The 57,671-nt window shown below is 74.8% G+C and carries 52 protein-coding genes and 1 riboswitch (2 of these 53 only partly in view); of the genes, 25 read left to right on the top strand and 27 right to left on the bottom strand.

Annotation, left to right across the window (positions count from 1 at the left end):
- Window positions 1-535 carry the 5' portion of a sulfite exporter TauE/SafE family protein gene (locus tag ACI799_RS00525; protein ID WP_456588001.1) on the bottom strand. The gene continues 290 nt to the left of window position 1, outside the view, so the window shows 535 of its 825 coding nt (coding positions 1-535); its start codon is at window positions 533-535; the stop codon falls past the left edge of the window.
- Window positions 536-671: 136 nt separating this feature from the next.
- Between ACI799_RS00525 and ACI799_RS00520 the strand changes: the two genes are divergently transcribed.
- Window positions 672-1,544 (top strand): polysaccharide deacetylase family protein, encoded by an 873-nt coding sequence (locus tag ACI799_RS00520; RefSeq protein WP_456612090.1) that lies wholly within the window; start codon window positions 672-674, stop codon window positions 1,542-1,544.
- 7 nt (window positions 1,545-1,551) lie between these two features.
- On the opposite strand, the gene ACI799_RS00515 is transcribed toward ACI799_RS00520, so the two are convergent.
- Window positions 1,552-2,526: a patatin-like phospholipase family protein gene (locus ACI799_RS00515; protein ID WP_456612089.1), complete on the bottom strand. Its 975-nt coding sequence runs from the start codon at window positions 2,524-2,526 to the stop codon at window positions 1,552-1,554.
- Window positions 2,527-2,686: 160 nt separating this feature from the next.
- Here ACI799_RS00515 and ACI799_RS00510 point away from each other — a divergent pair, with 160 nt between their 5' ends.
- The 5 genes from ACI799_RS00510 to galK all read left to right on the top strand — a co-directional run bounded on the left by ACI799_RS00510 (window position 2,687) and on the right by galK (window position 8,968).
- Entirely contained in the window at window positions 2,687-4,177 is a 1,491-nt protein-coding gene (locus tag ACI799_RS00510; RefSeq protein WP_456588004.1) for a diguanylate cyclase, read from the top strand.
- 103 nt (window positions 4,178-4,280) lie between these two features.
- A complete protein-coding gene (locus ACI799_RS00505) occupies window positions 4,281-4,889 on the top strand; it encodes a TetR/AcrR family transcriptional regulator (RefSeq protein ID WP_456588005.1) in 609 nt (202 codons plus the stop codon).
- Window positions 4,890-4,970: 81 nt separating this feature from the next.
- A complete protein-coding gene (locus ACI799_RS00500) occupies window positions 4,971-6,656 on the top strand; it encodes an MDR family MFS transporter (protein ID WP_456612088.1) in 1,686 nt (561 codons plus the stop codon).
- A 153-nt stretch (window positions 6,657-6,809) separates the two neighbouring features.
- Window positions 6,810-7,820: a UDP-glucose--hexose-1-phosphate uridylyltransferase gene (locus ACI799_RS00495; protein WP_456612087.1), complete on the top strand. Its 1,011-nt coding sequence runs from the start codon at window positions 6,810-6,812 to the stop codon at window positions 7,818-7,820.
- Window positions 7,817-8,968 carry a galactokinase gene (gene galK, locus ACI799_RS00490; RefSeq protein ID WP_456612086.1) on the top strand — a complete coding sequence of 384 codons (1,152 nt, stop codon included), beginning with the start codon at window positions 7,817-7,819 and terminating at the stop codon, window positions 8,966-8,968. The genes ACI799_RS00495 and galK overlap by 4 nt, the downstream gene beginning before the upstream one ends.
- A gap of 67 nt (window positions 8,969-9,035) precedes the next feature.
- Here the strand turns inward: galK and ACI799_RS00485 are convergent, their stop codons facing one another.
- The 8 genes from ACI799_RS00485 to ACI799_RS00450 form a co-directional block, all read right to left on the bottom strand.
- On the bottom strand, window positions 9,036-10,514 hold the full coding sequence (locus tag ACI799_RS00485; protein WP_456612085.1) for a rhamnulokinase: 1,479 nt from the start codon (window positions 10,512-10,514) through the stop codon (window positions 9,036-9,038).
- Complete coding sequence (locus ACI799_RS00480; protein WP_456612084.1) at window positions 10,514-12,550, bottom strand: bifunctional aldolase/short-chain dehydrogenase; 2,037 nt, start codon at window positions 12,548-12,550, stop codon at window positions 10,514-10,516. The genes ACI799_RS00485 and ACI799_RS00480 overlap by 1 nt, the downstream gene beginning before the upstream one ends.
- A 100-nt stretch (window positions 12,551-12,650) precedes the next feature.
- Window positions 12,651-13,820, bottom strand: coding sequence for an L-rhamnose isomerase (gene rhaI, locus ACI799_RS00475; RefSeq protein WP_456588264.1), 1,170 nt, complete (start codon window positions 13,818-13,820; stop codon window positions 12,651-12,653).
- Window positions 13,817-14,188, bottom strand: coding sequence for an L-rhamnose mutarotase (locus ACI799_RS00470; protein ID WP_456588265.1), 372 nt, complete (start codon window positions 14,186-14,188; stop codon window positions 13,817-13,819). Before ACI799_RS00470 ends, rhaI begins: the two co-directional genes overlap by 4 nt.
- A gap of 91 nt (window positions 14,189-14,279) precedes the next feature.
- A complete protein-coding gene (gene rhaS / locus ACI799_RS00465; RefSeq protein ID WP_456595513.1) occupies window positions 14,280-15,368 on the bottom strand; it encodes a rhamnose ABC transporter substrate-binding protein in 1,089 nt (362 codons plus the stop codon).
- A gap of 88 nt (window positions 15,369-15,456) precedes the next feature.
- The gene (locus ACI799_RS00460) at window positions 15,457-16,488 is read right to left on the bottom strand and encodes an ABC transporter permease (RefSeq protein WP_456588267.1); all 1,032 of its coding nucleotides are present in this window, start codon (window positions 16,486-16,488) and stop codon (window positions 15,457-15,459) included.
- Window positions 16,478-17,542: an ABC transporter permease gene (locus tag ACI799_RS00455; RefSeq protein WP_456612083.1), complete on the bottom strand. Its 1,065-nt coding sequence runs from the start codon at window positions 17,540-17,542 to the stop codon at window positions 16,478-16,480. The genes ACI799_RS00460 and ACI799_RS00455 overlap by 11 nt, the downstream gene beginning before the upstream one ends.
- Window positions 17,539-19,077 (bottom strand): sugar ABC transporter ATP-binding protein, encoded by a 1,539-nt coding sequence (locus ACI799_RS00450; RefSeq protein ID WP_456588269.1) that lies wholly within the window; start codon window positions 19,075-19,077, stop codon window positions 17,539-17,541. The genes ACI799_RS00455 and ACI799_RS00450 overlap by 4 nt, the downstream gene beginning before the upstream one ends.
- A 175-nt stretch (window positions 19,078-19,252) precedes the next feature.
- Here ACI799_RS00450 and ACI799_RS00445 point away from each other — a divergent pair, with 175 nt between their 5' ends.
- The 5 genes from ACI799_RS00445 to ACI799_RS00425 are packed head-to-tail and all read left to right on the top strand — an operon-like array spanning window position 19,253 to window position 23,746.
- Window positions 19,253-20,338, top strand: a complete 1,086-nt coding sequence (locus ACI799_RS00445) for a LacI family DNA-binding transcriptional regulator (RefSeq protein ID WP_456612278.1) — start codon at window positions 19,253-19,255, stop codon at window positions 20,336-20,338.
- A complete protein-coding gene (locus ACI799_RS00440; protein ID WP_456612082.1) occupies window positions 20,335-21,108 on the top strand; it encodes a (Fe-S)-binding protein in 774 nt (257 codons plus the stop codon). Before ACI799_RS00445 ends, ACI799_RS00440 begins: the two co-directional genes overlap by 4 nt.
- The gene (locus tag ACI799_RS00435) at window positions 21,105-22,565 is read left to right on the top strand and encodes a LutB/LldF family L-lactate oxidation iron-sulfur protein (protein WP_456612081.1); all 1,461 of its coding nucleotides are present in this window, start codon (window positions 21,105-21,107) and stop codon (window positions 22,563-22,565) included. The genes ACI799_RS00440 and ACI799_RS00435 overlap by 4 nt, the downstream gene beginning before the upstream one ends.
- Entirely contained in the window at window positions 22,562-23,179 is a 618-nt protein-coding gene (locus ACI799_RS00430; RefSeq protein ID WP_456588272.1) for a LutC/YkgG family protein, read from the top strand. Before ACI799_RS00435 ends, ACI799_RS00430 begins: the two co-directional genes overlap by 4 nt.
- Window positions 23,180-23,236: 57 nt before the next feature.
- Window positions 23,237-23,746: a phosphohydrolase gene (locus tag ACI799_RS00425; RefSeq protein ID WP_456595505.1), complete on the top strand. Its 510-nt coding sequence runs from the start codon at window positions 23,237-23,239 to the stop codon at window positions 23,744-23,746.
- A gap of 93 nt (window positions 23,747-23,839) precedes the next feature.
- On the opposite strand, the gene ACI799_RS00420 is transcribed toward ACI799_RS00425, so the two are convergent.
- From ACI799_RS00420 to ACI799_RS00410, 3 genes are all read right to left on the bottom strand, one after another.
- On the bottom strand, window positions 23,840-24,796 hold the full coding sequence (locus ACI799_RS00420) for an alpha/beta hydrolase fold domain-containing protein (protein WP_456588274.1): 957 nt from the start codon (window positions 24,794-24,796) through the stop codon (window positions 23,840-23,842).
- A gap of 1 nt (window position 24,797) precedes the next feature.
- Complete coding sequence (locus ACI799_RS00415; RefSeq protein WP_456612080.1) at window positions 24,798-25,619, bottom strand: mycofactocin-coupled SDR family oxidoreductase; 822 nt, start codon at window positions 25,617-25,619, stop codon at window positions 24,798-24,800.
- Window positions 25,620-25,680: 61 nt separating this feature from the next.
- Window positions 25,681-27,330 (bottom strand): FAD-binding protein, encoded by a 1,650-nt coding sequence (locus ACI799_RS00410; protein WP_456612079.1) that lies wholly within the window; start codon window positions 27,328-27,330, stop codon window positions 25,681-25,683.
- A 56-nt stretch (window positions 27,331-27,386) separates the two neighbouring features.
- Here ACI799_RS00410 and ACI799_RS00405 point away from each other — a divergent pair, with 56 nt between their 5' ends.
- Window positions 27,387-27,971 (top strand): TetR/AcrR family transcriptional regulator, encoded by a 585-nt coding sequence (locus tag ACI799_RS00405; RefSeq protein ID WP_456612078.1) that lies wholly within the window; start codon window positions 27,387-27,389, stop codon window positions 27,969-27,971.
- Here the strand turns inward: ACI799_RS00405 and ACI799_RS00400 are convergent.
- Both ACI799_RS00400 and ACI799_RS00395 read right to left on the bottom strand, forming a co-directional pair.
- Window positions 27,961-28,989: an ATP-dependent 6-phosphofructokinase gene (locus ACI799_RS00400; protein WP_456595500.1), complete on the bottom strand. Its 1,029-nt coding sequence runs from the start codon at window positions 28,987-28,989 to the stop codon at window positions 27,961-27,963. The two genes, ACI799_RS00405 and ACI799_RS00400, sit on opposite strands and share 11 nt — an antisense overlap.
- A gap of 116 nt (window positions 28,990-29,105) precedes the next feature.
- Window positions 29,106-29,936 carry an acyl-CoA thioesterase gene (locus ACI799_RS00395; protein ID WP_456595499.1) on the bottom strand — a complete coding sequence of 277 codons (831 nt, stop codon included), beginning with the start codon at window positions 29,934-29,936 and terminating at the stop codon, window positions 29,106-29,108.
- A 127-nt stretch (window positions 29,937-30,063) separates the two neighbouring features.
- Between ACI799_RS00395 and ACI799_RS00390 the strand changes: the two genes are divergently transcribed.
- A complete protein-coding gene (locus ACI799_RS00390) occupies window positions 30,064-30,861 on the top strand; it encodes a siderophore-interacting protein (protein WP_456612077.1) in 798 nt (265 codons plus the stop codon).
- Between the two features lie 3 nt (window positions 30,862-30,864).
- Here the strand turns inward: ACI799_RS00390 and ggt are convergent, their stop codons facing one another.
- Entirely contained in the window at window positions 30,865-32,727 is a 1,863-nt protein-coding gene (ggt, locus tag ACI799_RS00385; protein ID WP_456612076.1) for a gamma-glutamyltransferase, read from the bottom strand.
- A 160-nt stretch (window positions 32,728-32,887) separates the two neighbouring features.
- On the opposite strand from ggt, the gene ACI799_RS00380 reads away from it, so the two are divergent.
- The gene (locus ACI799_RS00380; RefSeq protein WP_456612075.1) at window positions 32,888-34,420 is read left to right on the top strand and encodes a DUF2252 family protein; all 1,533 of its coding nucleotides are present in this window, start codon (window positions 32,888-32,890) and stop codon (window positions 34,418-34,420) included.
- Here ACI799_RS00380 and ACI799_RS00375 read toward each other — a convergent pair.
- Complete coding sequence (locus ACI799_RS00375) at window positions 34,411-35,484, bottom strand: YihY/virulence factor BrkB family protein (protein WP_456612074.1); 1,074 nt, start codon at window positions 35,482-35,484, stop codon at window positions 34,411-34,413. The two genes, ACI799_RS00380 and ACI799_RS00375, sit on opposite strands and share 10 nt — an antisense overlap.
- Before the next feature lie 83 nt (window positions 35,485-35,567).
- Between ACI799_RS00375 and ACI799_RS00370 the strand changes: the two genes are divergently transcribed.
- The 4 genes from ACI799_RS00370 (at window position 35,568) to ACI799_RS00355 (ending at window position 40,954) form a co-directional block, all read left to right on the top strand.
- Complete coding sequence (locus tag ACI799_RS00370) at window positions 35,568-36,038, top strand: heme-degrading domain-containing protein (RefSeq protein ID WP_456588284.1); 471 nt, start codon at window positions 35,568-35,570, stop codon at window positions 36,036-36,038.
- 99 nt (window positions 36,039-36,137) lie between these two features.
- Window positions 36,138-36,737 (top strand): TetR/AcrR family transcriptional regulator, encoded by a 600-nt coding sequence (locus tag ACI799_RS00365; RefSeq protein ID WP_456588285.1) that lies wholly within the window; start codon window positions 36,138-36,140, stop codon window positions 36,735-36,737.
- A 5-nt stretch (window positions 36,738-36,742) separates the two neighbouring features.
- Window positions 36,743-38,932, top strand: a complete 2,190-nt coding sequence (locus ACI799_RS00360) for an MMPL family transporter (RefSeq protein WP_456588286.1) — start codon at window positions 36,743-36,745, stop codon at window positions 38,930-38,932.
- Window positions 38,933-39,148: 216 nt separating this feature from the next.
- Window positions 39,149-40,954 carry a helicase-related protein gene (locus tag ACI799_RS00355; RefSeq protein WP_456612073.1) on the top strand — a complete coding sequence of 602 codons (1,806 nt, stop codon included), beginning with the start codon at window positions 39,149-39,151 and terminating at the stop codon, window positions 40,952-40,954.
- Here the strand turns inward: ACI799_RS00355 and ACI799_RS00350 are convergent, their stop codons facing one another.
- Window positions 40,955-41,833, bottom strand: a complete 879-nt coding sequence (locus ACI799_RS00350) for a mechanosensitive ion channel family protein (RefSeq protein ID WP_456600184.1) — start codon at window positions 41,831-41,833, stop codon at window positions 40,955-40,957.
- A gap of 210 nt (window positions 41,834-42,043) precedes the next feature.
- On the opposite strand from ACI799_RS00350, the gene ACI799_RS00345 reads away from it, so the two are divergent.
- The 3 genes from ACI799_RS00345 to ACI799_RS00335 all read left to right on the top strand — a co-directional run bounded on the left by ACI799_RS00345 (window position 42,044) and on the right by ACI799_RS00335 (window position 44,113).
- Window positions 42,044-42,382 carry a WhiB family transcriptional regulator gene (locus ACI799_RS00345; RefSeq protein ID WP_456588289.1) on the top strand — a complete coding sequence of 113 codons (339 nt, stop codon included), beginning with the start codon at window positions 42,044-42,046 and terminating at the stop codon, window positions 42,380-42,382.
- Window positions 42,383-42,425: 43 nt separating this feature from the next.
- Window positions 42,426-43,889: a protein adenylyltransferase SelO gene (locus ACI799_RS00340; RefSeq protein WP_456588290.1), complete on the top strand. Its 1,464-nt coding sequence runs from the start codon at window positions 42,426-42,428 to the stop codon at window positions 43,887-43,889.
- Between the two features lie 68 nt (window positions 43,890-43,957).
- Complete coding sequence (locus ACI799_RS00335; RefSeq protein WP_456588291.1) at window positions 43,958-44,113, top strand: hypothetical protein; 156 nt, start codon at window positions 43,958-43,960, stop codon at window positions 44,111-44,113.
- Between the two features lie 35 nt (window positions 44,114-44,148).
- Here ACI799_RS00335 and ACI799_RS00330 read toward each other — a convergent pair whose 3' ends face one another.
- Window positions 44,149-46,029, bottom strand: coding sequence for a protein kinase domain-containing protein (locus ACI799_RS00330; protein WP_456612072.1), 1,881 nt, complete (start codon window positions 46,027-46,029; stop codon window positions 44,149-44,151).
- Window positions 46,030-46,262: 233 nt separating this feature from the next.
- On the opposite strand from ACI799_RS00330, the gene ACI799_RS00325 reads away from it, so the two are divergent.
- The gene (locus ACI799_RS00325; protein WP_456600182.1) at window positions 46,263-47,009 is read left to right on the top strand and encodes an SDR family oxidoreductase; all 747 of its coding nucleotides are present in this window, start codon (window positions 46,263-46,265) and stop codon (window positions 47,007-47,009) included.
- A 22-nt stretch (window positions 47,010-47,031) separates the two neighbouring features.
- Here the strand turns inward: ACI799_RS00325 and ACI799_RS00320 are convergent, their stop codons facing one another.
- The 6 genes from ACI799_RS00320 to ACI799_RS00295 form a co-directional block, all read right to left on the bottom strand.
- Window positions 47,032-47,916, bottom strand: coding sequence for a hypothetical protein (locus ACI799_RS00320; protein WP_456588294.1), 885 nt, complete (start codon window positions 47,914-47,916; stop codon window positions 47,032-47,034).
- A 254-nt stretch (window positions 47,917-48,170) separates the two neighbouring features.
- Window positions 48,171-48,318: riboswitch (cyclic di-AMP (ydaO/yuaA leader) on the bottom strand.
- A gap of 168 nt (window positions 48,319-48,486) precedes the next feature.
- On the bottom strand, window positions 48,487-50,151 hold the full coding sequence (locus ACI799_RS00315) for a bifunctional 3'-5' exonuclease/DNA polymerase (RefSeq protein WP_456600181.1): 1,665 nt from the start codon (window positions 50,149-50,151) through the stop codon (window positions 48,487-48,489).
- Window positions 50,152-50,321: 170 nt separating this feature from the next.
- A complete protein-coding gene (locus tag ACI799_RS00310) occupies window positions 50,322-50,636 on the bottom strand; it encodes a hypothetical protein (protein WP_456612071.1) in 315 nt (104 codons plus the stop codon).
- Window positions 50,637-50,816, bottom strand: a complete 180-nt coding sequence (locus tag ACI799_RS00305) for a hypothetical protein (RefSeq protein ID WP_456612070.1) — start codon at window positions 50,814-50,816, stop codon at window positions 50,637-50,639.
- A gap of 147 nt (window positions 50,817-50,963) precedes the next feature.
- On the bottom strand, window positions 50,964-51,518 hold the full coding sequence (locus ACI799_RS00300; protein WP_456612069.1) for a DNA-directed RNA polymerase subunit alpha C-terminal domain-containing protein: 555 nt from the start codon (window positions 51,516-51,518) through the stop codon (window positions 50,964-50,966).
- Window positions 51,519-51,572: 54 nt separating this feature from the next.
- Window positions 51,573-52,802 carry a saccharopine dehydrogenase family protein gene (locus ACI799_RS00295; protein ID WP_456612068.1) on the bottom strand — a complete coding sequence of 410 codons (1,230 nt, stop codon included), beginning with the start codon at window positions 52,800-52,802 and terminating at the stop codon, window positions 51,573-51,575.
- Window positions 52,803-52,947: 145 nt separating this feature from the next.
- Here ACI799_RS00295 and ACI799_RS00290 point away from each other — a divergent pair, with 145 nt between their 5' ends.
- Window positions 52,948-54,582: a glycoside hydrolase family 13 protein gene (locus tag ACI799_RS00290; RefSeq protein ID WP_456595481.1), complete on the top strand. Its 1,635-nt coding sequence runs from the start codon at window positions 52,948-52,950 to the stop codon at window positions 54,580-54,582.
- 70 nt (window positions 54,583-54,652) lie between these two features.
- Entirely contained in the window at window positions 54,653-56,254 is a 1,602-nt protein-coding gene (locus ACI799_RS00285; RefSeq protein ID WP_456612067.1) for a diguanylate cyclase, read from the top strand.
- 22 nt (window positions 56,255-56,276) lie between these two features.
- On the opposite strand, the gene ACI799_RS00280 is transcribed toward ACI799_RS00285, so the two are convergent.
- Window positions 56,277-57,110, bottom strand: a complete 834-nt coding sequence (locus ACI799_RS00280; RefSeq protein ID WP_456588302.1) for an HpcH/HpaI aldolase/citrate lyase family protein — start codon at window positions 57,108-57,110, stop codon at window positions 56,277-56,279.
- Between the two features lie 157 nt (window positions 57,111-57,267).
- On the opposite strand from ACI799_RS00280, the gene ACI799_RS00275 reads away from it, so the two are divergent.
- Window positions 57,268-57,486 (top strand): hypothetical protein, encoded by a 219-nt coding sequence (locus ACI799_RS00275; protein WP_456588303.1) that lies wholly within the window; start codon window positions 57,268-57,270, stop codon window positions 57,484-57,486.
- Between the two features lie 49 nt (window positions 57,487-57,535).
- On the opposite strand, the gene ACI799_RS00270 is transcribed toward ACI799_RS00275, so the two are convergent.
- Window positions 57,536-57,671: the 3' end of an LLM class flavin-dependent oxidoreductase gene (locus ACI799_RS00270; RefSeq protein ID WP_456588304.1), read on the bottom strand. It continues 893 nt past the right edge of the window; the window shows 136 of its 1,029 coding nt (coding positions 894-1,029); the start codon falls outside the window, past its right edge; its stop codon occupies window positions 57,536-57,538.

Raw genomic sequence — 57,671 nt, 5'->3', positions numbered from 1 at the left:
CCAGCGCGAACACCAGGAAGGAGCCGGTCCCGGGGCCGAGGATGCCGTCGTAGAACCCGATGGCCGCACCGACCGCCGCGGCGACGCCGTGGTGCCGCCGCCCGCTGTGCCGCAGCTCGGTCACCTCGCCGAGCGACGGCCGCAGCAGCGTGAAGGCGGCGATGCCGACGAGCGCGACGACGATGACCGGTTTGAAGACCGCGGCCGGGAGCGCCGCGGCCACCGAGGCCCCCGCGATGCTGCCCACCAGGGCCACCCCGGCCATCGGCAGGGCGGTCCGCAGGTCGGGGTGGACCCGGCGGTAGTAGGTGACGGCGCTGGTCGTGGTGCCGAACACCGACGCCAGCTTGTTGGTGGCCAGCGCCTGCACGGGGCTCATCCCCGGGACGAGCAGCAGCGCGGGCAGCTGCACGAGACCGCCGCCCCCGACCACGGCGTCGATCCACCCGGCCGTCAGCGCGGCGAGCAGCAGGAGCAGGAAGACGCCGCCGGTGAGCCCCTCGGGCAGCAGCCCGCCCGGGAGGAGAGCGTCCATCCGGCCCCGCACCTCCTCGTCCCCGGCCCGCCCCGGGCTCGCCCCGAGCACGGTAGGGGCCCGCCGGCGGCACCCGTCAGCGGGGTCCGCGGTCGGCCTCCTTGCCCCGGCGGCGGCTGCTCGCGAGGGTGGGGCCGTGCGCAGACGGACGTTCCTCGCCGCGGCCGGGGCCACCCTGCTCGGGGCCTGCTCCAGCCCGGCCGCCGACCGCTCGGCCGCTCCCACCGGGCGCAGCCCCCGCACGTCGCGACCGGGCACGCCGACGCCGGCGGACACGCCGGCTCCGTCCAGCGCTCCGCCGACCCCGGCGACCGCGGAGGAGGTGCTGGCCCGGTCGACCGTGCCGGTGCTCTGCTTCCACCAGCTGCGCGAGTTCCGCGCCGAGGACAGCGCGTACGCCCGCACGATGATCACCCCGCCGGCGGCCTTCCGAGCCCAGCTGCAGGCGCTGCGCGACGGTGGCCGCACCCCGATCGGCGTCCCGGAGCTCCTGGACCACCTGCAGTTCGGCGCACCGCTGCCCGACCGGCCCGTCGTGCTCACCTTCGACGACGGCTCGGCGACCCACCACTCGGTGGGCCTCCCCGTGCTCCAGGAGTTCGGCTACCCGGCGGCCTTCTTCCCGATGACCGTGGTCCTCGGCAAGGCGGACTGGCTCAGCGCCGAGCAGCTGCGCGAGCTGGACCGGGCCGGCATGACCATCGGTGCGCACACCTGGGACCACCAGCGGGTCGACCGGCTGACCGGCGACGAGTGGGCGACGCAGCTGGACCAGCCGCGGGCCGAGCTGGGCGAGATCCTCGGGCACCCGGTGGAGGTGCTGGCCTACCCGCACGGGATGTGGTCGCCGGAGGCGCTGCCCCACGTGGCAGCGGCCGGCTACCGGGCGGCGTTCCAGCTCGCCGATCCCCAGGACCCGGCGTACCCGCTGCTGACCATCCGGCGGATCATGCCGCCGCCGACCTGGGACGGCCCCACGCTGCTCGCCCAGCTGGACGCCTCGTTCTGACCGGGGATCAGCCGCGGCCGGCGGCCGCGCGGAGCAGCACGGCAACCTCCGGTTTGGCCGCGTGGGCCCCCGCCGTCAGGAACGACTGCTGCACGACCTCGTCCAGCCGGGCGCGCGACATCATGTCGTTGCCCATCACCAGCTGCTCACCGGGCCCGGGCCGGAAGACGACCGTCGCGACGCCGTCGGCCTCGAGCGCCCGCACCTCGCGCTGCAGCAGTCGGTCCGAGTAGCGGCGGGCCGCCGGGAACACGCCGGGCCGCCACCCGGTGGGACCGCTCATCGGCGCGACGACGACGACGAGGTCCAGCCCCTGCCCGCGCAGGACGGCGGCGTTGGTCGGTGAGTGCGCACCGCCGTCGACGTAGTCGTGCCGCCCGACCGTGACCGGGGCGAAGTAGCCCGGCACCGCGCACGAGGCCCCGACGGCCAGGTGCAGCGGCGCCTCCGGCGCACCTGGGCGGCCGAACACGATGCGGCGACCGTCCCGCCGGCGCACTGCGCACACCCACAGGTCGCGGTCGGGCCAGCCCGGGCCGGCCAGCTCCCGGAGCGCCGCCAGCTGCTCGACGACGTCGCGCCGCCCCGGCGCCAGGAGCGCCATGCCCGCGGCCATCGGGCGGAACTGCAGCGGCCGGGTGAGCGCCCGCTGCACCATGTGCCGCCCGGGCAGCCGCAGCGGGCGGCGTACCAGTTCCCAGGGCCGGAACGGCGCGAGCTCGGGCACCGACACCTCGGCCACCTGCCGGAGCACGGCGTCGTCGCCGGACAGCGGTGCCTTCACCGTCCACGCGGCGAGATCCTCGGCGGCGACGCCCAGCCGCAGGAGGGCGCCGGTGATCGAGCCGGCCGACGTCCCGACGATCATGTCGGCCGTCCGCGCGTCGAAGCCCACGTCGTGCTGCAGCACGGCCAGCACGCCCGAGTGGTAGGCCTGCCCGACGACGCCGCCCCCGCCCAGCACCAGACCCACGCGCGCCACGGCCCCGAGCCTGCCACCCGCCGGGACTGCGGGCAGGTCGTCCTCCGCCCGGCCTGTGCCGGCTCACCCGTACGAGGTGGCCGGCACCCGCGGGCCGCGTCGTAGCTCAAGGTCGGCCGGGAACACCCGATGGGACTGCGTCGGCCGGAAGGGGCGCGAGGTGGCACACGACAGCACGAGCACCAGCTCGGGGGGACGGCGCAGCCGGGGTGCCCTCGTGGTGTCCGGCCTGCTGGTCGGGGTGATGGGTGTGCTCGGGCTGGTGTCCACGCACGCGGCCGGCGCGCTCGCGATCGACCAGCACCGGGAGGACCGCGTCCAGCAGGTGGCGGTCCTCGGTCAGCTGACGGCCCAGACCGTGCGGGACGGCTTCGTCCAGCTGGCCTCGGTCATGACGGTCCAGGAGCAGTCCGGCGTCCCGCCGTTCAGCGCCACGCCCACGGACGGGCCGGCTGCGGAACAGGACGCCGCGCGGATCCAGAAGATCGTCGTCACCTCGGGCGGCGCCATGGACCTCGGTGCCGCCGTCTTCAACACCCGCGGTCAGATCGTGGCGTCCTACGCGCCCACCGGCGACGCCGCCTCCCCCACCGACCCGGGGTTCGAGCCGTTGGTCGCGGCGGTCCGCGATCCGGCAGCCGGCGAGGTCCCGCTGTCCGGGATCGTGACCATCGGCGCCGAGCCCGCCCTCGCGCTGGGTGCCCCGGTCCGGCTGTCCGACGGGAGCGCCGGCCTGTTCGTCTGCTTCTGGTCGGCTCGCGAGACCAGCACCGAGTACTTCACCGCCGGGGAGGGCGAGGGCTGGATCGTCGACGCCGCCGGGCTCGTCGTCGGCGCCCCGGAGCCGGAGCTGATCGGGGCCCCGCTGCCCTACCCCGAGGTGCTGGCGGCCGCGCGCACCGGCGGCGGGAACGGCATCGTGGACACCGACGAGAGCGGCACCGACCACGTCAGCGCCTGGCAGCGCGTCGACGGCACCAGCTGGCTGGTGTTCAGCGTGCAGACCCGGGAGGCCTTCCAGGGGCACCTGGAGCGGGCCAGCCTGCGCAGCCAGCTGCTCGTGCTGGCCCTGCTGCTGACCACCGGGACCGCGCTGGTCGTGCTGAGCCGTCGCCGGGAACAGGCGATGGCGGTGATCGCCTCGACCGACGAGCTCACCAGGATCCACAACCGACGGGGCTGGTTCGAGCTGGCGGAGCTGGAGCTGGCCCGGGCCGCCCGGGCCGGCGAGACGCGGCTGGCCGTCTTCCTCGACCTCGACGGCCTCAAGCAGGTGAACGACGTCCTGGGTCACGAGGAGGGCGACCGGGCCATCGCCTCGGCCGCGGCGGTGCTGCGGGCGGCGTGCCGGTCCGGCGACGTCCTCGGCCGGCTCGGGGGGGACGAGTTCGTCGTCCTCCTCGGCGACGGCGCGGACGCGGCCACCGCCCGTTCGCGGGTGCAGGACGCGCTCGACTCCTTCAACGCCGGCTCCAGCGCCGCCTTCGAGCTCCGGTTCTCCATCGGCGCCGAGCTCTGGGACCCGCGGGAGCCGTGCTCGGTGGAGGACCTGGTCCGCCGCGCCGACGAGCGGATGTACGCCGACAAGCAGTCGCGCACCGACCGCTACGACAACCTCATCCGCGTACCGGCGAATACCGCGGCGGGCTGACCGACCACCTGCCTGCGACGAGCGGGCGCGAGGTCCTGCCGCCAACACGCTGCAAGATATGCAAACTTGCAGTCAGTGCATTATTCGTGCATGCTCCCATGATGTGACCGACGGCCTGCGCGAGCGGAAGAAGCTCGCCACCCGGCTGGCGCTGCACCGGGCCGCGCTCGAGCTCGTCGCCGAACGCGGGCTGGACGCCGTGTCGGTCGAGGAGATCGCCGACCGCGCCGAGGTCTCCCCCCGCACCTTCTTCAACTACTTCGCCACGAAGGTCGACGCGGTGGTGGGCCTCGACCCCGCGGACCTCACGAAGGTCGCCTCAGAGTTCGCCGATCGCCCGGCCGCCGAGACCCCGGTCGAGGCGCTGCGCGCGGTCCACCGGCAGCGGGCGCGGGAGATGGCCGACGAGTCCGCGCTGTGGCCGCTGCGCATGACGGTGATCGATGCCCATCCCCCGCTCGTCCAGCGGCTGGTCGCCGCGTTCGGCGAGTCCGAGCGGGCGCTGGCCGCGGCGATCGCCGAGCGCACCGGCACCCGGGTGGACGCCGACGTCTACCCGACCTTGCTGGCCTCGGTGCAGGCCTGCGCCATGCGGGTGTCGCTGCAACGGTGGCTGGCCACGGATTTCACCGCCTCGCTGCCCGACCTCGTCGACGAGGCCTGGGACGTCCTCACCGCCGGGCTGCCCGCCCCGCCTCCTGCGACCCGCTGACCCGCCGCGGACACCGCCGTCCGCACCCCCGACCCGAGCCGCCGCTGCGCCTGCAGCGCCGTCCCTTCCCGAGGAGCTCCGTTGCCCGCCCCCACCACGGCACCGACCGACGCCGGTGCCCCGCCGATCGTCCTGACCCGGCGGCGGATCAACACCATCTTCGGCGCCCTGCTCGCCGGCATGCTCATGGCCGCCCTGGACCAGACGATCGTCTCGACGGCGATGCCGACGGTCGTCGGCGAGCTGGGCGGGGTCTCCCACATGGCGTGGATGACCACCGCCTACCTGCTGGCCACCACCCTGGTCATGCCGGTCTACGGGAAGTTCGGCGACCTCTGGGGCCGCCGGACCCTGTTCCTCGTCGCCATCGCCCTGTTCACCGTCGCGAGCGTCGGCGCCGCGCTGTCGCCGGACTTCACCTGGCTGGTCGTCTGGCGCGGGGTGCAGGGCCTCGGCGGCGGCGGGCTGATGATCCTGGCCCAGGCGATCATCGCCGACATCGTCCCGGCGCGGGAGCGGGCCAAGTACATGGGCCCGATCGGCGCGCTCTTCGGCCTCTCCGCCGTCGCCGGCCCGCTGGTCGGCGGCTTCTTCACCGACCACCCGGCGTTCGGCTGGGAGTGGGCGTTCTGGATCAACGTGCCGGTCGGCCTGGCGGTGCTCGCCATCGGCTGGTTCGCCCTGACCCTGCCGCGCAAGCGGAGCACCACCCCGGTGGACTACGCGGGCATCCTGGCGCTGTCGGCCGCGACGACGTCCCTGGTGCTGTTCACCGACTTCGGGGGCCGCGACGGCTGGGGTTCGTGGCAGGCGCTCTCGCTGCTCGCCGCGCTGGTGGCCGCCACCGCCGTCTTCGTGGCGATCGAGCGCCGCGCCGCCGAGCCCATCATCCCGATGACGCTCTTCCGCAACCCCACGTTCGTGGTCGCCACCGCGCTGGGGCTGGCCGTCGGCCTGGGCATGTTCTCCGCCATCGCGTTCATGCCCACGTTCCTGCAGATGGCCTCCGGGCTGTCCGCGGCGAACTCCGGCCTGCTGATGCTGCCGATGACGGCCGGCATCATCGTCACCATCCAGAGCTCGGCGGTGTACATCGCCAGGAGCGGCCGGTACAAGGTCTTCACCGTCGCCGGCGTCGGCGTGATCACGGCGGCGATGGTGTGGATGACCAGCCTCACCGGCGACACCTCGCTCTGGACGATCGGGGCGATGTTCTTCCTGCTCGGCGCGGGTCTCGGCCTGGTCATGCAGAACGTCGTGCTGGCGGCCCAGAACGCGGTGCCCGCCACCCAGATCGGCACCGCCACCTCGACGAACAACTACTTCCGCGAGGTCGGCGCCACCCTGGGCGTCGCGGTCTTCGGCACGCTGTTCACCAGCCGGCTGGCCGAGAACCTGACCGGGGCGCTCACCACGAACGCCGAGCAGGCGGCCCGCGCCGGCATCACCTCGCCGGACACCCTGGTGCCGGCCGCGGTGGACGCCGCCGGTGAGCCGCTGAGGTCCGCGATCGTCGACGCCTACGCCAGCAGCCTGGCCCCGGTGTTCTGGTACCTGGTCCCGATCCTCGGCGTCGCGTTCCTGCTGGCGCTGGCGCTGAAGGAGATCCCGCTTTCGGACTACGCCGGCATGGTCGCCCGCGGTGAGGCGGTCAACTCCGAGGAGGAGCTGGCCGCGCTCTCCGCGCCCGAGGCGGTCGAGGAGGTCGTCGTCCTGGACCAGGACCGCGACGACGACCCGGCCCGCGAGGCCCCGGTCCGCACCTAGCCCGTACGTGTGCGCCGACGCCCCGTTCTGGCGCCCGGAACGGGGCGTCGGCGCACACGCTCGTGCCTCGGCCCGGCAGCCGCGAGGGTTCCTCCGCACCCAGCGCGGAGTCCCGTGGCGAGGGACCATCGGGCCGTCCCGCATGCTGAGCAGGTGTTCGACTCCACGCACCGACGACGCAACCCGCTCACCGGCGAGTGGGTCCTCGTCTCCCCGCACCGCACGGCCCGGCCCTGGCAGGGGCAGGTCGAGGACGCGGCGGTGCCCCGGCTGCCCGCCTACGACCCCGGCTGCTACCTCTGCCCGGGCAACGAGCGGGCCGGCGGGCAGCGCACCCCGCGGTACGACGGCACCTTCGTATTCGACAACGACTTCGCGGCGCTGACCCCGGACGTGCCGGCCGCGGCCACGGACCGATCCGGCCTGCTGGTCGCCGAGAGCGAGCGCGGCGTCTGCCGGGTGATCTGCTACTCGCCCCGCCACGACCTCGCGCTCGGGCAGCTGCCGGAGCACCGCATCCGCGCGGTGGTGGACACCTGGGCCGACCAGTACACCGAGCTCGGCGGGCTGGACTGGGTCAGCTGGGTGCAGGTGTTCGAGAACCGCGGCGCGGCCATGGGCGCCAGCAACCCCCACCCGCACGGCCAGATCTGGGCGCAGGAACGGCTGCCCACCGAGGCGGTGCGCGAGCTCGCCACCCAGCAGGCCGCCGCCGAGGCGGGGAGCTGCCTGCTCTGCGAGTACCTGGCCGTCGAGGAGGCCGACGGCGAACGCGTCGTCTTCCGCGACGAGCACGTCACCGTGCTGGTCCCCTTCTGGGCGGTCTGGCCGTTCGAGACCCTCGTGCTGCCGCGCGCACACTGCGGCGCGGTGCCCGACCTCGACGGCGCCCGGCGGGACGCGTTGGCCGGCGCGCTGGGCCGGCTCGCCCGCTGCTACGACGGGCTCTTCGGGGTGCCCTTCCCGTACACGATGGGCCTGCACCAGCGCCCCACCGACGGGCGCGAGCACCCGGGCTGGCACCTGCACGGGCACTTCTACCCGCCGCTGCTGCGCTCGGCGACGGTGCGCAAGTTCATGGTCGGTTACGAGATGCTCGCGCAGCCGCAGCGCGACCTCACCCCCGAGAGCGCGGCCGCCCGGCTGCGGGAGGTGACCGCGTGAGCGGCGTCGCGGCTCGCGAGACCTTCGCCCGGACCGTAGGTGGCGAGCCCGATCTCGTCGTCCGCTCCCCCGGGCGGGTCAACCTGATCGGCGAGCACACCGACTACAACGACGGCTTCGTGCTCCCGGCCGCCCTGGACCGGGGCACGGTCGTCGCGGCCCGCCGGCGGTCCGACGGCCGGCTGCGGACGACCGCCGTGCGCATGGGCGGGAACGACGACCGGGCGGTGGCCGACCTGCGGCCGCAGGAGGGCGCCGGCTGGTCCCGCTACGTGGCCGGGGCCGCGGCCGTGCTCCAGGACGAGGGACACCAGCTGACGGGCGCGGACCTGGTGATCGACAGCGATCTGCCGATCGGGGCCGGCCTCTCCTCGTCCGCGTCGCTGGAGCTCGGCGTGATGGTCGCGCTGCTGGCGCTGACCGGGGACGCGCTCCCGCCGGAGACGCTGGCCCGCCTCGGCCAGCGGGTGGAGAACGAGGTCATCGGCGTGCGCACCGGCATCATGGACCAGCTCGCGATCGCCGGCGGCGTCGCCGGGCACGCGGTGCTCGTCGACTGCCGCAGCCTCGCCACCGAGGCGGTCCCCGTGCCGGCCGGGACGGCGATCCTCGTCCTCGACAGCGCCGTTCCGCGGACCCTGGCCGGGTCCGCGTACAACGACCGGCGGGCCGAGTGCGAGGCCGCGGTCGCCACGCTGCGCGTGGTCGAACCCGGTCTGCGGGCCCTGCGCGACGTCTCCCCCGACCTGCTGGCCGAGCACGCGCACCTCCTCGACGACGTGCAGCTGCGCCGGGCGCGGCACGTCGTCGGGGAGAACGCCCGGGTGCTCGCCGCCGCCGACGCGCTCCGGCGCGGGGACGCGCGCGCCTTCGGGGGGCTGATGGACCGGTCGCACGCCTCGCTGCGCGACGACTACGAGGTGAGCGTCCCGGAGCTGGACGCACTGGTCGGCATCGCCCGCGGCACGGCAGGCGTGCTCGGGGCGCGGCTGACCGGGGCCGGCTTCGGGGGGTGCGCGGTGGCGCTGGTGGAGCGCGACTCCGCGGCAGCGGCGGCCGCGGCGATCACCGCGGCCTACCGATCGGCGACGGGCCGGCCGGGAGAGGCGACGATCTGCACGCCGTCGGACGGCACCGGCGTGGTGTGACCGCCCGGGCGCTCCGAGGGGGTCCGGGCGGTCGGCCCCGCGTCCGGGAGCCGACCGCCCGAACTGATCAGCCCGAGCCGGAAACCGGGCCGATCCGCCGGTCCGCCGCCGCCCACGCGGCCACCGCACCGGACGAGGGGAGGTACGTGCGCGTCTCCTGGGTGGCCCGGAGCAGCGCTCGCAACTCGGCGAGCCCTCCCTCGAGCACCCCGGCAGCACGGGCCTGGACCAGGGCGTTGCCCAGGGCCGCGGCCTCGACCGGGCCGGCGACCACCGGCAGGCCGCACGCGTCCGCGGTGAGCTGGCACAGCAACTCGTTGCGGGCGCCCCCGCCGACCAGGTGCACCACCTCGACGTCCCGGCCGGAGAGCTCCGCCGCCCGGCGGACGGTGCGCCGGTAGGCCAGCGCCAGGCTGTCGAGGATGCAGCGCACCGTCTCGGCCTGGCTCTGCGGTGGGGTCTGGCCGGTCTCCCGGCAGACCGCGGCGATGCGCGCCGGCATGTCCCCCGGCGGCAGGAACCGGGAGTCGTCGGGATCGACGACCGCGGTGAAGGCCGGCACCCGGGCCGCCGCGGCGAGCAGGTCGGCCAGGTCCGCGGGCAGGCCGGCGGCCGCCCAGGTGCGCACCGACTCCTGCAGCAGCCACAGCCCCATCACGTTGCGCAGGTAGCGCACCGTGCCGTCGACCCCGAGCTCGTTGGTGAACCCGGCCCGGCGGCTGTCCTCGGTGAGGACCGGAGCGTCCAGCTCGAGGCCGACCAGCGACCACGTGCCGCACGAGACGTAGGCGAACCGGTCGGACTCCGCAGGCACCCCGACCACCGCCGACGCCGTGTCGTGCGACCCGACCGCGGTCACCGGGACCGGCCCGGCCAGACCCGTCTCGGCGAGCACCTCGGCGGTCAGCTCGCCCAGCCGCTCCCCCGGCTGCCGCAGCGGTGGCAGCAGCCCCCGGTCCAGACCGAGCCGGTCGACGACGTCCCACGCCCACTCCCGGGTCGTCGCGTCGAGCAACCCGGTGGTGGAGGCGTTGGTGACCTCCGCGCCCACCGCGCCGGTGAGCCAGTACGCCAGCAGGTCGGGGACCAGCAACGCCGTCCGGGCGGCGGCGAACTGCGCGCTCCCCCGGGCCGCGGCAAGCTGGAACACCGTGTTGAACGGCAGGTGCTGCAGGCCGTTGACCCGGTACAGCTCGTCGGGCGGGACGACCGCGTGCACGTCCGGCACCGCGGTGGCGTGCCGGCCGTCGCGGTAGTGCAGCGGGTTGCCCAGCAGCGCGCCGTCGGCGTCCAGCAGCCCGACGTCGACCGCCCAGCTGTCGATGCCGACCCCGTCCAGCCGGCCGGCGTCCCGGCCGGCCGCCCGCAACCCGTCGAGCACGCCGGCGTAGAGCCCGAGCACGTCCCAGTGCAGGGTGCCCGCCGTGCGCACCGGCCGGTTCGGGAAGCGGTGCACCTCGTGCAGGTCGAGCCGATCCGGGCGCACCGTCGCGGCCATCACCCGGCCGCTGGAGGCGCCGAGGTCGACGGACGCGAAGGCGGGCATCAGCGGAGGAAGGCGCCGGCGACGCCGGAGTCGACCGGGATGTGCAGCCCGGTGGTGCGGGTGAGCTCGCCACCGGTGAGCGCGAAGACGGCGTCGGCCACGTGGTCGGGCAGCACCTCGCGCTTGAGCAGCGTGCGCTGGGCGTAGAACTCGCCGAGCTCCTCCTCCTTGACCCCGTAGACGGCCGCGCGCTGCGCACCCCACCCACCGGCGAAGATGCCCGAGCCCCGGACGACCCCGTCGGGGTTGATGCCGTTGACCCGGATCTGGTGCGGCCCGAGCTCCGCCGCCAGCAGCCGCACCTGGTGGGCCTGGTCGGCCTTGGTGGCGCCGTAGGCGAGGTTGTTCGGGCCGGCGAACAGCGAGTTCTTGCTGGAGATGTAGACGACGTCGCCGCCCATCCCCTGCTCGATCATGATGCGCGCCGCCTCGCGGGAGACGAGGAAGCTGCCCTTGGCCATGACGTCGTGCTGGAGGTCCCAGTCGGCCTCGGTGGTCTCCAGCAGCGGCTTCGAGATCGACAGCCCGGCGTTGTTGACCACCAGGTCGACGCCGCCGAACGCGAGGCAGGCCTCGCGGAAGGCGGCGGCCACGGCCTCGGCGTCGCTGACGTCGGCGGCCACGCCGAGCGCGACGTCGGACGAGCCGATCTCCTCCGCGGCGACCTGCGCCCTGGCGAGGTCCAGGTCGGCGACGACGACGCAGGCGCCCTCGCGGGCCAGCCGCTGGGCGATCGCCTTGCCGATGCCGCTGGCCGCGCCGGTGACCAGCGCCACCCGGGACGCCAGCGGCTTGGGCTTCGGCATGCGCTGGAGCTTGGCCTCCTCCAGCGACCAGTACTCGATGCGGAACTTCTCGCTCTCGTCGATCGGCGCGTAGCTGGAGACCGCCTCGGCGCCGCGCATCACGTTGATGGCGTTGACGTAGAACTCACCGGCCACCCGCGCGGTCTGCTTGTTGGCGCCGAAGCTGAACATGCCCACGCCCGGCACCAGCACGATCGCCGGGTCGGCGCCGCGCATGGCCGGGCTGTCCGGGGTGGCGTGCCGGGAGTAGTAGGCCGCGTACTCGGCGCGGTACTCCTCGTGCAGCTCCTTCAGCCGCGCGACGACGTCCTCCACCGGGGCGTCGGCCGGCAGGTCGACGACCATCGGGCGCACCTTGGTGCGCAGGAAGTGGTCCGGGCAGGAGGTGCCCAGCACGGCGAGGGGGGCGAGCTTCTCGCGGGAGAGGAACTCCAGGACGACCTCGGAGTCGGTGAAGTGGCCGACCTGCGGCTTGTCGGTGGAGGCCAGTCCGCGGATCACCGGCGCGAGCGCGGCGGCCTTGGCGCGGCGCTGCTCCTGCGGCAGCGGCTCGAAGCCGGGGACGACGGCGCCGAACGGCTCGGCCTTCCCCTTCTCGGCGAGGAACGTCTCCGCGGTGCGGATGATCTCGAGGCTGTTGGCCTCGCACTCCTCGCTGGTGGCGCCCCACGCGGTGATGCCGTGCCCACCGAGGATGCAGCCGATCGCCTGCGGGTTCTTCTCCTTGATCGCGGCGATGTCCAGGCCGAGCTGGAAACCGGGCCGGCGCCACGGCACCCAGACCACGCGGTCGCCGAAGCACTCGCGGGTGAGCGCCTCGCCGTCGGCCGCCGTCGCCAGGGCGATGCCGGAGTCCGGGTGGAGGTGGTCGACGTGCGCGGCGTCGACGAGGCCGTGCATCGCGGTGTCGATCGACGGTGCGGCGCCACCGCGGCCGTGCAGGCAGAAGTCGAAGGCGTGGACCATCTCGTCCTCGCGGTCGACACCCGGGTAGACGTCGACGAGCGAGCGGAGCCGGTCCAGCCGGAGGACGGCGAGGCCGGCCTCCTTCAGGGTGCCCAGGTCGCCGCCGGAGCCCTTGACCCAGAGCAGCTCGACCGGCTGCCCGGTGACCGGGTCGGTCTCGCTGCCCTTGGCGGAGGTGTTGCCGCCGGCGTAGTTGGTGTTGCGCGAATCGGCGCCCAGCCGGTTGCTGCGCTCGATGAGGTCACTGACCACGGGGTTGCTCACGTTCGGGAGTCCTCTCTTGATGGCGTTTCGTGCCCAGCCGTGGCCCCCTGCAGGGCCCCGCCGCGAGCGGAGCGAGTGGCGGGGGGCAGGGGGTCCTTTCTCAGGCGCCCCAGCCGGCCTGCTGGCCGCCGACGCGCTCGCGCTCGATGCGCTGCTGGTAGCCGCTGCGCGCATAGGCCGCGTAGGGGTCGGGGTCCAGGCCCTGGGACTCCCGCAGCTCGCCCAGCAGCGGGCGGACGTCGGTGCTGAACGCGTCCATGAGCACCGAGTGCGCGTCGAGCACCTCACCGGCCTGCTGCGCGGCCGCCAGGGCCTCGCGGTCGACCAGCAGCGCCTTCGCCGTCGCCTCCTGGACGTTCATCACCGAACGGATCTGCCCGGGGATCTTCTTCTCCAGGTTGTGGCACTGGTCGAGCATGAAGTTGACGCCGGACTCCGGGCGGAGCGCGTCGTTGCCGACGATCTCGTTCATGATCCGGAACAGCTGGAACGGGTCGGCCGAGCCGACGATGAGGTCGTCGTCGGCGTAGTTGCGGGAGTTGAAGTCGAAGGCGCCCAACCGCCCGGCCCGCAGCAGCTGCATGACGATGAACTCGATGTTGGTGCCCGGGGCGTGGTGCCCGGTGTCGAGGACGACCGTGGCCTGCTCCCCCAGCGCCAGGCAGTGCACCAGCGAGGTGCCCCAGTCGGGGATGTCCATCGCGTAGAAGTGCGGCTCGAAGAACTTGTACTCGAGCAGGATGCGGTGCTCCGGGTCGAGCATCGCGTAGATCTGCTGGAGGGAGTCGGCCAGCCGGTCCTGCCGGGAGCGGAGGTCGTCCTGGCCCGGGTAGTTGGTGCCGTCGGGCAGCCAGATCTTGAGGTCGGTGGAGCCGGTCTGGCGCATGACCTCGATGCACTGCGCGTGGTGCTCGACCGCGCGGCGGCGCACCGCCGGGTCGGCGTGGGTGAGCGAGCCGAGCTTGTACTCGTCGTCCTGGAACAGGTTCGAGTTGATCGCGCCGATCGTGACGCCGAGGTCGCGGGCGTGCGCGGCCAGCTTGCCGTAGTCGTCGACGAGGTCCCACGGGATGTGCAGCGATACCCGCGGCGCGGCACCGGTGTGGCGGTGCACCTGGGCGGCGTCCTCGAGCTTCTCGTAGGGGTCGCGGGCGACGCCCGGCTGGCCGAACACCTTGAACCGGGTGCCGGAGTTGCCGAACGCCCAGGACGGGAGCTCGATGGTCTGGTCGGCCAGCGCCGCGAGGGCGCCGGTGCGGAGGTCGGTCACGGGCGTGCTCCGTTCGAGTGCGGGGGTGGTGCCTGCTCGAGCGCCGCGATCTGGGCGTCGAGGTCGAAGACGAGATCGAGCTGCTGCTTGGCGCGGCCGTCGCCGCCGGGGAGGTCGAAGAAGGGCGCCATCTCGGCCTCCCACCGGGCGCTCACGTCGGTGGCGTCCATGGCCGCTTGCGCGGCGGCGAGGTCGTCGGCGACCACGGTGCCGACGAGCAGGCCGTCGTCGCGCAGGAAGAGCTGGTAGTCGCGCCACCCGGCGTCCCGCAGCGCGTGCAGCATCTCCGGCCAGACGGCGGCGTGCCGCTCGCGGTACTCGGCCAGCCGGTCGGGCCGGACCTGCAGGGTGAAGCAGATGCGGGGCACGAGGAAGTTCCTCTCAGGTGTTCGGGCGCGGGCCGGGCCTGCCACCGCCGACCGGACGACGGCCGGCGGCGGCAGGCGAGGTGCGATCGGCTCAGAAGTCGAACTCGCCGATGTTCTCGGCGTCGAAGACCGTGGGTTCGCCGAGGACGACGACCCCGCCCTCCTCGACGGTGTACTCGCCCAGCTCGCCGGCCTCGAAGGTCTCGCCCTCCTGGCCGGTGATCTGCCCGGCGGCGAGGGCCGCCCCGGCGTAGGCGGCCAGGTAGCCCAGCTCCTCGGGGTTCCAGAGCGCGAACGCCTGGACGGTGCCGTCCTCCACGTACTCGCGCATCTGGTTCGGCGTGCCGAGACCGGTCAGCGCGACCTCGCCCTTGTACTCGGAGCCGGACAGGTACCGCGCCGCCGCTGCGATGCCGACAGTGGTCGGCGAGATGATGGCGTCGAGGTCGGGGTGGGTCGCCAGCAGACCCTGGGTCTCCTGGAAGGACTTCTGGTCCTCGTCGTCGCCGTAGACGGTGGCCACGATCTCGATGCCGGGGTACTCCTCGGCGGCGTACTCCTTCATCATCTCGATCCACGCGTTCTGGTTCGTGGCGTTGGCCGTCGCCGACAGGAAGGCCACCTGGCCCTCGCCGCCGATCTGCTCGGCCACCAGGTCGATCTGGGTCTGCGCGATGCCCTCGGCCGTCGCCTGGTTGATGAACAGGTCACGGCACTCGGGGTCGGTGTCGGAGTCGAAGGTGACGACGGCGGCGCCGGCCGAGCGTGCCTGGTCGAGCGCGCCGCAGATCGCGTTCGGGTCGTTGGCCGAGGTCAGGATGACGTCGGCGCCCTGCTGGGTGAGCGTGTTGATGTAGCTCACCTGCGAGGAGGCGCTCGCCTCCGACGGACCGGTGACCGTGAGCTCGCCGTCGAACTCTGAGACGGCTGCCTCCGCGCCGTCGGCGGCGGTGTCGAAGTACGGGTTGTTGACCTGCTTGGGCAGGAAGGCGACGGCGAGGTCGGCGGGGATCTCGGCGTCCGGGTTCGCCTCGGCGGCCGCGCCGCCTCCGCCGCCGGTGGTCTCCTCGTCGCCGCGGGTGGTGCCGCCACAGGCGGCCGTCGCGAGGACGAGGGCGGCGACGGCGACACCCGTCACGCCGCCGCGCAGCGGCCGGCGGCCGGTCAGGAAGCTGGTCATTGGTTCCCTCTCTGGAGTGCGCCGGCGTGAGAGCGGCCGGGGTCGGTGGGTCGGACGGGCACCCGTCGGTGGGTGCACGGCGGTGGTGTCACGGGATCCGGCTCCGGGCAGCGGCACGCCGCCGGACCCATCCGGTGACCTGGGGGGCGACCACGGCGGCGATGAGCAGCACGCCGGTCACGATGTTGAGGACGTCGGCCGGCACGCTGGCCAGGCGCAGGGCGTTGCGCACGGCACCGAGGAGGAGCGCGCCGGCGAGGACGCCGACCATCCCTCCCCGGCCGCCGAAGATCGACACCCCGCCCAGCAGGATGGCGGCGACGACCTGCAGCTCGAGCCCGGTGGCGTTGTCGGCACGGGCGCTGCCGTAGCGGAGGGTCCAGTAGACCCCGCCCAGCGCGGCGATCACCCCGGTGACGACGAACAGCCAGAACTTGGTGCGGGCGACGTCGATGCCGCTGAAGCGGGCGGCGTCCTCGCTGTTGCCGATCGCGTACAGCGACCGCCCGATCGGGGTGGCGTGCAGCACGACGCCGAAGACGAGGACCAGGACCGCGAGGGGGACGGCCGCCACGGGGATCCCCGAGTCGCCGATCGTGCTGATCGCCCACGTGGTCCACGCCCGGGGGAAGTCGGCCACCGCCTGGTCACCGAGCACGACGAAGGCCAGCCCCCGGTAGAGGGCGAGGCTGCCGATGGTGACCGCCAGCGACGGCAGGCCCAGCCGGGTCACCAGCGCGCCGTTGACCGCCCCGAGCACGGCGCCCAGGAGCAGGCACAGCGGGACGATGAGCTCCAGCGGGAGGCCGGCGATCCACAGCTGGCCCATCACGGCCCCGGTGAGGCCGACCGTGCTGGCGACCGACAGGTCGATCTCGCCGGTGATGATCACCATCGTCAGCGGGAGCGCGATGAGCACGATGACGATCACGTCGAGCAGCAGGAAGCCGGTGTTGCGCGCGGTGGCGAAGCCCTCGACCGAGAGGGAGGCCAGCAGCACGAAGACGACGAGCACCAGGGTGATGACCCCGTCGCCGGTGCCCAGCAGCCGCATCCGGTCCGACAGCGTCCGCGGCGGCGCCTGGTCCTCGGCGGGCGGGGCGACGGTCTCAATGGCCACGGGAACTCCTCCTCCGCAGGCGCCCGGCCAGGCGCAGCGCGAGCACCCGGTCCAGCGCGATGGCGGCGATGATCAGGGCGCCGACGGCGGCGTTGCGCCAGAACGGGTCGATGCCGAGCTGCGGCAGGGCGGTGCCGATGGTGGTGAGGAGCAGGGCACCGAGCGCCGCGCCGGCCACCGAGCCGCTCCCGCCGAAGATGGCCACGCCGCCGACGACGGCGGCGGCGACGACGGTCAGCTCGTACCCGGTGCCGGCGGTCGCGTCCAAGGTCTGGAACCGGGCCGCGTACAGCACCCCGGCCAGCCCCGCGAGCGCCCCGTTGACCACGAACGCGCTGAGCACCCGCCGGCCGACCGGGATGCCGGACAACCGCGCGGCGTCCGGGTCCGAGCCGATGCCGTACATCTCCCGGCCGCTGCGGTAGCTCCGCAGGTAGTAGCTCACGACGAGCACCACCAGGACGGCGACGAGGAAGAGCACCGGGATGCCGAGCAGCCGGGCGGTCCCCAGGGACTTGAACCCGCCGGGCAGATCGGCGGCGTTGATCTGCAGCCGGCCGCTGGTGCTGGCCCACAGGGCGTCGATGCCGCGGAAGACGTAGAGGGTGCCCAGGGTGACCACGAGCGAGGGCACCTTCGCGACGGCGACGATCACCCCGTTGACGACGCCCGCGACGGCGCCGACCGCCATGCCGACGAGCACCGCCAGCAGTACCGGCGTGTCCGGCTGCGTCGCCAGCAGCGTCCCGGTCGCGTAGGCCGACAGGCCGAGCGTCGAGCCGACGGAGAGGTCGACGTTCCGGGTGATGATCACCATCGTCTGGCCGGCCGCCAGCACCGTCAGGATGGACGCCGACAGCAGCAGGTCGCGGATGTTCTGCTGGGAGAGGAACCGCGGCTGGACGACCACCGTCACGACGACGAGCAGCAGCAGCGCGGCGAGGATGCCGAACTCGCGGACGGCGAACAGCCGGTGCACCAGCGAGCTGCCGCCGGTGCCGCGGCCGGACGTCTCCTCCGGGGCGGCGGGAGGCCGGGTCACCGCCGTGCTCACGACGCCACCGCCGTGCGGGTCGCCTGACCGGTGGCCGCGAGCATCACGTTGCCCTCGTCGGCCCGGGAGCGCGGGATGTCGTCGACCAGCCGCCCCTCGTGCATGACGAGGACGCGGTCAGCCATGCCCAGCACCTCGGGGAGCTCGCTGGAGACCATGACGACCGCCATCCCCTCCGCGGCGAGCTGCGACATCAGCCGGTGCACCTCCGCCTTGGTGCCGACGTCGATGCCCCGGGTCGGCTCGTCGACGATCAGCACCTTCGGCCCGGTGGAGAGCCACTTGGCCAGCACGACCTTCTGCTGGTTGCCGCCGGACAGGGTGGAGACGGGATCGCTGAGCCTGCCTGCCTTCACCTGCATCCGCCGGGTCCACTCCGCCGCGGCGTCCCGCTCGCGCCGGGCGGACAGCCAGCCCCGCCGGGACAGGGCCCACCGGCGGGTGAGCGTGGTGTTGCGCTCGACGGAGAGCTCCATGACCAGGCCCTGCTGACGGCGGTCCTCGGGCACCAGCGCGACGCCGGCGGCCATGGCCGCTGCGGGGCTGCCGCGGCGGAGCTCCTGGCCGGCGATGCGCACGGTGCCGGCGTCGTAGGGGTCGACGCCGAACACCGCGCGCACGACCTCGCTGCGGCCCGCCCCGACCAGGCCGGCCAGCGCGACGATCTCACCGGCGCGCACGTCGAAGGAGACGTCGCTGAAGACCCCGGCGCGGGTGAGCCCGCGGACCTCGAGCAGCACCTCGCCGGGCTCGACGTCCTGCTTGGGGAAGAGGGTGGCGACCTCGCGGCCCACCATCGCGTGCACGACCCGGTCGACGGTCAGCTCCGAGGTGCGGTCGGTGGAGACCCACTCGCCGTCGCGCATGACGGTGATCCGGTCGCAGAGTTCGAACACCTCGTCGAACCGGTGGGAGATGAACAGCACCGCGGCGCCGGCCTCCCGCAGGGCGCGGGCGACGGCGAACAGCCGCTCGACCTCGACGCCGGACAGCGCGGCGGTCGGCTCGTCCATGACCAGCACCCGCGCGTCGAACGACAGCGCCTTGGCGATCTCCACCATCTGCTGGTCGGCGATCGACAGGCCACGCGCGGGTCGGTCGGGGTCCAGGTCCACGCCGAGGCGGTCGAACAGCTCGCGGCACCGCGCGGCCATCGCCTTGCGGTCGATGCGCCGGCCGGCCGTCAGGGGCTGCCGGCCCATGAAGATGTTCTCCGCGACCGACAGGTCGGGGAAGAGCGTGGGCTCCTGGTAGATCACCGCGATGCCCGCGGCCCGTGCGGTCGCCGGGCTGTCCAGGCGCGCCGGTTCGCCGTCCAGGAGCACCCGTCCGCCGTCGGGAGCGTGCACCCCGGCGAGGATCTTCACCAGCGTCGACTTGCCCGCGCCGTTCTCACCGACCAGGGCGTGCGCCTCACCGGCGCGCAGCTCCAGCCGGGCGCCGCGGAGCGCGGCGACCGCCCCGAAGGACTTGCGCACGTCCTCCAGCGCGAGGACGACGTCGCCGGGCGCCGCCGGCTCCCTCGTGTGGTCCACAGTGACCGCCTCCGTGTCCGATGTCATCGCTGTGAATCGTTTCAGGCGCGATGTGACGGCCACCATAGAAAGGTCCCGAATGTGTGTCAACCGCCACGCTCACGGCCGTGACGCGAGCGTGACGAGGGCGCGCGCTGTGCGGTTGACACGTTTCAGAGGGTGGCCCCATCATGGCCTGCACCGGGTCTCGCCGCGAGGTCCGTCGACGCGCGCCCGAGGAGGAGCACTGACCGCCAGCATCCGGGACGTCGCCGGCCGGGCGGGCGTCTCGGTGGGCACGGTCAGCAACGTCCTGAACCGGCCGGAGGTGGTCGGCGCGGCCACCCGCGAGCGCGTGCTCGCCGCGATCGCGGAGCTCGGCTTCGTCCGGAACGAGTCCGCCCGGCAGCTGCGCGCCGGCTCCAGCCGGACCGTGGGGCTCGTGGTCCTGGACATCGCGAACCCGTTCTTCACCGATGTCGCCCGTGGCGTGGAGGAGGTGGTGGACGCCGCCGGGCTGTCGCTGATCCTCTGCAACACCGACGACCGCCCGGAGCGGGAGACCGCGCACCTGGCCGCCCTCGCCGAGCAGCGGGTGCACGGCGTGCTCATCACGCCCACCGCCGAGCTCAGCCCGGACCTCGCCGCCCTTCGCAGGAGAGGCGTACCCGTCGTGCTGCTCGACCGCCGGGCTCCGGACGGTGACCAGTGCGCGGTCGCCACCGACGACGTCCTCGGTGGTCGGCTCGCCGCCGAGCACCTGCTCGAGCGCGGCCACCGGCGCATCGCCTTCATCGGGGCGGCCTCGGGACTTCCGCAGGTGCACGAGCGGCACGCCGGCGTGGCGAGCGCCGTCCGCGAGGCGTCGGGCGCCGAGCTCACCGTCCTGTCCCCGGAGGAGCTCACGGTGGCCGGCGGACGCGAGGCGGCGGGGCGGATCATCGGCATCCCCGCCACCCGGCGCCCGACCGCCGCGATCTGCGCCAACGACCTGCTCGCGCTGGGGGTGCTGCAGGAGATGGTCCGGCACCGCGTGCGGGTCCCCGACGAACTGGCGATCGTCGGCTACGACGACATCGACTTCGCGGCCGCCGCCGCCGTCCCGCTCACCTCGGTGAGCAAGCCGCGGCACGCCATGGGCCGCCGCGCCGCGCAGCTGCTCCTGGACGAGGCGCGCGAGGGCCACGTCCACGAGCAGCCCGTCTTCGAGCCGGTGCTCGTCGTCCGCGAGTCGAGCATGGTCCGGCGGGATCCGGCGCCCGACCCGGAGGGGATCCGATGAAGGTCGCGCTCTTCGCCACCTGCCTGGTCGACACGATGGTGCCGCGGGTCGCCGAGGCGACGGCGGTGCTGCTGCAGCGGCTCGGCCACGAGGTGGTCGTGCCCCCGGGCCAGAGCTGCTGCGGGCAGATGCACGTCAACACCGGCTACCGGCGCGAGGCGGTGCCCGTCATCGCCAACCACGTGCGCGCGTTCGCCGGGGCGGAGGCGATCGTGGCGCCGTCCGGCTCCTGCGTCGCCTCCATCCACCACCAGCAGGCCGCCGTCGCCCGCCGCGCCGGGCAGCACGCGCTCGCCGACGACGCCGCGGCGCTGGCCGAGCGGACCTACGAGCTGTCGCAGTTCCTGGTCGACGTCCTGGGCGTCACCGATGTCGGGGCGTACTACCCGCACCGGGTCACCTACCACCCGACCTGCCACTCGCTGCGGATGCTGAGGGTCGGCGACCGGCCGCTGCGCCTGCTGCGCGCCGTCCGCGGCCTGGAGCTGGTCGAGCTGCCCGCGGCCGACCAGTGCTGCGGGTTCGGCGGCACGTTCGCGGTCAAGAACGCCGAGACCTCGACCGCGATGCTCACCGACAAGATGGCCAACGTGCTCGCCACGCACGCCGAGGTGTGCACCGCGGGCGACGCCTCCTGCCTCCTGCACATCGGCGGCGGGCTCTCCCGCCTCCGGGCCGGCACGCGCACGGTGCACCTGGCCGAGATCCTCGCGTCGACGGAGGACGCCGTGACCCCCGAGCAGTCGACCCGACCGGCGGTGCGCTCGTGACCGCCGTCTTCCTGGGCATCCCGACCGCTCCCCGGGGCGTCGGGCACCTGCGCGGCGACCGGTCGTTCCCCGACGCCGCGCGCGACTCGCTGCGCGACGGGCAGCTGCGCGCCAACCTCGGCCATGCCACGGCGACGATCCGGGGCAAGCGGGCCGCCGTGGTCGGCGAGGTGCCCGACTGGGCGGAGCTGCGCGAGGCCGGCCGGGCGATCAAGGCGGCCACGATGGCCCGGCTCGACGAGCACCTGGTCGCCCTGGAGGAGCAGGTCACCGCCCGCGGCGGCACGGTGCACTGGGCCCGCGACGCCACCGAGGCCAACCGGATCGTCCTCGACCTGGTGCAGGCCACCGGCACCGACGAGGTGGTGAAGGTCAAGTCGATGGCCACCCAGGAGATCGGGCTCAACGAGGCGCTGGAGGCCGCGGGTATCGCGGCGCACGAGACCGACCTCGCCGAGCTGATCGTGCAACTGGGCGAGGACCGGCCGTCGCACATCCTGGTCCCGGCGATCCACAAGAACCGGGCCGAGATCCGCGAGATCTTCCTGCGCACCATGCCCGGGGTGGACCCCGAGCTCACCGACGACCCCCGTCGGCTGGCCATGGCGGCGCGGGCGCACCTGCGCGAGCGCTTCCTCCGGGCCCGGGTGGCGATCAGCGGGGCGAACTTTGCCGTCGCCGAGACCGGCACCCTCGCCGTCGTCGAGTCCGAGGGCAACGGGCGCATGTGCCTGACGCTCCCGCAGACTCTCATCACCGTGATGGGCATCGAGAAGGTGGTGCCCACCTGGACCGACCTCGAGGTCTTCCTGCAGCTGCTCCCCCGCTCCTCCACGGGCGAACGGATGAACCCCTACACCTCGCTGTGGGCCGGGGTCACGCCCGATGACGGACCGCAGGAGTTCCACCTCGTGCTGGTCGACAACGGTCGGACGGCGGTGCTCGCCGACGAGGTGGGGCGCGAGGCGCTGCACTGCATCCGCTGCTCGGCGTGCCTGAACGTCTGCCCGGTGTACGAGCGCGCCGGTGGCCACGCCTACGGGTCGGTGTACCCCGGGCCGATCGGCGCCGTGCTCTCCCCCCAGCTCACCGGCGTCGAGGACAACGCGTCGCTGCCGTACGCCTCGTCGCTGTGCGGCGCCTGCTACGACGTCTGCCCGGTGGCGATCGACATCCCCTCGATCCTGGTGCACCTGCGCGCCGAGCACGTCGAGGCCCAGACGCGCACGACCCCTGAGGCAGCGGCCTTTCGCCTCCTCTCCCGCGTGATGGCCTCCCCGCGGCTCTGGCGGCTCGCCCAGCGGGCCGCCGGTCTGGGCCGGTTCCTGGCCCGTGGGCGGCCGACCCTCCCGGCCACGCTGCCGCCGCCGCTGTCGGCCTGGACCCGGTCCCGCGACCTCCCCACTCCGCCCGGGAAGACCTTCACTTCTCAGTGGGCCGAGGAGCACCGGCGGTGAGCGCGCGCGAGGAGGTGCTCGGGCGGATCCGCACGGCGCTGGGCCCGGACCGGCGCGCCGAGGAGCCCGTCCGGCGCGACTACCGGCGGCGCGACGACCGCCCCGCCGCCGTGCTGCACGAGGTGCTCACCGACCGGCTGGAGGACTACAAGGCCACGGTGGTGCGCTGCGCGCCGGCCGAGGTGGCCTCCACCGTGGCCCGGTCGCTCGGCGACCTGGACCTGCCCCCCGACGCCGTCGTCGTCGCGCCGGGCCTGCCCGCGGACTGGCGGCCCGACGGCGCGGTGCCGGACGACGGCCGGCCCGCGGTCGGGCTGGCGTCCTTCGGCGCGTCGGTCACCGGGGTGGCCGTGGCCGTGGCCGAGACCGGCACGCTGGTGCTGGACGGCTCCCCGAGCTGCGGCCGGCGGGCCCTGTCGCTGCTGCCCGACGTCCTGGTGTGCGTGGTGACGGCGGACCAGGTCGTCGGCGGGGTCCCCGAGGCGCTCGCCCGGCTGGACCCGACGGCCCCGCTCACGATGATCAGCGGCCCGTCGGCGACCAGCGACATCGAGCTGCAGCGCGTCGAGGGCGTGCACGGCCCGCGCACCCTGGTCGTCGTCCTCGCCGGCTGACCGGCTGATCAGCCGGACGGCCACCCTCTCCGGCGGAACGGTGCCTAGCCTCGGTGCGTGCCCTTCACGCTTCCCGACGCCCACCTGCTCGCCCTGGAGGCGCACGAGGGCCAGGTGGACGAGGACGGCCGCGACCACTACCTGGCGCAGCTGCGGCCGCTCGCCGAGGCGCTGCGGCCGTTCGGACCCGAGGCCGAGATGGCCGGCGTGCTCAAGGACGTCGTGGCGGGCACCCGCGACCACCCCGACCCGGCCCGCCGGTACGACCTGGACCGGTTGCGGGCCCTCGGGGTGCCGGGCGTGGTGGTCGAGGCGATCGACGCGGGGACCCCGCGCCCGGGCGAGCCCTACCTGTCCGGGTTCGTCCGCCGGGTGGCCGCCCACCCGCTGGCCCGCCTGGTGAAGCTGGTGGAGAACAAGGCCGACCTCGCCGCCACTGAGCGGCTGGCGGGCACCGACCCCGACCGGGCACGCACCCTCCGCGAGGGCCGCTACCGCCCGGTCCGCCGGATGCTCCTGTCCGCCGAGGCGGCCGACCGGGTGCACGGCCACCGCATCCTGGTCTGACGGGCCGGCGCCGCACCCGCTGTGTCGCCCGTGGTGGTGTCGCCCCGTGCCGACACCACCACGGGTCGACGACCGGCGCGGCCCGCCGGCGGGTCAGCCTCCCGGCGCGAGCGCGGACGACAGCTCCGCGCACAGCTCGGCGAGGGCCTGCGGCGCGCTGCGGCAGAGCCTCGGGAAGGCCAGGTACCCGTGCGGCATCCCGACGTAGGTCGTTGCCCGCACCGGCACCCGCGCGGCCCGCAGCGTCTCCGCGTAGCGCAGCCCGTCGTCGCGGATCGGATCGTGCTCGGCGACCTGCACCAGCGCCGGCGGCAGGCCGCCGTGGTCGGCGGCGAGCAGCGGCGAGACGTACGGGTGCGCACGGTCCCGGTCGCCCAGGTAGTGCGCGCGGTAGGCCTCCATGTCGCGCCGGGTGAGGACGGGGGCATCGGCGTTCTCGGCGATGGAGGCGCTGCCGAACGTCAGGTCGGTCGCCGGGTAGAGCAGCGCCTGGACGGCGATCGCCGGCCCGGACCGGTCGCGGGACATGAGCGCGACGACCGCGGCCAGGTTCCCCCCGGCGCTGTCGCCCATGACCGCCAGCCGGCCCGGATCGGCCCCCAGCTCGCCGGCGCGGGCGGCGACGTCGACCAGCGCCGCGTAGCAGTCCTCGGGCGCGGCGGGCCACGGGTGCGCCGGCGCGAGGCGGTAGTCGATCGACACCACGACGGCGCCCACGGTCGCGGCCACGTTGCTGCACAGCCAGTCGGCCTGGTCGAGCGAGCCGAGCACCCAGCCGCCGCCGTGGAAGTTGACCACGAGCGGCAGCGGCCCGCCGGCGGCGCCGCGGGGGCGGTAGACCCGCATCGCCAGCGGTCCCGCCGCGCCGGCGGTGACGCCGTCCTGCAGGGTCACCCCCGGCGCCACCCCGCCCAGGAGCAGGTCGGTCACGGGGTTGTGCCCGGGCGAGCGCTCCTGGACGCGAGCGAGCCGCTCGGCGTCCAGGGTGGCGACCGACCCCAGCCGCAGCGCCCGCCCGAGCAGCCGCACCCGCAGGTCGAGGCGAGCCACGTCAGCGCCCGAGGATGCCGAGGTCGACCGGCAGCTGGACGCCGGTCACGTGCCGCGCCTCGTCCGAGGCCAGCCAGGCCACCGCATGCGCGATGTCCTCGGGCTGGGAGATCGGGTCGGGCAGCGCGCCCATCAGCATGGGGGCCAGCGTTGTGGCGTACTGCTGCGCGAGTTCGAACATCTCCGCAGGCTGCATGCCGGTGGCCACGCCGTGCGGGTGCACGGTGTTGACCCGGATGTTGTGCTGCCCGAGCTCGTTCGCCATGGTCCGCGCCAGGCCGACGATGCCGTGCTTGCTGGCCGCGTAGTCGGCGAGGAACGGCAGCCCCCGCAGCCCGGCCACCGAGCTGATCACGATGATCGAGCCGCCGGTGCCCTGCTCCAGCAGCACCGGCACGGTCGCCTTCATCGTGAAGAACGTGCCGGTGAGGTTGGTGTCGATCGTCTCCTGCCACTTCTCCACCGGGATCTCCCAGGACATCGAGCCCGAGCAGATGCCGGCGTTGGCGACGACGACGTCGAGCCGGCCGAACTCCGCCACTCCGTCGCGGACCACGGACATCTGCCCGTCGAGGTCGCGGACGTCGACCTTGCGGGCCAGGATGCGCCGCCCCTGCGCCTCGACCAGGCGGGCGGTCTCGGCGAGGTCCTCCTCGGTGGGGCCGGCGTAGGACGTGGTCTTCGCCGTCTCGCAGTTGTCGATCGCGATGACGTCGGCGCCCTCGGCCGCGAGCCGGACCGCATGGGCGCGGCCCTGGCCGCGGGCGGCGCCGGTGACGTAGGCGACCTTGCCGGCGAGGCGGCCGGACGTGCTGGTGGTCACGCATTCCTCCTGTGGTGAGGGAACCGGCGCGCGGTCGCGCGCCGGGAAGGTGGGACCGGGCTCAGGCGGGCCGGCGGGCCATGTGCCGGGCGGCGCGCAGCCCGAAGACGGTGGCGGGGCCGATGGTCGAGCCGGGGCCGGGATAGGTCCGCCCCATGACGGAGGCGGAGTTGTTGCCCGCGGAGTACAGGCCCTCGATGATCGAGCCGTCCTCGCGCAGCGCCCGGCCGTCGGGGTCGGTGACCACGCCGCCCTTGGTGCCGAGGTCACCGATGACCACGCGGAACGCGGTGAACGGGCCCTTCTCCAGCGGACCGAGGCACGGGTTGGGCCGCACGGTGGGATCGCCGTAGTAGCGGTCGTAGGCGGAGTTGCCCCGCCCGAAGTCGCCGTCGATGCCGGCGCGGGCGAACCCGTTGAACCGCTGGACGGTCGCCTGCAGCCGGCCCGGCTCCATGCCCAGCCGCTCGGCCAGCTGCGGGATGCTCCCGGCCTTGACCATGATCCCGGCTTCGCGCATCGCCTTGTTCAGCCGCGGGTCCAGGGCGAACGTCCGCAGGTACCGGCGGGCGTGCCGGGCATCGGCGACGAGCCAGTACGGGCCGTCCTTGTCGTGCTGGAGCATGTGGTGGCCGAGGTCGACGTAGGACTCCGACTCGTTCGCGAAGCGGTCACCGCGGGCGTCGGTCATCAGCGAGTAGGGCATCGACCGCTCCCCCACGATGAACGCCGGCGTGTGCCCGGCGGGGGCGGCGACGGACGCGCCCCACCAGGCCTCGTCCATGAGCTCCAGGGCCGCCCCCGCGCGCTGCGCGATCTCGATCGGGCCACCGACGTTGCCGGGGTTGCCCGACGGCGAGCCGTCGATGCCGTGGTGCTTCTGCCGCCAGTCGCGGTTGTGCTCGAACCCACCGCCGGCCAGCATCACGCCGCGCACGGCGCGGATGCGCACCTCGCGACCGTTGCGGCGGACCCGCACGCCCACCACGCGCTCGCCGTCGAGGACCAGGTCCTCCAGCGGCGCCTGCAGCCAGAGCGGCACCTTCCCTTCGACCACGACGGCCTTGCAGAAGGCGGTGGCCAGGGCCACCCCGATCCCGACCACCCGTCGCCCGCGGGCGACACCACCGAACGCGCGGAACACGAACCGCGCGCCGCGCACGAACCCGCCCGGGGTGGACCAGGCCCGGCCCAGCAGCCATACGTCGTCGGTCTTCACCGGGAGCGGCACCGCGTTGCGCAGGGTCGACCACCAGTCGCCGATCTGCTTGGAGTCCAGCGGCTCGGCCTCGAGCGAGCGGCCGATCTTGCCGCCGGGGAGCTCGGGGTAGTAGTCGGGGTAGTCCTTCGCCCGGGCGAAGGCGAGGCCGTGCCGTTCCGCCGTCGTCACGAAGTCGGCGACACCGTCGACGAACGCCTCCTTGCGCTCCCGCGTCGCGGCGCGCCCCTCGTCGCCGACCGTCGCCTCCAGGTAGGCGAGCGCCTCCTCCCGGGAGTCACCGGCGCCGGCGCGGCGCATGAGCGGGTTGTCCGGCAGCCACATGCCACCCCCGGACATCGCCGTGCTCCCGCCCCACTTCTCCGTGCCCTCCAGCAGGAGCACGCTGAGCCCCTCGTCCAGGGCGCCCAGCGCGGTGGCGAAGCCGGCGCCACCGGTACCGACCACGACGACGTCGTAGGTCTCGTCGAACTGCTCCACGCTCCCGGCCACGGTGCCCTCCTCGCCCACCGACCGGACAGTGTTGTCCGGATCGCTAGGGTGTGAGCATGGCCACGTCGGGCGGGAGAGTCAACCGGGGTCCGGCAGCGGCTCCGGACAACCGGCGGGCGATCCTGCAGGCGGCCCGCCGGGTCATGGCCGCGGGTGGCTACCGGGTGCCGCTGAGCGCGATCGCCCGCGAGGCGGGCGTGGGGCAGGGCGTGCTCTACCGGCACTTCCCGACGCGGCTGGATCTGGCGTTCGCCGTGTTCGAGGACAACTTCGCCGAACTCGAGGCGATCGCCGCCGATCGGGACGCCGGGTCTCTCGGCCGGCTGTGGAGTCGCCTGGTCGACCAGGCCATCGAGACCACGGCCTTCGTCGAGATGGTCGTCGACGCCCGCCGGAACCTGCCCGAGTACGACGGGGCGGAGCGGCTGCTCGGCCTGGTGGAGGCCACCCTGCGCCCCGCCCGCGACGCCGGGGTCGCCCCCCCGGAGGTCACCGCCGACGACGTGCTGCTCGCCCTCCGGATGACCTTCGGCGTGGTCATGACCGCCGCGACACCGGACGCCGTCCGGCCCGCCGTCGACCGGGCCCTGGCACTGCTGGACCCGCCGTGGGCCCGGCCGCGTGCCGGGGTCAGCCGGTGAAGGCCTCGATCTCGGCGAGCCGGGAGGGGGTCACCGTCTTCAGCCGGGCGACGGCGCGCGCCAGCGGGACCAGCTCGATCTCCGTCCCCCGCAGCGCAACCATCTGACCGGTACGGCCCTCGTGCGCAGCGATGGTGGCATGCAGGCCGAAGCGGGTCGCCAGCACGCGGTCGAACGACGTCGGGGTCCCACCGCGCTGGACGTGCCCCAGCACCGTGGCCCGCACCTCCTTGCCGGTGCGCCGCTCCAGCTCCTCCCCCAGCTGCTGGGTGACGCCGGTGAACCGGCGGTGGCCGAACTCGTCGACGCCGCCGCGACGGAAGGCCATCTGCCCGGGCAGCGGCTCGGCCCCCTCGGCGACGACGCCGATCACGTGGGACGCCCCGCGGGCGAACCGGTCGCAGACCAGCCGCACCACCTCGTCCACGTCGAACGGCTGCTCGGGCACCAGGGTCAGATGGGCGCCGGCGGCCAGGCCGGCGTGCAGCGCGATCCACCCGGCGTGCCGGCCCATCACCTCGACCAGCAGCACGCGCTGGTGCGACTCGGCGGTCGTGTGCAGCCGGTCGATGAGCTCGGTGGCGATGCTGACCGCGGTGTCGAAGCCGAACGTCAGATCGGTGCCGTCGATGTCGTTGTCGATCGTCTTCGGGATGCCCACCACCGGCACGCCGGCCTCCGACAACACGTGGGCCGCGGTGAGGGTGCCCTCCCCGCCGATGGGGACGAGGACGTCGACCCCGTGCTCGTCGAGCGTGCCGATCATCTCTTCGATGCCGGCGTGCAGCTTCTCCGGAGCGACGCGGGCCGAGCCGAGCGTCGTGCCACCGCGGGTGAGCAGGCCGTCGACCGCGGCCACGTCCAGCGGCGTCCAGCGGTTCTCCAGCAGCCCGCGCCAGCCGTCGCGGAAGCCGATCACCTCGCTGCCGTAGTGGGCACCGGCGGTGCGCACCACCGAACGGATGACGGCGTTGAGGCCGGGGCAGTCCCCGCCTCCGGTCAGGATTCCGATGCGCACCGGCTGGCTCCTCGCGCTCGTGGGCCGGGTTGACCCGACCATACGTCATGACGTCTCGACGACCGCCCGCCGACGCGCGGGGTGCCTGCGAGCCGTCGGCGCGGCGCGCCTGCCGGTCACCGCCCGGGGCGGAAGGGGTTCCGGCCGGGCCGGAACAGCGTCTCCTGGGTGAAGCTCGCGCCGAGCACACCGCCGGCCGTGGTGATCGATCCGGTGTACCAGCCCCGCCCCCCGGACACGGTGCGCGGCACCATGTCCATGAGCACCCAGTCGTCCAGCGGCGCGTGGCGGTGGAACCAGACGGCGTGGTCCAGGCTCGGGCCGGGGGCGGCCTCGTCGTCGGGCAGCGCCGACAGCCCGGTCCCGATGTCGGAGAGATAGGTCAGCACGCAGGCGTGCACCAGGCGGTCGGCCGGCAGCGGCACGGTGGCCCGCGCCCAGAACCGGGTCGGCCAGTGCGCGTCCGGGTAGGGCTGCGGGGGCCGGCGGCTCTCCATGGAGAACACCCGGGGCAGCTCGAAGACCGGCAGCCCGTCCGGCGCCTCGACGGCGGGGGTCGGCTGCACCTGCTGGTCCGGGCCGGGACCGGGCACCGCGAACGAGGCCGACATGCTGAACACGACCTCGCCGCCCTGGAGGGCGACCACCCGCCGGGCCGAGAACGAGCCGCCGTCGCGGTCGCGGTCCACGCGGAAGATCGTCGGGCGGGCGGCGTCACCGCTGCGCAGGAAGTAGCCGTGCAGCGAGTGCGGGAGGCGGTCCGTGGCGACCGTGCGCCCGGCGGCGTACAGCGCCTGCGCGGCCACCTGCCCGCCGTACAGCGGGAAGGGGTCGCTGAACAGCAGGGTGCTGCGGTACAGGTCGCGGTCGATCTCCTCCAGAGCCAGGACGTCGAGGACCGTCGGCCCCGCCGCTCGGCGTGCGTCGTCGGCAGCCACGGTCTCCACGCAGGGCACCCTAACCGGGTGCTCGGATCGGGTTAGGGTCCCCTCTGTACCGTCGCCAGTCGTGATGAGCGAGCCACGGAACGGCGACGGACGACCGCCCCGCAGACGGATCCCCCGGATCGGCGAGGTGGTCCGGACCTCGTGGCTCACCCCGCACATGGTCCGCGTCGTGCTCGGCGGCGAGGGCCTGGCCGGCTTTCCCGACGGCGAGTTCACCGACCGCTACGTCAAGCTGCTCTTCCCGCCCGCGGACGCGTCCTACGCGGTCCCCTACGACGTCGAGCAGGTGCGTGCCGAGCTGCCCGCCGACCAGTGGCCGGTCACCCGCACCTACACGGTGCGCGCGTGGGACGCCGCCGCCGGCGAGCTGACCATCGACTTCGTCCACCACGGCGACGAGGGGCTGGCCGGCCCCTGGGCCGCCGCGGCCCGGCCCGGCGACCGGATCCAGTTCATGGGACCGGGCGGCGCCTACGCGCCCCGGCCGGACGCCGACTGGCACCTCCTCGCCGGCGACGAGGCCGCGCTCCCCGCCATCGCCGCGTCCCTCGACCGGCTGCCGGCCGGCGCACGGGCGCTGGTGTTCGTGGAGGTGGCCGGACCCGAGGAGGAACAGACCGACCTGGCTCTCTCCCCCACCGTCGACCTGCGCTGGCTGCACCGGGGCGACGCGCTGCCCGGTGTGGCCCTGGTCCAGGCGGTCGAGGCCACCCAGCTCCCGCCGGGGAACGGGCACGTGTTCGTGCACGGCGAGGCGTACGCCGTCCGCGACCTGCGGCGCCACCTGCGGGCCGAGCGCGGGCTCGACCCGGAGTGGACGTCGATCTCCGGCTACTGGCGGCGCGGAGACACCGAGGACGCCTGGCAGTCGGGCAAGCGCCAGTGGAACGCCGCGATCGAGGCCGAGGACGCCGTCGGTCGCTGACCGTCAGCCCCCGAGCGGCGGGGCGAGCTCCGCCGCGCCCGGCGCCTCCGGGCCGCCGACGACAGGGTGCACCACCCCGGCGCTCCCGCCGCCGCGGCGCTCCACCTCCGCGGCGGCCAGCAGCAGGCCGCCCGGCAGGTACTCGATGCCCGTGGCCGCGCCGAGCTCCTCCACGACGGTGAACTCGTGCCCGAGGGCGGTGAGCGGCTCGCCGTACGCGTCGACGAACGCCGGCTCCGCGCTGACCGCGGCCGTGTTGCGCTGGCTGGCGCGCGGGGCGGCGATCGCCTCCGCCAGGTCCATGTTGCGGTCGATGCGGTTCACCAGCGTCTGCAGGACGGTCGTGATGATCGTGCTGCCGCCCGGCGAGCCGAGGGCCAGGACCGGCTCGCCGTCGTGCAGGACGATCGTCGGCGCCATGCTGCTGCGCGGGCGCTTCCCCGGGGCGGGCAGGTTCGGCTCGGGCCGGGTGGGGTCGGCGGCGGCGAACGTGAAGTCGGTCAGCTCGTTGTTCAGCAGGAACCCGCGGCCGGGCACCGTGATCCCGCTGCCCCCGGTCTGCTCGATGGTCAGCGTGTAGCTGGCGATGTTGCCGGCGGCGTCGCCGACCGTGAGGTGGGTCGTGGACGGACCCTCCGCACCCTCCTCCACCGTCGGCCCCTCGCCGGCCGGGCAGGGGGCGTACTCGCCGTCCGGGTCGCCCGCGGGGGTCGGCTTCGCCAGCACCGCATCCGGCGCGATGGCGCAGGCTCGCTCCGTGGCGAACCGGTCCGAGAGGAGCTCGGCCAGCGGCACCTGGTTGTACGCCGGGTCGCCGACGTAGGCGTTCCGGTCGGCGAACGCCAGCGCGCTCGCCTCCAGGTAGGCGTGCAGCACCGGCACCTCGGGCAGCGAGGCGAGCGGGAAGGGCTCCAGGATGTTCAGCGCCTCACCGACGGTCGAGCCGCCGCTGGACGGAGGGGCCATGCCGTAGACCTCGAGTCCCCGGTAGCCGACCCGGGTCGGCTCCCGGAGCGGCGCCTCGTACAGCGCTAGGTCCACGGCCTCCAGCAGACCCGGCCGGACCTCCGCGGCCCCCTCCGCCTCGGGCGGGTCCTGCACCGTCGCCACGATCTCCTCGGCCAGCTCCCCCGTGTAGAGCGGGTCCACCCCCTTGCCGGCCAGCAGCCGGTAGGTGTCGGCCAGGTCGGGGTTGCGGAACACCGATCCCACCTCGGGCAGGGCGCCGCCGGGGAGGAAGAGCTCGGCGGTCGGCGCGAACATGCGGAACCTCTCCTCGTTGTCCGCCGTCTGCTGCCGGAACGTCTCGTCGACGACGAAGCCCTCGTCGGCCAGCCGGGTCGCACCGCCGAGCGCGTCGGCCAGCGACCAGGTGCCGAACTCCTCCAGCGCCGTCACCCAGGTGGCCGGGGTGCCCGGCGTGCCCACCGACAGACCGCTCGAGACTGCCTCGGCGAACGGGATCGGGTCGCCCGCCTCGTCGAGGAAGGCGTCCGCGCCCATGGCCAGCGGTGCGGTCTCCCGGCCGTCGATCGTGGTGACCTCTCCGGTTGCGGCGTCGTAGTAGACGAAGAAGCCGCCCCCGCCGATGCCCGCCGAGTACGGCTCCGTGACGCCCAGCGCGGCGGCCGTGGCCACCGCCGCATCCGCAGCGTTGCCACCGGCGGCCAGGACGTCCAGCCCCACCCGGGTCGCGTCGGGGTCGACCGTGGCGACCGCGCCCCCGGTGCCCACGGCCAGCGCGCGCTTCTCCGGGGGCGCCCCGCCCGGAGCGTCGTGCGGGGCGGCGCTCGCGGGGCCGCCCGCCACGAGGGCGCCGCCGGCGAGCGCGGTCAGGGCCAGGAGGGTGGTACGCGGACGCGGCATGGGAGCTCCTCGGGCGTCATCGCTGCGCAGGAACCCATGGGACACCCGCGGAGCCCGGCGCGCCAGGCGGTCCGGCGTCCCCGTCCCGGGACGGGGTCGTGGCGGCGGCTGTCACACAACCGTCGTGCCTGGTCGGGGCGCCGACGGGTAGCCGAGGACCATGGACTCCCCCACTCAGCTCAGCACCGCCTCTCGCCACGAACTCCTGCGCCTGGCCCGGGAGCACGGGATCCCCGGCCGCAGCCGGATGGCCAAGGAGCAGTTGGTCGCCGAGCTGCGGCAGCGGGAGCAGCCGGAGCCGCTGCACGAGACCGAGCGGCCCGGCGCGGGCCGGCAGCAGATCAGCTCCCGGGTCGACGCGTTCCGCCGGCTCGCCGAGGCGCGGGCGGCCGGCGAGATGGTGCTGATCCCCCGCATGCTGACCGGCAACGACCGCCGGGTGCACGTGCGGGAGACCGTGCGCGAGGACCACGAGACCCGCATCGCGAACGGCGACCTGGAGGCGCGGGCGAAGTTCGACAAGCTCGCCGGCTCGGTCTTCCACTTCTTCCGCGGCACGAACCTGCTCTTCTACCGGGACCTGGTCGGCGAGGACGCCCGGCTGCCCACGGTGCTCGCGCTCGGTGACGTCCACCCGGGCAACTTCGGCGTGATGCCCAGCTCGGACAACGTGCCGATCTTCGGCGTCAACGACTTCGACGACGCCTACTACGCGCCGTTCACCTGGGACCTCAAGCGGGGCGCCGTCGGCTTCCTGCTGGGCGCGGCCGAGAAGTCCGGCTCCGGCCGGAAGAAGCAGCGGGCCATCGCGGAACGGTTCGTGCGCGGCTACGCGGCCGGCATCGCCTCCTACGCCGCCGACGGCCGGGAGCAGACCGAGCAGCTCCGGCTCGACAACGCGCCGCCCCTGATCCGGCGGCTGATCGCCGGCACGCTGGAGACCAGCCGCGCCGACTGGCTGGCCGGTCTGCTGGACGAGACCAGGAGCGGCTTCCGGACCGACGAGGAACTGGTGCCGGTCAGCAGCCGCCGGCAGGAGTTCCAGGAGCTCGTCGACCGCTACGTGGCCGAGAACGAGGTGGCGGTGCCCGAGCGGGCCGGTGCGGTGCGGGTCAAGGACGTCGCCGAGCGACGCGGCGCCGGCACCGCCTCGCTGGGCCTGACCCGGTACTACGTGCTCGTCGCCGGGGTGCGCGACGACGGGACCGACGACCTCCTCCTGGAATTCAAGCGCGCCCGCCGCTCGGCCCTGTCCGGGCTGGTGCCGCCGTCGGGCTACGAGGTGGACGGCGAGGGCGACCGCATCCGGCACGCCCAGCGGGTGCACCTGGTCAGCGGGGACGTCTTCTACGGCAGCGTCGACATCGACGGCCGGAGCTTCATGGTGCGCGAGCGGGCACCGTTCCGCGACGACATCAGCCTCGGCTCGCTCTCGACCGGCGAGTGGAAGCAGTACGCGGAGATCTGCGGCCGGGTGCTGGCGCACACCCACGCGATGTCCGACGAGACCGGCAACGTCGACTACGACGTGGAGCCCGCCATCCTGGACGCGATCGGCAACCGGGACCTGTTCGTCGACGACATCCTGCGGTTCGCCGAGGAGGCGGCCGCCCGGGTGCGCCGGGACCACGAGCACTTCGTCGCCGACCACGCGTTGGGCGCCTTCCGGAGCGTAGACGTCGTCTACCGCTGACCGCGCTCCGGTGCGCGCTCGACGGAGGCCCCCGCGTGGTCCTGCGCGACGTCGCCGGGAAAGCCCTCCGCGTCGGCCGGCCGGGGCCGGGCGCCCTTCCGGAACGAGGCCTCCACGCGCTGGAAGCCCTTGTACCGCTCGCTGCGCGCGTAACCGGTGTAGGCCCGGACGTCGGCCGCGGTGAGCTCCACGTCGTCGGTGAACGGGGTCAGCAGGGAGCGGGGGTAGAGCCGCCGGTGCCGGACGACGTTGATCTCCGCGGCCAGCACGACGACGAGCGCCTGCAGGTAGATCCAGACGACCAGGCCGAGGATCACGCCGAAGACGCCGTAGACGTCGGTGGAGCGCGTCACGTACGTGCCGAAGTAGTAGGTGCCGAGCACGTGCAGCAGCTCCCAGAGGACCGCGGCGACGACGGCACCGACGGCGACGTTCCGCCAGTCCAGCTGGCGGGCGGTGAGCACCTGGTAGACCACCAGGAAGATCCCGACGTTGATCGCCAGGCCCGCCAGCGTGCCCGCGGCCGCCACCACCGGCCCGGGCACCGGCAGCGCGCCGGAGAAGGTCGACACGAAGGCGGTCAGCGCGGTCGACGCCACCGCGGCCAGGCCGAGCGCCACGACGAGCAGCAGGCTGCGCAGCCGGGACAGCAGGGGGTTCGGCTGGGCGAAGCGCGGCACGGCGTAGATGCGGTTGAGGGCCGCCTGGGCCGCCTGCATGACGCCGAGCCCGCCGTACAGGCTGCCGAGGATGCCGATGACCAGCGCCACGCCGCTCCCCCGGAAGGTGCCGATGTTCTCCACCAGCGCGGGGCCCAGCAGCGGGAAGTCCGACAGCGCGGACTCGAGGATCCGCTGCTGGAGCGCGGGGTCGTCCTGCAGGAGGAAGCCCAGCACGGAGGTGAGCATCAGCAGCAGCGGGAACAGCGAGACGACGCCGTAGTAGGTGATCAGCGCGGCGAGGTGCGGGCCGCGGTCGTCGGCGAACTTGTAGGCCACCGCGAGCGGGAAGCCCACCACGCGATGCCGGGCCTGGAACGCGTCGAACCGCGCGACGACCGACATCGGTGCACCCCTCCCTCGTCGGCGGCTACCCACGACCCGCCTGCGCACTCGCGACCGCGGCGGATCCCCCGTAGGAAGAGGGCATGTCCGAGTCCTTCCCCACGCTCGCCGAGCTCGCCGCGGAGGAGGAGCGCCTGCAGCTCACCTCCTTCACCAACGAGGACGCGTGGGTGCTCGGCTGCGCACTGGTGGCCGCCGCGAGGCGCGATGCCGCCCCCGTCGCCGTCGAGATCACCCGCAACGGCCACCGGCTCTTCTCGGTCGCACTGCCCGGGGCGACGCCCGACAACGCCCACTGGATCGAGCGGAAGTCCCGGGTGGTGCACCGGTTCGGGCACAGCTCGCTCTACGTCCGGCAGGCCAGCATCGAGCGCGGCACCACCTTCGAGGCGGAGTTCGGGCTCGACCCACAGCACTACGCCGCGCACGGCGGCGCCTTCCCCCTGCTGGTGCGGGACGTCGGCCCGGTGGGTGTCGTCGCCGTCTCCGGGCTCCCCCAGCTGGACGACCACCGGATGGTCACCGCCGTCCTCGCCGAGCACCCGGGGCGCTGATCCCGGTACCGGTCGTCGCCCGGCCGGCGTGACGGACACCACCGACCGAAGTGGTCGGTACACCTACCGATCCGGTCGGTCGCGCGTAACCTGCATTCCGTGGCGCGACCGTTCCGGCAGCAGGTGGACGAGGGCATCCTCGACCACGCCGCCGCCCTCTTCGCGCGGCGCGGCTTCGCCAAGACGTCGGTCCAGGACGTCGCGGACGCCGTCGGGTTGTCCAAGGCCGGGCTGCTGCACCACTTCCCCAGCAAGGAAGCGCTCCACGCGGCCGTGCTGGCCCAGGCCGGCGCGCTCGGCCAGCGGGTGCTCGACCAGGTGGTCGACCTGCCGCCGGGCCCGGCACGCGACCGGCTGGCGCTGGACGTGCTCGTCGACATCGCGCTGGCCCACCCCGGGTTGGTCGCGCTGCTCCTCGCCCCGCTGACCCAGGGGGGCACCGAGGACGCCGGGCCCGAGGTCGAGACCGCCGTCGCGGCGGCTCTGGAGGCCTTCGGCGTCACCCCCGGCGCGCTCGGGTCCGAACGGGCCATCCGGGTCGTCGGCGCGCTCACCGCGCTGGCCGTGCTCACCCTGACGGCCCGGCAGCACGACGGCACCACCGCGTGGCGGCCCCTCGTCGTCGCCACCTGCTTCGACGCGCTCGGCCACCACGGGGCCGGCGCCGCTCCTCCCGCTACCGACCAGGTGGAGGCCTGATCCCCATGGCTGTCTTGTTGTCCCGGCTCGGCGCGTTCGCGCACCGCCGCCGTCTCCCGGTGATCCTGGTCTGGCTGGTGGTCCTCGTCGCCGGCGGCGCGGGCGCCGCGACCCTCGCCGGCGAGACGACGAGCTCCTTCTCCATCCCCGGGCAGGAGTCGACCAACGCCCTCGAGCGGATCGGCGAGGAGTTCGGCGCCGGCGGTGAGGGCGCGACCGCCCGCGTGGTCGTGCAGGCGCCGGAGGGCGAGACCCTCACGACGCCCGAGAACGCGCCGGTCGTCGGGGAGCTCGTCGCCGAGCTCGCCGAGCTGCCCGGCGTGGTCGACGCCACGAACCCGCTGGACCCGGCGGCGCCGGCGGTCAACCAGCAGCAGAACACCGCCTACAGCACCGTCACCTACGACGCGGCGCCGGGCGAGGTCACCCCCGGGCAGCAGGAGGCGCTGCTCGAGGCGGTCGACGGCGCGCGGGAGGGCGGCTTCACCGTCGAGGTCTCCGGGGAGGCCACCCAGGAGGCGCCGCACGTCGGCGGCCCCGCCGAGGCCATCGGCGTCGTCGTCGCGCTGGTCGTCCTCGCCGTCACCTACGGCTCGCTCGTCCTCGCCGGCCTCAACCTGCTGACCGCCCTCGTGGGCGTCGGCATCGGGGTCCTGGGCATCACCATCGCCACCGGCTTCACCGACCTCTCCTCGACCACCCCGACCCTCGCCGCCATGCTGGGGCTGGCCGTCGGCATCGACTACGCGCTCTTCATCGTCAGCCGCCACCGGCAGGAGCTGCGGGCCGGCGCCGACGTGGGCACCGCGATCGCGACCGCCGTCGGCACCGCCGGCTCCGCGGTGGTGACCGCGGGGCTCACCGTCGTCATCGCGCTGACCGGCCTGGCCGTCGTCGGCATCCCGTTCCTCACGCAGATGGGCGTGGCGGCGGCGCTGACCATCGTCGTCGCCGTCCTGATCGCGCTGACCCTGGTACCGGCCGCGCTGAGCTACCTGGGGTACCGCGCCCTGCCGCGCGCGCAGCGGTCGGCCGCGCAGGAGGGCGCGGGGGGCGTCGCGACCTCGCACCGGCGGGGGCTGCTCGCCGGGTGGGCGGACACCGTGACCCGCCACCGCATCCCCTCGCTACTCCTCGCGGTCGTCCTGCTGGGCGCGATCGCCGTGCCGTTCTTCTCGATGCAGACCACGCTGGTGCAGACACCCCCGGCCGACAGCACCCAGGCGCGCGCCCAGCAGCTGCTCGCCGACGGTTTCGGCGAGGGCTTCAACGGGCCGATCACCGTGCTGTTCGAGGGCGCCGGGGCCGCGGAGTCCGCCGCGCAGGTCAGCGGCACGATCTCCACGCTCGACGACGTCGCGCTGGTGACGCCGCCGGTGCCGAACGCCGACGGCAGCGCCGCCCTGCTGACCGTCATCCCCGAGTCCGGCCCCACCGACCCGGCGACCGAGCAGCTCGTGGCCGACCTGCGCGCCGAGTTCGCCGACCTCGACGGCGTGCAGGCGTCGGTCACCGGGCAGACGGCGGTCAGCGTGGACGTCGCCCAGAGCCTCGACGAGGCTCTGCCGGTCTACCTCGCCCTCGTGGTGGGCCTGGCGCTGGTGCTCCTCGTGCTGGTGTTCCGCTCGCTGCTGGTGCCCCTGGTCGGCGTGCTCGGCTTCGTGCTGACCATCGGCGCCTCGCTCGGCGCCACCGTGGCGGTGTTCCAGTGGGGCTGGCTCGCCGCCGCGGTCAACCTCGACACCACCGGGCCGCTGATCAGCCTCACGCCGATCCTGGTGATCGGCATCCTGTTCGGGCTGGCGATGGACTACCAGATCTTCCTGGTGTCCCGGATGCACGAGGCGCACGCCCACGGCGTGGCACCCCTGCAGGCGATCCGCACCGGGTTCCGCCAGGCCGCGCCGGTCGTCGTCGCCGCCGCACTGATCATGTTCTCGGTCTTCGCCGGGTTCGTGCCGGCGGGCGAGGCGACCATCAAGTCGATCGCCTTCGCCCTGGCCGCGGGCATCCTGTTCGACGCCTTCGTCGTCCGCATGGTGCTCGTCCCCGCGGCGCTGGCACTGCTGGGCGAGCGGGCCTGGTGGCTGCCGCGGTGGCTGCGCTGGCTGCCGGTGCTCGACGTCGAGGGCTCAGCGCTGGAGAAGTCGGCGCCTCCGCAGGACCGGGAGTCGGTCGGCGCAGCCCCGCGCTGAGCCCATCGCTCCGGTCCTCGAACGGCCCGCCTGCACCGCAGGCGGGCCGTTCCCCGTCCGGGCCCTCCGTCGCGGCGGCGACCGCCGGCGCCGCCTCCTCGCCACGCCACTGGTCGACCCCCGGGCATGGATCGGTGACCGTGGGTGTTGGGTGTGGATGACGGTGCGCCTCCGTGAGGCACACGACCCAGACTTTTCACACACGAAGGACCACGTTTGCCTGACACCCACGCCCAGCCCGCCACCGTGCGCCGCCGGGAACGCTCCGCCGGCCGCCAGGCCGCGGCGCGCGAGACCGACCGAGCGGCCGCCCGCGAGGAGAAGCGCGCCCAGCAGAGCTGGGTCGAGGGAGCCGCGCCCGAGCTGCCGGCCCGCGCGACCCGCCCCGAGAACGTCGTCTTCCACCTCGGCCCGACCAACTCGGGCAAGACCTACGAGTCCCTGCAGGCGCTGGCCGCCACCGGCTCCGGCGTCTACGCCGCCCCGCTGCGCCAGCTCGCCCACGAGGCCTACGCCAAGCTCTCGGCCGAGCTGCCCGAGGGCACCGTGGGCCTGTCGACGGGCGAGGAGGAGATCGACCCGTTCGCGCCCATCGTCTGCTGCACGGTGGAGAAGGCGCCCGACCGCGGCGAGATGCTGGTGCTCGACGAGGCCCACTGGGTCACCGACCCCGACCGCGGCCACCACTGGGCGCGGCTCCTGCTCACCGGCGAGTACCGCGAGATGCACCTGATCTCCGCTGCCGAGGCCTACCTGGTGCTCAAGCCGCTGGTCTCCGACGCCGAGCACGTCGAGGTCGTCAACCACAAGCGGCTCTCCCGGCTGGACGTGCTCCGCGCGCCGGTGCGACCGGCGAACGTGCGGCCGCAGACCCTCGTCGTCGCGTTCTCCCGCAAGGCCGTCTACGCCGTCGCCGCGGAGCTCGACCAGCACCGGCCCGGCAAGGTGGGCGTCCTCTACGGCGCGCTCCCGCCGGCCACCCGGCGCGAGGTCATCGAGCGGTTCACCAGCGGCGAGCTCGACGTGCTCGTCACCACCGACGTCATCGGCCACGGCATCAACGTGCCGGCCACGACCGTGCTGTTCGCCGAGACGACCAAGTTCGACGGCCAGGAGATGCGGCCGCTGCGCACCTGGGAGGCCGCCCAGATCGCCGGGCGGGCCGGGCGCTACGGCCTGACCGGCCACGGCGCCGTCGGCATCCTCATCGGGGTGAGCGGGCTCAAGCCGATCGCCTCGCTGGTCGGCGCCGGAGCCGCCGTGGCCCGCGGCGACGAGATGAGCGACCTGCCCAAGCGCGCGCCCCGGCTGCGGCCCGAGCTCGAGGACCTCGGCGCCTTCGAGGCGGTCGACCTCCCGGAGGCACTGACCCGGTGGATGGCCTGGGCGCGGGCGGCGACCCGCGACGAGGCGATGACCGCCGACGACGTCACCAGCCTCGTCCTGCGGGTACACGCCCTGCTGCCGCTCCTGCGCGGTCCGCTGGGCGCGGCCGGCGACCTGACCACCGTGTGGCGGCTGGTCAACCTCGCCATCGACTACAACCCGCCGCGCCGCACCCGCTGGCTGGTGCTCGCCAAGGCGGCGCTGCAGCACGCCGTGGGGCTGCCCGTCCCGCCCGAGACCGTGCTGCCGGACGTCCCCCGCGGCGGCACCGTCGAGGAGTACGAGCAGGCCGCCGCGGCTGCCCGGGACGCCCAGACCCTGCTCCGCCAGTTCCCCGGCGTCGCCGGCCTGGACAGCGAGGACGCCGCGTGGGTCGAGGAGGAGTGCGCCGAGATGATCACCGAGCTGCTCCCCGACGCCATCGCGCTGGGCCGGTCCGGGAAGTGCGTGGAGTGCGGCAGCGCGATCGCGCCGTGGTTCACCACCTGCCGGCCCTGCAGCGCCCCCGCGGGTCGCGGCGGCGGCGAGCGGGACCGCCGGCCGAGCCCGGGCGGCCGCCGGACCGCCAGTCGCGCGGCCGGCCGCACGCTCGGCGGGCGGCAGGGCGGTCCCCGGGGCAGGTCTCGCCGGAGCTGATCAGCCGGGCCGCCCGCCCCCCTCCCCCGCCGGCTGCTCCGCCCCGGTGCCCTCGGGGAACCACAGCACCCGCTGCGGGAAGGGGATGGAGATCCCGGCCGCGTCCAGCGCCGCCTTCAGCGAGATGGCGACGGCGCTGCGCACCCGCCAGCGGCTCGCGATGTCGGCCGGGTGCCAGTAGCGCACGGCGACGTTGATCGAGGAGTCCGCGAACTCCTCCACCCAGACCTCGGGCGGCGGGCTGGCCTGCACCTCGTCGGTGTCGCGGCACGCCCGCAGCAGCACCTGCCGGGCCCGCTCCAGGTCGGCGTCGTAGGGCAGCCCCACGGTGAGCGAGGTGCGGCTCACCGGCGTCTGGGTGTAGTTGATGATCGGGTTCTTCAGCACCTCGGCGTTGGGCAGGTACACGACCAGCCCGTCGTAGGTGCGCAGGACCGTCGTCCGCAGGTTGACGTCGTCGACCACGCCCTCGTGGTCACCGCTGCCGATCTGGTCGCCCACGCGGAAGGGGTGCCGGACCTGGAGGAGCACCCCGGCGATGAAGTTCTGCAGGATGTCCTGGGCGGCGAAGGCGATCGCGATACCGCCCACGCCCAGCGCCCCCAGCAGCGGTCCGATCTGCACGCCGATGAGGCCCAGCGCGTAGACGGCCCCCGCCGCGGCGATCAGGACGCTCGCGAACCGGCCGACCACGCGGCCGATGTGACGATCGCCCTCGCGGTCGATCGCGCGGACCAGCACCCGGCGGACGACGGCGGCCAGGGCGATGCCGAGGACCAGCGCCAGCAGGGCCGCGGTGGCCTCCTGCCACGTGATCGCGTCCGTGACGAGCTCGTCCTCGGCCGCCAGGAGTGGGATCAGGGCATGCTGTCCGGCCACCCCCGGAGGCTAGGCAGCGCCCGCGTATCCCGCTGCGCGACACGGGTCGGCGACGGCGACAGGACACAACTGGCCAAACGGACGAGACGGTTTCGTACGGATTCTGCCAGTGCCGACGCGACACCTCCTCCGTAACGTCACAGGTAGCAAGCAGGCCGTACCGGTCCGTCACCGCGCCTGCCACCGGCCACCGTTCGAGGAGCTTCCCCCGTGTCTTCCTTCTCCCGCCCCGTCCTCACCCTGGTTCCCGGCTCCGCCACCGAGCACCTCGCGCCGATCGACGACGCCCCGGCCTGGCCGGTCCTGCCGGCGGCCGACGACGCGTGGCGGCTCGACGCGCTCTGCGCCGAGACCGACCCGGAGGCGTTCTTCCCCGAGAAGGGCGGGTCGACGCGGGACGCCAAGCGCGTCTGCACCGGCTGCCCGGTGCGGGCCGAGTGCCTGGAGTTCGCGCTCGCCAACGACGAGCGGTTCGGCATCTGGGGCGGCCTCTCCGAGCGGGAGCGCCGCCGGGTGCGCCTGCAGCGCCGCGACACCATCAGCGCCTGATCGTCCCCGGCCGCCCGCCGGTGATCCTCGTACCCTCGGAGGGGTGACCTCCGCGCCGGTACGCACCGTTGCCCTGGACGACCGCTTCGCACGGGACTTCCCGGAACTGGCGGTCCCCTGGCGGGCCGAGGAGGCTCCCGACCCGCGGCTGCTGGTGCTCAACGAGCCGCTCGCCGCGGAGCTGGGTCTGGACGCCGCATCGCTGCGCAGCGCCGAGGGCGTGCGCCTGCTGGTCGGCAACCTGGTCCCCGACGGCGCCACGCCGGTGGCGCAGGGCTACGCCGGGCACCAGTTCGGCGGGTTCACCCCCCGCCTGGGCGACGGACGCGCACTCCTGCTCGGTGAGCTCACCGGCCCCGACGGAGCGCTGCGCGACCTGCACCTGAAGGGCTCCGGCCGCACGCCGTTCGCCCGCGGCGGCGACGGCCTGGCCGCGGTGGGCCCGATGCTGCGCGAGTACGTGGTCAGCGAGGCGATGCACGCCCTCGGCATCCCGACGACGCGCGCCCTGGCCGTGGTGGCGACGGGCCGCCCGGTGCGCCGCGAGACCCTGCTGCCCGGCGCCGTGCTCGCCCGCGTCGCGAGCAGCCACCTGCGGGTGGGCAGCTTCCAGTACGCCACCGTCCTGGGCGACGTCGAGCTGCTGCGCCGCCTCGCCGACCACGCCATCGACCGTCACCACCCCGACGCGGCCGGCGCCGAGCACCCGCACCTCGCCCTGTTCGACGCGGTGGTCGCCGCCCAGGCCGAGCTGGTCGCCCAGTGGATGCTGGTCGGCTTCGTGCACGGCGTGATGAACACCGACAACACGACCATCTCGGGCGAGACCATCGACTACGGCCCGTGCGCCTTCCTCGACGCCTACGACCCGGCCACCGTCTACAGCTCCATCGACCACAGCGGGCGCTACGCCTACGGCAACCAGCCCGCGGCCGCCCAGTGGAACCTGGCCCGGCTGGCCGAGGCGCTGCTGCCGCTGCTGTCCGACGACCAGGACCGGGCCGTCGCCCTCGCCGTCGAGTCGCTGGGCCGCTTCGCCCCGCTGTACCAGACCGCCTGGACCGCCGGGATGCGCGCCAAGCTGGGCCTGCCCGACGACGTCGAGGACACCGTCGTGCGGCCGTTGGCCGAGGAGCTGCTGGCCTTGCTCGCCCGGGACCACGTCGACCTCACGGCGTTCTTCCGCGGGCTGGGGTCGGCGGCGCGGGGGGACGTCGAGCGCGTCCGGCTGCTGTTTCTCGACCTGGCCGGCATCGACGACTGGCTGGGGCGCTGGCGGGCGCTCGCCCCCGACGCCGCGGCCATGGACGGCGTAAACCCGGCGTACATCCCGCGCAACCACCTCGTCGAGGAGGCCCTGGACGCGGCGACCGACGGCGACCTGGCGCCGCTGGAGCGGCTCCTGTCCGTGGTGACCGCCCCCTTCGACGAGCGGCCGGGGCTGGAGCGCTACGCGGAGCCCGCCCCGCAGGACTTCGGCGCCTACCGCACCTTCTGCGGGACCTGAGCACGGGACCGGAACCGCCGGCCCCGTCGCGACGGGTTCACCCCGGCCGCGCCGGGTAGTCGCGATCCGTGCCACGAGAGATGGACCCCCGGGACCCGGACACCCTGTACGCCGAGGGGCCGGTGGCCCCCGAGCCTCCCGACGACGACGTCCCCGACACCTCTCCCCTGCCCGACTCCGGCGGCACCGGTCCCGGGCCGGACGACCTCGACCGGCTGCTCTGACGGCCGGCCGACCGGCCGGTGCCGGTGCCGGTCAGTCAGATCCGGGCGGCGGGCGCCACCTCGTCGCCGGCCGGCTCCGTCGCCGTGGCGGGGGCGTCGTCGTCCTCGTCCTCCGGGGCGGCGGTCTGCTCACCGGCGTCCCCGTCGTCCTCCGGCGGGGTGGTGGACTCGGTGTCCCCGTCGTCCTCCGGCGGGGTGCTGGGCTCGGCGTCCCCATCGTCCTCCGGCGGGGTGCTGGGCTCGGCGTCCCCATCGTCCTCCGGCGGGGTGCTGGGCTCGGCGTCCCCGTCGTCCTCCGGCGGGGTGCTTGGCTCGGCGTCCCCGTCGTCCTCCGGCGGGGTGATCGGCTCGGTCGTGCCCCCGTCACCGTCGGGCGGGCTGCTCGGCCCGGCGATGACCTCCCCGTCCTGCGGCGGGGTGCTCGGGCCGGCGGCATCCCCGGCGGGGGGCGTCGTGGGCGTGCCCGTCGCCGGATCCGCGCTCTCCTCCGCCGGGCCGCGGGTCGACGCGCCGCTCGGCACCGGCTCCTCGGCGACCGGCACCTCCGGGGCAGGTGCCACGGGCTGGGGGCGTCCCACCGGGATGGCACCCCCACCGGTCGACGGCGCCACCTCCGGAACCGTCACACCCGGCCGGACAGCGACACCGAGACGCACCTCGTCGCCGGGGAGCAGCATGCCGGCGGCCGGCTCGAGGCGGGTCACCGTGCCCGGGGCCTGCTCCGCGGTCACGTCCTCCTCCTGCCGCACCGTCAGCCCGAGCGCGCCGAGTTCAGCGGCCACCTCGGCGGCCGGGCGGCCGAGGTACTCCGCCGGCGCCAGCACGACGCCCGCGGCTGCCGAGGGGGTCGAGACGGCGCCGGCGGACCGGCCGGCGCCCGCGTCCCCACCGGGATCCGGGATGATCCACAGGGCGCCGCCCCCGAGCAGGAGGAACGCCGCCAGCGGCGTCGCGACGGCCAGGGCCGGACGGCGGCCGGCCCTCCCGGGCGCCGCCCGGGTGCCCCGGGACGGGGGGCGCGCCGCCCGCACCGGGCGCGTGACCAGCGGCCGGCGACCCGGTGCGGTCCCCGCCGGTCGGTGGATCGCCTCCTCGATGGCCGACAGGAAGGCGCCGCCGTCCCGCGGCCGCTGCGCCGGGTCCTTGACCAGGGCGGCGTCGATCAGGGCGCGCACGCCGGGCGGCAGCTCGGCGGGAAGGGGCTCGGGGTGCTCCTGCACCTGCTTGAGCGCGACCGTGACCGGGTTGTCGCCGTCGAAGGCGGCCTGGCCGGCCAGCGACTCGTAGCCGACCAGACCGAGGGCGTAGACGTCGCTCGCCGGGCTGACGTGCTCGCCCCGGGCCTGTTCGGGCGACATGTACTGGGCGGTGCCGACCACCTGCCCGGTGCCCGTGATCGGCGCGCTCCCCGCCGACCACGAGATCCCGAAATCGGTCAGCTTCACCGTGCCGTCCCGGCCGAGCAGGATGTTGGCCGGCTTGACGTCACGGTGGACCACGCCGGCCCGATGGGCCTCGGCCAGCCCGGCCGCCGCCTGCCGCAGCAGCGAGAGCGCGGCGGCGGTGTCCAGCGATCCCACCTCGGCCAGCCGGGCCGACAGCGGAGGCCCCTCCACGAGCTCCATCACCAGGTAGGCCAGCCGCTCGCCGGTGTCCTCGGCGGTCGTCTCCCCGTAGTCGAGGACCGCGGCGATGTTGGGGTGGCTCAACGCCGCCGCGTGCCGGGCCTCGGAGCGGAAGCGCGCCACGAACTCCGGGTCGTCGGCGTACTCGCTGCGCAGCACCTTGACCGCCACGGACCGGTGGAGCTGCAGGTCGCGCGCCCGCCAGACCTCACCCATCCCGCCGACGGCGATGAGCTGCTGCAGCTGGTAGCGGCCGTCCAGGCACCGTCGGCTGGTTCCGGCCGTGGTCACTCCCGAGTCCCCTCGTGTCGGTGCCGAGAGGGCGCCTCCGCGCTCCCCCGTACTCGTACGTCCTGCAGGTGTGCCCGCCCGGAGGGGGTCTGAACCCCGGCGGAGCCGACGAGGTGGAACCCGGCCGGCCCCACGCGCCGCCGCGGTGCCGGCCGCGGATCCGCCTGCGGGCTCTCGTACCGTGCGTGCCGGCCGGCCGCAGCGGCTTGCCGCACCGATCGACAGGAGCACCCATGAACACCGGCGTCGTCCTCATCACCGGCGCGAGTTCCGGCCTGGGCGAGGAGATGGCCCGGCAGTTCGCCGCCCGCGGCCACGACCTGGCGCTCTGCGCCCGGCGCACCGATCGGCTGGACGCCCTCGCAGCGGAGATCCGCTCGGCCACCGGCCGGCGGGTGGAGACCGCGGCGCTCGACGTCACCGACGCCCAGGCCGTGCCCACGGTCTTCACCGCGTTCGCCGCGGCGTTCGGCTCGATCGACCGGGTGGTCGTGAACGCCGGCCTCGGCAAGGGCGCGCCCCTGGGCACCGGCCGGGCCGAGGCCAACCGCGAGACGGCGATGACGAACTTCGTCGGCGCGCTGGCGCAGACCGAGGCGGCGCTGGAGATCTTCCGCCGCCAGGGCCGCGGGCACCTCGTGCTGATCTCCTCGATGTCGGCGCTGCGCGGCATGCGCCGGTCGATGACCACCTACGCCGCCACCAAGGCCGGGGTCGCGTCCCTCGCCGAGGGGCTGCGGGCCGAGCGGATCCCCGGCCTGGACGTGTCGGTGATCTACCCCGGCTACATCCGGTCGGAGATGAACCAGCACGTGCAGCAGCGGACCCGGTTCATGGTGGACACCCCGACGGGCGTCCACGCCATGGTGACCGCCATCGAGGCCCGGCGGGCCACGGCCTACGTCCCCGCGTGGCCGTGGGTGCCCATCGGGCTGGCCATGCGGGTGCTGCCGCTGTCCGTGGTCCGCCGGCTCACCTAAGCACGGCCGCGGGACGGCGGGATCAGTTGTAGTTCACGTGCACGTGGTCGAAGTGGTTGGCCGTCGCGCTGCCCCGGTTCTCCATCGCCTGCCACGAGCCGCCGGGGGACGAGAGCATCCGCTGCTGCCAGATCAGGTAGTCCACGCCCAGCTCGGCCCAGTGGGCGCGGTGGTAGGCGACGATCGCGTCCCCGAGGGCGGCGTCGGACATCACCATGTAGTCCAGCGCCAGGCCCGAGGGGTGCCCGCCCGGGTCGGCGGCGCTGGCCCGGGTGCCGCCGAGGGTGATCCCCGCGGCGCCGGGCACGTTGCTGACCACCGCGTCGGCCGCGGCCTGGGTCTGCGGCTTCACGCTGCCCGCGGTGTTGGAGATGCGGGCGACCGCCGTGGCCGCCACCGAGGCGGCGGTGGTGGCGGCGGCCCGGGCCTCCTGCGTGGGCGTCGCCGCGGCGGGGGCCGCGGCCGCCCGCTCGGCGGCTGCGGCCTCCTCCGCTGCCTTCTCCTCGGCAGCCTTCGCCTCGGCCTCGGCGCGGGCGGTGGCCTCCGCCTCGGCCTTCTGCCGGTCGAGCTCGGCCTGGTCGGCCGCGGCCTGGGCCTGCTGGGCCGCGACCTGCTCGGCCTCGCGGCTGCTGCGGCTGGCCGCCAGGTCCTGCAGCGGGGCGAGGTCCTCGGCGACGTCGACCGGGCCGGAGCGGGAGGTGAGCCCGAGCTCCTGGGCGACGCTCACCGACTGCGAGGTGCCGGCCTCGGCCTGGGCGCCCGGGTCCACGCCGACGAGGGTGTTGACCAGGAGGGCACCGGCGGCGGCGACCCCGAGGTAGAACGCCGGACGGCGGAGGCCCGAGGGCGGGCGACGGCGGAGGGCGAGCGGGCCACGACGGCCCGAGGTGGTGGTGCGGGGATCCATGGGTTCGGGGTGCTCCGTTGGTGCGGCGGGGTCGGCCGGGCGAGGCGGACCGCGAGGGATGCGGGCTGCGGACCGGCGCCGGGTCGCGGGGCCACCGGGCACCGGCGGCTCGGCCGGCGGTCATCGCTGGTGGGGGCGACCGGCGGGACGCCGGGTGCGCGTGCGGTCAGGTCCGGGGACGCACCGGGGGGCGGCGGTGCCGGCGGGCGCGGGGTGGTGCGGCGGTGCAGGGGCGCGCCATGCGGCGGCTCTCCGTTTCTTCCGTCGTGCCGCCTACCGGGTTAGCTGACGGATTCGGACGGGAAGCAGCCCTACCCGCACCGGGACGTGCCCGGTGCGCGATTCACCCCAGAACTTCGGTGGGTCCCCGGCTCGCCCGCAGCTCGAAGGCGGCGGGCGACTCGGCGGCGCCCGGCAGACCCTCCCCGGATGGGGAGAGAACGATCGGCCGGGCTCCGCCACGGTAACCGTCGTTATGCAGTCGTGACAATGCGGGAGCGGTCACTTCCGCAGATCGTGACGCGTGTCGCGCCACCGTGCCGGCCCCGTCGGTGGTGTACGGCAGTCCGTTCAGCCGGCGTCGGCCCAGGACCGGACGACGGCGACGTCCAGCGGGAAGTCCACCGGGAAGGCGCCGAACAGCAGCCGCCCGGCCGTGGTGGCCGCGGCGCGCACCGCCTCGACCACGTCGTCGGCCAGGTGCTCGGGGGTGTGCACGACCACCTCGTCGTGGAGGAAGAACGCGAGGTGCGCCCGGGTCCCCAGCGGCCCGTCGCCGCCCAGCCGCCAGAGCCGGTTGCGGAGGTCGGCCAGCCAGCACAGCGCCCACTCCGCTCCGGTGCCCTGGACGACGAAGTTGCGGGTGAACCGACCCCAGGCGCGGCGGGCGCGGTCGCGGTCCTCCCGGGAACCGGCCTGCTCCGCGGCCTCGCCGAGCCCGTCCGCCCGCTGCGCCCACGCGCCGCTGGGCGACGGCGACCCCCGGCCCAGCAGCGTGTGCACCACCTCGCCGCGTTCGCCGGCCCGGGCGGACTCCTCGACCAGGCCGATGGCGCGCGGGTAGCGGCGGGCGAGCCGGGGCATCATGCGACCGCTCTCCCCGCGGGTGCCGCCGTACATGGCCCCGAGGATGCCCAGCTTGGCCTCCGCCCGGGTCGCCACCGCGCCACCGGCGACCATGCCCGCGTAGAGGTCCGAGGCCCGCGCCGCCTCGGCCATCGCGGTGTCCGCGCTCATCCCGGCGAGCACCCGGGGCTCCAGCTGGGCCACGTCGGCGACGACGAATCGCCAGCCGTCGTCCGCGACCGCCGCCGGGCGGATCAGCGTGGGCACCGAGAGTGCACCCCCGCCGTTGGACGCCCACCGACCCGTGACCACCCCACCCGGCAGGAAGGCCGAGCGGAACCGCCCTCCCTGCACCCAGGCCTCCAGCCAGCTCCAGCCGTTGGCCGTGAGCAGCCGCATCAGCTTCTTGTACTCGAGCAGCGGGGGGACGCACGGGTGCTCGAGCTGCTCGAGGGTCCACGAGCGGGTGTCGGCCACCGGGAGGCCGGCCTGCTGGAGTGCCCGCAGCAGCTCGGCCGGCGAATCGGGGTTGAGCGACGGGGTCCCCAGCGCCGCGCGGATCTCGCCCAGCAGCCGCTCGAGCACCGCGGGGCGCCCACCGGTTCCCGGGCGCGGGCCGAGCAGGTCGGTGAGCAGGCGCTCGTGCACGTCCGCCCGCCACGGCAGGCCGGTGTGCGTCATCTCGGCGGCCACCAGGGCGCCGGCGGACTCCGCCGCGAGCAGCAGCGCGAGCCGGTCGCCGTGCGGTGAGGCGGCCAGGGCCGCCTGCTGGCGCCGCTGCTCGGCCAGGGGGTCGAGCCGGTCCGCCGGGTCGGCCAGCGGGAAGAGGGCGGACTCCGCCGGCTGGCCGGGCTGCAGCACGTCCCACCCAGGGGTGTCGTCCCCGGCGAGCAGCTCCTGGGCCGCGAACGGGGACCGCCGCAGGATCGCGTGGCCGAGCCGCAGGTCGGTGCAGCGCTCGACGCGGACTCCCGCCGCCAGCAGCGCGGGGTACCAGCGGGTGGTGTCGTCCCACACCCAGCGGACGGGTGCGGCAGCGGCCTCCCGCTGTGCCACGACGGCGGGCAGCCCCCCGGCCGCGACGCGGGTGACCGACCCCGTCGACCCGTCGTCGACGAGCTCCGTCATCTCCACCGCGGACTCGCGGCGCCGGAGCAGGATCCGCTGCACGCCCGCAGTGTCGCCGACGGAGCCGACCGATCCGCCGGACGGCCCCGACGCATGTCCCCGGTGCGGGATCGCGCGAGGACGGCGGCCGGCGCGACGCGACGCGACGATGGAGCAGGGGGTGCTCGTCGCGACAGGCCGCCATCACGACGGACCCACGACGTCGAGCAAGGTCAGCGCCCGGCGTCCACCCCCGCCGCCTGCAGGTAGCGGCCGAGGGCGGCGCTGTTGTCCTGCAAACAGGCGATCCGCGCGTCGATCTCGCGTCGAGTGGCCACGAGGGTCGGGTCACCGCGCTGGTTCTGACCGCCGGCTTCGCTGCCGCCCGCCCGTCGCCCGCGGCGACCAGCCGGCTGTGGCAGCGGCTGCTCGAGCAGGACCCCGTCGGCGCCGGCTGGTTCGTCGCGGCCCTGTTCCCCGGGGATGCCGCGCTCCACGCCCTCGGCCGGGACGCCACCGCCCAGCTGGCCCGGGACGTCACCGAGCACCTACCGGCCGGCGCACGCGCGCAGGTCGAGCTGGTCGGTCGCGTCGACGTCACCGCCGACCTGCCCCGGTTGGCCGCACGCCGTCTTCCGGTCACGCTCGTCGTCCCCACGCGCGACCGGCTGGTCGACCCCGCACATTCCGCAGACCTCCAGGCCGCCCTGCCGCACGCGGTCCGACACGAGCTGACCACGGGTCACGACGTCGCCGGCGAGGCCCCGATCGCCTGGCTGCAGATCCTTCGAGCCGCGGGCACGACGCCCTGATCCCCCGCGGCGCCCTCGAACCGACCACCGCCCCCGCCGCCGACCCGCCCGTCCGGGAAGCGCCTAGCCGAGCAGCCGGCGTAGACAGCGGACGGGCGTGGCGAGGACGGCCCGGGCGACGTGCACGCCCAGCCGCAGCAGGTCGGTGTAGTCGGGCGGACGGACGGTGGCACCCGCCCCTGGCCGGCCGGGAGACGGCCGGTCGTCCGTCGCCGCCCGGGCCGCGGCGACCGGCGGGGCCGGCGCCGGCGTCTCGGTGAGGAGCAGGTCGACCGCCGACCGGCGTCGTGGGGCCCGGAGCGAGTCGAACGACGGGATGGCCGGCGCCACCGGACCGTCCTCCTCGGACGGCTCGCCATCGGTCGGCTGCCCACCGGCGGGCCCGCCCACCGCCGCGCCGGCGCCCGGCAGGTGGGCCGGCGGCTCGGGGACGACGGCGCGGATCGCCGCGACCAGGCCCGGTCCGAGACCGGCGACGTCGCTGAGCTCCCGCCGGGTGAGCGCGGCGAGCGCCTCGACGTCGGTGATCCCCGCCCGGGTCAGCGCGCTGACCGCGCGCGTCGGCAGACCCAGGTCACGGATCGTCCCGGCGGGCTGTCCCGGTGAGCTGGTCGGCATGTCGGCCAACCCTAGCGATGCCGGCCCGCGGTCGCGCCGGCGGCGGCAGCCCGGTCAGACCTCGGTCACCTCGTAGGTGTGCCCCTCCGCGCGCAGCCGCTCCACGAGGACCTCCCCCAGCGCCGTCGCCGGCGTCAGCGAACCGGCCCGGTCGGGCAGCCGCTCCCCGTCGAGGGCGAGCGCCAGCGCGGCCTCCCCGAGCATGACGGCGGTGGCGGCGTACCCCGGGTCGCCGCTGCCCGCGGCGGTGGCGCGGTAGCGGCGGCCGCTCTCGGTCGTGGCGTCGACCACCATCCGGAACCAGCCCTTCCGCCGCACGGCCTCGCTCGGGCCGGTGCCCGGCGCGGGGAGCACCCGGTCCAGCACCGCACGGGTGGGCGCCAGGCTCATGGCGGACACGGTGGCGACCAGCCCGGCGGAGACACCGGCCGCGGCGACGGCGCCGAGCGGCCCGCGCCCCACCCCCATGACCTCGCCGTAGCGCATGTCGCGCCCGTAGGCCCAGCCCTGCAGCGCGTTGCTCCGCCGCACGATGCGGGTGTTGAACGGCGCCATGACGAAGGCGGCCGTCCAGCGCCCGTCGTCGGTCCGGCGTGGCAGCGCACCGTCGAGGGGCTGCGGGGTGTCGGGCTCGGCAGCCCGGTCGGGGCTCAGGCCGAACGGGTCGCCGACGACGCGACGCAGCGACGGGTTCTCCTGCATCGCCTCCACCTGGGCGCGCATCGAGTCGATCGTGCCGCCGCTGAGCCCGCCCCGGGCCGTGGCCACCAGCTGGACGTCGCGCAACCCTCCCGCACCGTCGGCCGCGGCCCGCCGGCCCAGCAGGAGGACGCTGAGGTCGGAGGGGACGGAGTCGTAGCCGCAGGCGTGGACGAGGCGGGCGCCGGTCTCCCTGGCGACGGCGTCGCAGCGCTCGATGGCGTCACGGACGAACAGGACCTCCCCGGTCAGGTCGGCGTAGTGCGTGCCGGCCCGGGCGCAGGCCTCCACCACCGGCAGCCCGTAGCGGGCGTAGGGGCCGACCGTGGTGACCAGCACGCGGGTGCTGCCGGCGAGCGCGGTCAGCGACGCGGGATCGGTCGAGTCGGCCTCGACCAGCGCCCAGTCGCGGCCGGCGGCCGGGAGGGCGTCGCGGACCTCCTCGAGCCGCCGCCGGGAGCGCCCGGCCAGCGCGATGCGGGTTCCCTCCGGGGCGTGCTCGGCCAGGTAGGCCGCGAGCAGCCGCCCGACGAAGCCGGTGGCCCCGTAGACGACGAGGTCGTAGGTCCGTGCGTCTTCAGCCATGCGGCCATCCTGACCCGCCCGGGGAGCGCCGGCAGCCCGCGCTCCCCCCGGGCGCCACCTCACGGCGAGGTCACGGAACGGCACACGGGTCACTCCGACCTCCCCCGTGCGCAAGGAACTGCGGGGAGGTGCCGATGGAGGTCGCATGGCAGTGCGGCTCGCAACGGTGCGGACCGCGACCCGGCAGCAGGTCGCGGCCCAGACGTCGACGTCCCCGTGGTGGCGGTCGGCGGTGGTCTACCAGGTCTACCTGCGCTCGTTCGCCGACGGCAACGGCGACGGCATCGGCGACCTGGCCGGCCTCCGCTCCCGGCTGCCGTACCTGGCGTGGCTGGGGGTCGACGCGGTCTGGATCAACCCGCACTACCCCTCCGGTGGTGCCGACGGCGGCTACGACATCGTCGACTACCGCGCCGTCGACCCCGAGTACGGCGACGTCGCGGACCTGGAGGCGCTCGTCGCCGAGGCCCGCGCGCTCGGCCTGCGGGTCGTGCTCGACGTCGTCCCCAACCACACCTCCGACCGGCATCCCTGGTTCCAGGCCGCGCTGGCCGACCCGGACTGCCCCGAGGCGTCGCGGTACCACTTCGCGCCCGCGTCGGAGGAGCCGCCGAACAACTGGCGCTCGCTCTTCGGCGGCCCGGCGTGGTCGCGCACCCCGGACGGCCGCTGGTACCTGCACCTGTTCGCCCCCGAGCAGCCCGACCTCAACTGGCGCGACCCCGCCGTCGCCGCCGACTTCGAGCGGACGCTGCGCTTCTGGCTCGACCGCGGCGTCAGCGGATTCCGCGTCGACGTCGCCTACGGCCTGTTCAAGGACGCCGGCCTGCGGGACAACCCGGGCGCCTACTCCCCCACCCTGTTCGGGCACGGCCCCGAGCAGGCGATGACCTGGAACCAGCCCGAGGTGCACGACGTCTGGCGCCGCTGGCGGTCGATCTGCGACGAGTACCCGGAGACGATGCTCGTCGGCGAGGTCTGCCTGGCCGATCCGCACGAGGTGGCCCTCTACTCGCGGCCCGACGAGATGCACCAGTCCTTCAGCTTCCGCCTGCTGAAGTCCCCGTGGTCGACGGAGGCCTTCGCCGACGGCGTGCGGAGCGCGCTGGACGCGTTCGGGCAGGTGGGCGCACCCGTTTCCTGGGTGCTCGGCAACCACGACAAGGACCGGCAGGTCACCCGGTTCGGTGGTGGTGCCGTGGGCACCGCCCGTGCCCGCGCCGCCGCGCTGCTCATGCTGGCCCTGCCCGGCTCCGCCTACGTCTACGCCGGCGACGAGCTGGGCCTGCCGCAGGCCGACGTCCCCGACGAGGCCAAGCGCGACCCGATCTTCTTCCGCAGCGGCGGCGCCCGCAGCGGACGGGACGGCTGCCGCGTGCCCATGCCGTGGAACCCCTCGCCCGGCGTGGGCTTCTCCGCCGGGACGGCGGCCGAGCCCTGGCTGCCGATCCCCGACGAGTGGAGCCGGTACGCGGTGTCCCGCCAGGCGCGGGACGGCGGGTCGATGCTGACCCTCTACCGCCGCGCCCTGGCGCTGCGCGAGGCCCACCCGGCCCTCGGCTCGGGCGAGGCCACGGTCAGCACCCGGGGCGACGTCCTCACCGTCCGGTGCACGGCCGCCGACGGCAGCGTCGTCCGGTGCGTGGTCAACATGGGCACCGGGACGACGCTCGTGCGCACGCGCGGCACCGTGCTGCTGGCGTCGAACACCAGCGTGCGGCGGTCACCGGGCACCGTGGCGCTGCCCCCGCACACGGCGATCTGGCTCGCCGAGAGCTGAGCTCCTCCCAACGGGGTATGTCCGCGCCCTGGGGTTGGAGCCGTCGCGGCGACGGGCCGATGGAGGTCCGGTGACCAGCGTGGCGGAGAGATCCGGTGGGGAAGGCGGCTCCGTCGTCCCCGCACCGGCTGCCGTCGATGCCGGGGCCGTTGGGCTGTGGGAGCGGATCGCCGAGCTGGAGGACCGCTCCCGATTCGACGACGACGGCTTGGAGGAGCGGGCCGAGCAGGCTCTCGCCGACGCTCGCGAGGTCGGGACGGCCGAGCTGGAACAGCGCGCCCGGCTGGTCCAGGCCGACCTGGTGCGGCGCCGCGGCAACATCGCCGAGGCAGGCCGGCTGGCCCGGGAGATCCAGCGCTGGGCTGCCGACCGCGGCTTCCGCTGCCTCCTGGCGCGCAGCCACTTCGTGCTGGCCGCGGTGTTCCAGGAGCTGGGCGATCTCTCCCTGGCGCTGGAGAACGCCGTCCGCGCCGTCGAGCTGCTCGACGAGGACGTCCGGCCCCAGCAGCGGATCGACCACCACGCCCGGCTGGCCGACTGCCTGGGGCTCAACGGCGACCTCGCCGCGCGGGAGCGCTACGACCACGTGCTCCAGCTCGCCGACGAGATCGGCGACGTCGACCGGCAGGTGCTGGTGCTCAACAACCGCTCCTACTGCGAGATCCTCTCCGGTCACTTCGAGGAGGCCCTGGTCTGGAGCACGAAGCTGCAGGACCTCGCGGCACGGCACGGCGTCCCCCTCCGAGTCGGTCGGCTGGACACCGTCGGCCGCGCGCTGCTGGAGCTGGACCGGCTGGAGGACGCCGAGGCCGCACTGCTACCCGGTCTGCACCCGGACGTCCTCGACGCCTCGCTGGACGGTGACGCAGGCGCGGACTTCCTGCTGACCCTCGCCGAGGTCCGCCGCCGCCGGGGGCACCTCGACCGGGCCCGGGACAGCCTCGACGAATGCCTGCGCCGCTGCGAGCGGTACGGGCTGACGTCCATCCGCGTGCGCGCCCGCCGGGAGGAGGCCGAACTGCACGCCGCCGCCGGGGACTTCCGGGCCGCGTACGAGGAGCACCGGCAGTACTCCGACGAGCTCGTCGAGCTCCAGTCGGCCGAGCGCGACGCCCGGGCCCGGGCGTTGCAGGCCATGTACGAGACCACCGAGGCCCGCCGGCAGAGCCGGCGGTACCGCGAACTGTCGCTGCGCGACCCGCTCACCGGCCTCTACAACCGCCGCTACGTGGACGACGAGCTGCCGCGCGTGCTGGCCGCGCACCCCGGCGAGGTGACGGTGGCGCTGCTGGACCTCGACCACTTCAAGCAGATCAACGACACGTGTTCGCACGAGGTGGGCGACCGGGTGCTGCGCACCGTGGCGGAACTCCTCCAGGCACACGGCCGTCCGGACTCCGGCCCTGGCGGCGCGTTCGTCGCCCGGCTCGGCGGGGAGGAGTTCCTGCTCGTGCTGACCGGCACGGACCCCGCCACCGCGACGCGGCACCTCGAGGACCTCCGCCGGGCCATCGCGGAGCACCCGTGGGGAGAGCTGACCGGTGGCCTGCCGGTGACCGTCAGCATCGGCACGGCCGGCGGCGGCGCCACCGCGGCGGACGCGCTCGGCCGGGCCGATGCCGCCCTGTACACCGCCAAGCGGCGGGGTCGGGACCGCGTCGTCGCGTCCTAGGTCCCGTCCCGCCGCGCGACGGTCAGACCGGTTCGACGCCGAACACCCCGGCCAGCCGCTCGATCTTGCGCGCGCGGGCGAGCCGGGGCAGGTCGCTCCCGTCGCGGATCACCTGACCGCGGGCGTCGAAGTCGGCGAGGAAGTCCCGCGCCCACGCGACGTCGGAGGGGGCGGGGCTGATGACCTCGTTGATGACCGGCAGCTGCTCCATGTCCAGGCACAGCTTCCCGGTCAGCCCCAGGGAGACGGTGACCGCGGACTGCTCCCGGAGCACCGGGAGGCTGCTGCTGACCGTGGGGCCGTCGATCGGGCCGGGGAGCCCGCCGATGCGGCTGGCCACCACCAGGCGCGAGCGGGGGTAGGCCATGGCCAGGTCGTCGGCGCTCGTGCCGGTGTCACGGCGGTAGTCCCCGCTGCCGAAGGCCAGCCGGAACGCACCGCGGGCGCGGGCGATGTTCACGGCCTCCTCGATGCCGAGCGCGGACTCGACCAGGGCCAGGACCGGCGTCGCGCCGCCGAGGCGGTCGAAGGTCTCGGTCACGTGCTCGGCGGCCTCGGCCTTGGCCAGCATCACGCCCAGCAGCCCCGGCACCCCGGCGAGCGCGGCGACGTCGTCGGCCCAGAACACGGTGGAGTGGTCGTTGATCCGCACCCAGGCGCTGTTGCCCTCCTGGGACAGCCAGGCGATCACCCCGTCGCGGGCCTCGCCCTTGTGCGCCGGATCGACGGCGTCCTCGATGTCCAGCACCACCTGATCGGCTCGCGACGCGTGCGCTCCGTCGAACAGCTCCGTGCGGGCGCCGTTCACCAGCAACCAGGAGCGGGCGTCCTCGGGGCCGACCCTTCTGCTTCTCACCACCGGTCCATCCTCGTACGGATCCGCTCCCGGCACCGCCCGGCGCGCCCGCGCCGATCCGTTCGGATGACCTGACCGGTCCCCGCACGCAGGTGTTCCCCGGTCCCCCTCGGGTACGCCGGGCAGGCACGGACGACCCCGGACGAGAGGAGCAGACGTGACCGAGGGAGACCTGGAGCAGACCGGCACCGGCGACGCCGCCAAGCGCATCGGCCAGGCGCCGACGACCACCGATGTCACCGACCCGGAACGCTCGTCCCGCAACACCGCCGCCGGCTCCGGTTCCGAGCCCGGCGAGGGCCCCGTGCAGCCCGCGGCCGACGAGGGCGTCGACCCCTCGGCGAGCATCGAGCCGCACAACGAGGGCCTGGCCTGAGCCCGCGGCCCGTCGCCGGCTCCCCTCGGGGGCTGGCGACGGGCCGCCGTCAGGCCCCGGCCACCCGGGGGGCGACCTCGGTACCCAGCAGCTCGATGCCGCGCAGCAGGTCCTCGTGCGCCAGCCGCGGGTTCGTCATCTGCAGCGCCACCCGGTCCACGCCCCCCAGCTGCTCGGAGACCCGC

It is taken from the genome of Blastococcus sp. SYSU DS0753, from assembly GCF_054051175.1.
This window is presented reverse-complemented; position numbering and strand designations above follow the sequence as displayed.

Coding starts and splice junctions, on each gene's coding strand:
- ACI799_RS00485 (WP_456612085.1), bottom strand. CDS start 10,514: ATGCCCGCCTTCGCGTCCGTCGACCTCGGCGCCTCCAGCGGCCGGGTG.
- rhaS (WP_456595513.1), bottom strand. CDS start 15,368: ATGACCAGCTTCCTGACCGGCCGCCGGCCGCTGCGCGGCGGCGTGACG.
- ACI799_RS00440 (WP_456612082.1), top strand. CDS start 20,335: ATGAAGGTCGCGCTCTTCGCCACCTGCCTGGTCGACACGATGGTGCCG.
- ACI799_RS00405 (WP_456612078.1), top strand. CDS start 27,387: ATGGCCACGTCGGGCGGGAGAGTCAACCGGGGTCCGGCAGCGGCTCCG.
- ggt (WP_456612076.1), bottom strand. CDS start 32,727: ATGCCGCGTCCGCGTACCACCCTCCTGGCCCTGACCGCGCTCGCCGGC.
- ACI799_RS00380 (WP_456612075.1), top strand. CDS start 32,888: ATGGACTCCCCCACTCAGCTCAGCACCGCCTCTCGCCACGAACTCCTG.
- ACI799_RS00375 (WP_456612074.1), bottom strand. CDS start 35,484: ATGTCGGTCGTCGCGCGGTTCGACGCGTTCCAGGCCCGGCATCGCGTG.
- ACI799_RS00370 (WP_456588284.1), top strand. CDS start 35,568: ATGTCCGAGTCCTTCCCCACGCTCGCCGAGCTCGCCGCGGAGGAGGAG.
- ACI799_RS00360 (WP_456588286.1), top strand. CDS start 36,743: ATGGCTGTCTTGTTGTCCCGGCTCGGCGCGTTCGCGCACCGCCGCCGT.
- ACI799_RS00325 (WP_456600182.1), top strand. CDS start 46,263: ATGAACACCGGCGTCGTCCTCATCACCGGCGCGAGTTCCGGCCTGGGC.
- ACI799_RS00320 (WP_456588294.1), bottom strand. CDS start 47,916: ATGGATCCCCGCACCACCACCTCGGGCCGTCGTGGCCCGCTCGCCCTC.
- ACI799_RS00300 (WP_456612069.1), bottom strand. CDS start 51,518: ATGCCGACCAGCTCACCGGGACAGCCCGCCGGGACGATCCGTGACCTG.
- ACI799_RS00295 (WP_456612068.1), bottom strand. CDS start 52,802: ATGGCTGAAGACGCACGGACCTACGACCTCGTCGTCTACGGGGCCACC.
- ACI799_RS00290 (WP_456595481.1), top strand. CDS start 52,948: ATGGCAGTGCGGCTCGCAACGGTGCGGACCGCGACCCGGCAGCAGGTC.